The organism is Pedobacter polysacchareus, assembly GCF_019802255.1.
GTDB classification, from domain to species: domain Bacteria; phylum Bacteroidota; class Bacteroidia; order Sphingobacteriales; family Sphingobacteriaceae; genus Pedobacter; species Pedobacter polysacchareus.
Window position 1 is genome coordinate 287586 of sequence record NZ_JAHYSS010000001.1, and the last position, 57671, is coordinate 345256.

General features: G+C 40.8%; 50 protein-coding genes and 3 tRNA genes (2 of these 53 cut by a window edge). 35 read left to right on the top strand and 18 right to left on the bottom strand.

All coding sequences use genetic code 11. The annotated features are described in order from the left end of the window. The 8 genes from K7X70_RS01155 to K7X70_RS01190 all read left to right on the top strand — a co-directional run. On the top strand, nt 1-446 hold the 3' portion of the coding sequence (locus K7X70_RS01155; protein WP_222535351.1) for a GNAT family N-acetyltransferase. 262 nt of this gene lie to the left of the window's left edge; 446 of the gene's 708 nt are visible here — the last part of the coding sequence; its start codon lies beyond the left edge, outside the window; the stop codon is at nt 444-446. Between the two features lie 13 nt (nt 447-459). Further along, on the top strand, nt 460-1653 hold the full coding sequence (argG, locus tag K7X70_RS01160; RefSeq protein ID WP_222535352.1) for an argininosuccinate synthase: 1194 nt from the start codon (nt 460-462) through the stop codon (nt 1651-1653). Further along, the gene (argC, locus tag K7X70_RS01165; protein WP_222535353.1) at nt 1643-2614 is read left to right on the top strand and encodes an N-acetyl-gamma-glutamyl-phosphate reductase; all 972 of its coding nucleotides are present in this window, start codon (nt 1643-1645) and stop codon (nt 2612-2614) included. The genes argG and argC overlap by 11 nt, the downstream gene beginning before the upstream one ends. A gap of 72 nt (nt 2615-2686) precedes the next feature. Beyond that, nucleotides 2687-3823: an aspartate aminotransferase family protein gene (locus tag K7X70_RS01170; protein WP_222535354.1), complete on the top strand. Its 1137-nt coding sequence runs from the start codon at nt 2687-2689 to the stop codon at nt 3821-3823. A 1-nt stretch (nt 3824) separates the two neighbouring features. After that, nucleotides 3825-4787 (top strand): Rossmann-fold NAD(P)-binding domain-containing protein, encoded by a 963-nt coding sequence (locus K7X70_RS01175; RefSeq protein ID WP_222535355.1) that lies wholly within the window; start codon nt 3825-3827, stop codon nt 4785-4787. Between the two features lie 210 nt (nt 4788-4997). After that, the gene (gene argB, locus K7X70_RS01180) at nt 4998-5786 is read left to right on the top strand and encodes an acetylglutamate kinase (RefSeq protein WP_222535356.1); all 789 of its coding nucleotides are present in this window, start codon (nt 4998-5000) and stop codon (nt 5784-5786) included. Nucleotides 5787-5829: 43 nt separating this feature from the next. After that, a complete protein-coding gene (proC, locus tag K7X70_RS01185; protein WP_222535357.1) occupies nt 5830-6648 on the top strand; it encodes a pyrroline-5-carboxylate reductase in 819 nt (272 codons plus the stop codon). A 5-nt stretch (nt 6649-6653) separates the two neighbouring features. After that, nucleotides 6654-7721 (top strand): M20 family metallo-hydrolase, encoded by a 1068-nt coding sequence (locus K7X70_RS01190; protein ID WP_222535358.1) that lies wholly within the window; start codon nt 6654-6656, stop codon nt 7719-7721. A gap of 148 nt (nt 7722-7869) precedes the next feature. Here the strand turns inward: K7X70_RS01190 and K7X70_RS01195 are convergent, their stop codons facing one another. Next, nucleotides 7870-10773 carry a S9 family peptidase gene (locus K7X70_RS01195; protein ID WP_222535359.1) on the bottom strand — a complete coding sequence of 968 codons (2904 nt, stop codon included), beginning with the start codon at nt 10771-10773 and terminating at the stop codon, nt 7870-7872. Nucleotides 10774-10922: 149 nt separating this feature from the next. Between K7X70_RS01195 and argH the strand changes: the two genes are divergently transcribed. Together argH and K7X70_RS01205 are read left to right on the top strand one after the other, a co-directional pair. Continuing rightward, nucleotides 10923-12254 carry an argininosuccinate lyase gene (gene argH / locus K7X70_RS01200; protein WP_222535360.1) on the top strand — a complete coding sequence of 444 codons (1332 nt, stop codon included), beginning with the start codon at nt 10923-10925 and terminating at the stop codon, nt 12252-12254. Between the two features lie 24 nt (nt 12255-12278). Next, nucleotides 12279-13535 (top strand): pyridoxal phosphate-dependent aminotransferase, encoded by a 1257-nt coding sequence (locus K7X70_RS01205; protein WP_222535361.1) that lies wholly within the window; start codon nt 12279-12281, stop codon nt 13533-13535. 93 nt (nt 13536-13628) lie between these two features. On the opposite strand, the gene K7X70_RS01210 is transcribed toward K7X70_RS01205, so the two are convergent. Both K7X70_RS01210 and K7X70_RS01215 read right to left on the bottom strand, forming a co-directional pair. Continuing rightward, nucleotides 13629-15209, bottom strand: a complete 1581-nt coding sequence (locus K7X70_RS01210) for a peptide chain release factor 3 (protein WP_222535362.1) — start codon at nt 15207-15209, stop codon at nt 13629-13631. A 153-nt stretch (nt 15210-15362) separates the two neighbouring features. Then, nucleotides 15363-16784 (bottom strand): DUF6600 domain-containing protein, encoded by a 1422-nt coding sequence (locus tag K7X70_RS01215; protein ID WP_222535363.1) that lies wholly within the window; start codon nt 16782-16784, stop codon nt 15363-15365. 298 nt (nt 16785-17082) lie between these two features. Here K7X70_RS01215 and K7X70_RS01220 point away from each other — a divergent pair, with 298 nt between their 5' ends. Next, the gene (locus K7X70_RS01220) at nt 17083-17796 is read left to right on the top strand and encodes an SAM-dependent methyltransferase (protein ID WP_062546453.1); all 714 of its coding nucleotides are present in this window, start codon (nt 17083-17085) and stop codon (nt 17794-17796) included. A gap of 2 nt (nt 17797-17798) precedes the next feature. On the opposite strand, the gene nadD is transcribed toward K7X70_RS01220, so the two are convergent. Genes nadD through K7X70_RS01235 form a run of 3 tightly spaced genes read right to left on the bottom strand, consistent with a single transcriptional unit; the run spans nt 17799 to nt 19814 of the window. Then, nucleotides 17799-18371 carry a nicotinate (nicotinamide) nucleotide adenylyltransferase gene (gene nadD, locus K7X70_RS01225; RefSeq protein ID WP_222535364.1) on the bottom strand — a complete coding sequence of 191 codons (573 nt, stop codon included), beginning with the start codon at nt 18369-18371 and terminating at the stop codon, nt 17799-17801. Further along, a complete protein-coding gene (gene gmk / locus K7X70_RS01230) occupies nt 18372-18944 on the bottom strand; it encodes a guanylate kinase (protein WP_222535365.1) in 573 nt (190 codons plus the stop codon). It abuts the gene before it with no gap. A gap of 6 nt (nt 18945-18950) precedes the next feature. Continuing rightward, on the bottom strand, nt 18951-19814 hold the full coding sequence (locus K7X70_RS01235; RefSeq protein WP_222535838.1) for a YicC/YloC family endoribonuclease: 864 nt from the start codon (nt 19812-19814) through the stop codon (nt 18951-18953). A 230-nt stretch (nt 19815-20044) separates the two neighbouring features. Here K7X70_RS01235 and K7X70_RS01240 point away from each other — a divergent pair, with 230 nt between their 5' ends. Further along, nucleotides 20045-20761 carry a hypothetical protein gene (locus K7X70_RS01240; RefSeq protein WP_222535366.1) on the top strand — a complete coding sequence of 239 codons (717 nt, stop codon included), beginning with the start codon at nt 20045-20047 and terminating at the stop codon, nt 20759-20761. Between the two features lie 25 nt (nt 20762-20786). Here K7X70_RS01240 and rnc read toward each other — a convergent pair whose 3' ends face one another. The 3 genes from rnc to K7X70_RS01255 all read right to left on the bottom strand — a co-directional run bounded on the left by rnc (nt 20787) and on the right by K7X70_RS01255 (nt 23096). Next, entirely contained in the window at nt 20787-21515 is a 729-nt protein-coding gene (gene rnc / locus K7X70_RS01245) for a ribonuclease III (protein WP_197286274.1), read from the bottom strand. Between the two features lie 62 nt (nt 21516-21577). Next, nucleotides 21578-22831 (bottom strand): beta-ketoacyl-ACP synthase II, encoded by a 1254-nt coding sequence (gene fabF, locus K7X70_RS01250; protein WP_062546457.1) that lies wholly within the window; start codon nt 22829-22831, stop codon nt 21578-21580. A 28-nt stretch (nt 22832-22859) separates the two neighbouring features. After that, nucleotides 22860-23096 carry an acyl carrier protein gene (locus K7X70_RS01255; protein WP_008241990.1) on the bottom strand — a complete coding sequence of 79 codons (237 nt, stop codon included), beginning with the start codon at nt 23094-23096 and terminating at the stop codon, nt 22860-22862. A gap of 159 nt (nt 23097-23255) precedes the next feature. Between K7X70_RS01255 and K7X70_RS01260 the strand changes: the two genes are divergently transcribed. The 4 genes from K7X70_RS01260 to K7X70_RS01275 all read left to right on the top strand — a co-directional run bounded on the left by K7X70_RS01260 (nt 23256) and on the right by K7X70_RS01275 (nt 25913). Continuing rightward, nucleotides 23256-23675, top strand: coding sequence for an IPExxxVDY family protein (locus tag K7X70_RS01260; protein WP_062546458.1), 420 nt, complete (start codon nt 23256-23258; stop codon nt 23673-23675). A gap of 139 nt (nt 23676-23814) precedes the next feature. Then, a complete protein-coding gene (pyk, locus tag K7X70_RS01265) occupies nt 23815-25245 on the top strand; it encodes a pyruvate kinase (protein WP_222535367.1) in 1431 nt (476 codons plus the stop codon). Between the two features lie 47 nt (nt 25246-25292). Beyond that, nucleotides 25293-25380, top strand: a tRNA-Ser gene (locus K7X70_RS01270). A 260-nt stretch (nt 25381-25640) separates the two neighbouring features. Continuing rightward, nucleotides 25641-25913, top strand: coding sequence for a hypothetical protein (locus K7X70_RS01275; protein ID WP_062546460.1), 273 nt, complete (start codon nt 25641-25643; stop codon nt 25911-25913). A gap of 111 nt (nt 25914-26024) precedes the next feature. Here K7X70_RS01275 and K7X70_RS01280 read toward each other — a convergent pair whose 3' ends face one another. The 3 genes from K7X70_RS01280 to K7X70_RS01290 form a co-directional block, all read right to left on the bottom strand. Beyond that, on the bottom strand, nt 26025-26735 hold the full coding sequence (locus K7X70_RS01280; RefSeq protein WP_222535368.1) for a hypothetical protein: 711 nt from the start codon (nt 26733-26735) through the stop codon (nt 26025-26027). A gap of 145 nt (nt 26736-26880) precedes the next feature. Further along, a complete protein-coding gene (locus K7X70_RS01285) occupies nt 26881-27315 on the bottom strand; it encodes an SRPBCC family protein (protein WP_222535369.1) in 435 nt (144 codons plus the stop codon). A gap of 109 nt (nt 27316-27424) precedes the next feature. After that, nucleotides 27425-27913 carry a 2OG-Fe(II) oxygenase gene (locus K7X70_RS01290; RefSeq protein ID WP_255606857.1) on the bottom strand — a complete coding sequence of 163 codons (489 nt, stop codon included), beginning with the start codon at nt 27911-27913 and terminating at the stop codon, nt 27425-27427. 275 nt (nt 27914-28188) lie between these two features. Between K7X70_RS01290 and K7X70_RS01295 the strand changes: the two genes are divergently transcribed. Continuing rightward, complete coding sequence (locus K7X70_RS01295) at nt 28189-29196, top strand: TlpA disulfide reductase family protein (protein WP_222535371.1); 1008 nt, start codon at nt 28189-28191, stop codon at nt 29194-29196. Nucleotides 29197-29372: 176 nt separating this feature from the next. On the opposite strand, the gene K7X70_RS01300 is transcribed toward K7X70_RS01295, so the two are convergent. Further along, nucleotides 29373-30107 carry an MIP/aquaporin family protein gene (locus tag K7X70_RS01300; RefSeq protein ID WP_222535372.1) on the bottom strand — a complete coding sequence of 245 codons (735 nt, stop codon included), beginning with the start codon at nt 30105-30107 and terminating at the stop codon, nt 29373-29375. Between the two features lie 382 nt (nt 30108-30489). Between K7X70_RS01300 and K7X70_RS01305 the strand changes: the two genes are divergently transcribed. The 3 genes from K7X70_RS01305 (at nt 30490) to K7X70_RS01315 (ending at nt 33993) form a co-directional block, all read left to right on the top strand. Continuing rightward, nucleotides 30490-31104, top strand: coding sequence for a porin family protein (locus K7X70_RS01305; RefSeq protein WP_222535373.1), 615 nt, complete (start codon nt 30490-30492; stop codon nt 31102-31104). A 303-nt stretch (nt 31105-31407) separates the two neighbouring features. After that, a complete protein-coding gene (locus K7X70_RS01310; protein WP_222535374.1) occupies nt 31408-32055 on the top strand; it encodes a porin family protein in 648 nt (215 codons plus the stop codon). Between the two features lie 201 nt (nt 32056-32256). Further along, nucleotides 32257-33993, top strand: coding sequence for a glycoside hydrolase family 3 protein (locus K7X70_RS01315; RefSeq protein WP_222535375.1), 1737 nt, complete (start codon nt 32257-32259; stop codon nt 33991-33993). A gap of 88 nt (nt 33994-34081) precedes the next feature. Here K7X70_RS01315 and K7X70_RS01320 read toward each other — a convergent pair whose 3' ends face one another. Continuing rightward, a complete protein-coding gene (locus K7X70_RS01320; RefSeq protein ID WP_222535376.1) occupies nt 34082-34579 on the bottom strand; it encodes a thioredoxin family protein in 498 nt (165 codons plus the stop codon). A gap of 197 nt (nt 34580-34776) precedes the next feature. On the opposite strand from K7X70_RS01320, the gene K7X70_RS01325 reads away from it, so the two are divergent. The 5 genes from K7X70_RS01325 (at nt 34777) to K7X70_RS01345 (ending at nt 44874) form a co-directional block, all read left to right on the top strand. Then, nucleotides 34777-38016, top strand: a complete 3240-nt coding sequence (locus K7X70_RS01325) for a UvrD-helicase domain-containing protein (RefSeq protein ID WP_222535377.1) — start codon at nt 34777-34779, stop codon at nt 38014-38016. A 2-nt stretch (nt 38017-38018) separates the two neighbouring features. Further along, nucleotides 38019-40934: a PD-(D/E)XK nuclease family protein gene (locus K7X70_RS01330; RefSeq protein WP_222535378.1), complete on the top strand. Its 2916-nt coding sequence runs from the start codon at nt 38019-38021 to the stop codon at nt 40932-40934. Between the two features lie 21 nt (nt 40935-40955). Next, nucleotides 40956-41315, top strand: coding sequence for a bleomycin resistance protein (locus K7X70_RS01335; protein ID WP_222535379.1), 360 nt, complete (start codon nt 40956-40958; stop codon nt 41313-41315). A gap of 86 nt (nt 41316-41401) precedes the next feature. Further along, a complete protein-coding gene (locus K7X70_RS01340; protein ID WP_187667227.1) occupies nt 41402-42388 on the top strand; it encodes a pyruvate dehydrogenase complex E1 component subunit beta in 987 nt (328 codons plus the stop codon). Between the two features lie 173 nt (nt 42389-42561). Beyond that, the gene (locus tag K7X70_RS01345; RefSeq protein ID WP_222535380.1) at nt 42562-44874 is read left to right on the top strand and encodes a Tex family protein; all 2313 of its coding nucleotides are present in this window, start codon (nt 42562-42564) and stop codon (nt 44872-44874) included. Nucleotides 44875-44924: 50 nt separating this feature from the next. On the opposite strand, the gene K7X70_RS01350 is transcribed toward K7X70_RS01345, so the two are convergent. Further along, nucleotides 44925-45398, bottom strand: a complete 474-nt coding sequence (locus K7X70_RS01350; protein WP_062546475.1) for an Lrp/AsnC ligand binding domain-containing protein — start codon at nt 45396-45398, stop codon at nt 44925-44927. A gap of 156 nt (nt 45399-45554) precedes the next feature. On the opposite strand from K7X70_RS01350, the gene K7X70_RS01355 reads away from it, so the two are divergent. Next, nucleotides 45555-45665: transfer RNA gene (locus K7X70_RS01355), tRNA-Asp, on the top strand. Between the two features lie 98 nt (nt 45666-45763). Further along, a tRNA-Asp gene (locus tag K7X70_RS01360) sits at nt 45764-45906 on the top strand. A 127-nt stretch (nt 45907-46033) separates the two neighbouring features. Here the strand turns inward: K7X70_RS01360 and K7X70_RS01365 are convergent. Next, the gene (locus K7X70_RS01365; RefSeq protein WP_222535381.1) at nt 46034-47347 is read right to left on the bottom strand and encodes an amidohydrolase family protein; all 1314 of its coding nucleotides are present in this window, start codon (nt 47345-47347) and stop codon (nt 46034-46036) included. Further along, nucleotides 47340-50066 carry an amidohydrolase family protein gene (locus K7X70_RS01370; RefSeq protein WP_222535382.1) on the bottom strand — a complete coding sequence of 909 codons (2727 nt, stop codon included), beginning with the start codon at nt 50064-50066 and terminating at the stop codon, nt 47340-47342. Before K7X70_RS01370 ends, K7X70_RS01365 begins: the two co-directional genes overlap by 8 nt. Nucleotides 50067-50345: 279 nt before the next feature. On the opposite strand from K7X70_RS01370, the gene K7X70_RS01375 reads away from it, so the two are divergent. From K7X70_RS01375 to K7X70_RS01410, 8 genes are all read left to right on the top strand, one after another. Next, nucleotides 50346-50780 carry a cytochrome B gene (locus tag K7X70_RS01375; protein ID WP_222535383.1) on the top strand — a complete coding sequence of 145 codons (435 nt, stop codon included), beginning with the start codon at nt 50346-50348 and terminating at the stop codon, nt 50778-50780. Between the two features lie 254 nt (nt 50781-51034). Beyond that, nucleotides 51035-52438, top strand: a complete 1404-nt coding sequence (locus K7X70_RS01380) for an anthranilate synthase component I family protein (protein WP_222535384.1) — start codon at nt 51035-51037, stop codon at nt 52436-52438. A 19-nt stretch (nt 52439-52457) separates the two neighbouring features. After that, nucleotides 52458-53030 (top strand): anthranilate synthase component II, encoded by a 573-nt coding sequence (locus K7X70_RS01385; protein WP_222535839.1) that lies wholly within the window; start codon nt 52458-52460, stop codon nt 53028-53030. A 3-nt stretch (nt 53031-53033) separates the two neighbouring features. Next, complete coding sequence (gene trpC / locus K7X70_RS01390) at nt 53034-53825, top strand: indole-3-glycerol phosphate synthase TrpC (protein ID WP_222535385.1); 792 nt, start codon at nt 53034-53036, stop codon at nt 53823-53825. A 22-nt stretch (nt 53826-53847) separates the two neighbouring features. Continuing rightward, the gene (hflX, locus tag K7X70_RS01395) at nt 53848-55038 is read left to right on the top strand and encodes a GTPase HflX (protein ID WP_062546481.1); all 1191 of its coding nucleotides are present in this window, start codon (nt 53848-53850) and stop codon (nt 55036-55038) included. 19 nt (nt 55039-55057) lie between these two features. Then, the gene (gene rbfA, locus K7X70_RS01400; RefSeq protein ID WP_222535386.1) at nt 55058-55441 is read left to right on the top strand and encodes a 30S ribosome-binding factor RbfA; all 384 of its coding nucleotides are present in this window, start codon (nt 55058-55060) and stop codon (nt 55439-55441) included. Between the two features lie 20 nt (nt 55442-55461). Next, on the top strand, nt 55462-56169 hold the full coding sequence (locus K7X70_RS01405; RefSeq protein WP_222535387.1) for a peptidoglycan DD-metalloendopeptidase family protein: 708 nt from the start codon (nt 55462-55464) through the stop codon (nt 56167-56169). A gap of 17 nt (nt 56170-56186) precedes the next feature. After that, nucleotides 56187-56837 (top strand): energy transducer TonB, encoded by a 651-nt coding sequence (locus K7X70_RS01410; protein ID WP_222535388.1) that lies wholly within the window; start codon nt 56187-56189, stop codon nt 56835-56837. An 18-nt stretch (nt 56838-56855) separates the two neighbouring features. On the opposite strand, the gene K7X70_RS01415 is transcribed toward K7X70_RS01410, so the two are convergent. Further along, nucleotides 56856-57671: the 3' portion of a diacylglycerol/lipid kinase family protein gene (locus tag K7X70_RS01415; RefSeq protein ID WP_222535389.1), read on the bottom strand. It continues 66 nt past the right edge of the window; the window shows 816 of its 882 coding nt (coding positions 67-882); the start codon falls outside the window, past its right edge — the gene reads right to left on this strand; the stop codon is at nt 56856-56858.

The window sequence follows — 57671 nt, forward strand, 5'->3', positions numbered from 1 at the left end:
CTAAATTCCGAAAGGCCGGGCTCGCTCATGCCATCAAAGAAAAAATCTTCGAACTTTCCAGACAGAAATATCCGAAAGCCAAAATTTTTGGACTAACAACTGGTTTGGCCGTCATGAAGATCAATTCCGACCTTGGTTACGAACCGGTTACCTACTCAGAACTTACCCAGGATGAAGATTTCTGGAAAGGGTGTCAAAGTTGCGTGAACTTTGAAATCCTGACGATGAAGGAACGTAAAAATTGCATGTGTACCGCAATGTTATACGATCCAGCAACTCAAAAGCACGATGTGGCAAAGAAATTTGCAGAAGAATTAGCGCGCAAGCCGAAATTGTATGAACGCTTTATGCGCATCAAACAAAGATTGGTGTTAAAACCTAAATCTTCGGGAAAAGGGGGGGTAAAAGCCCTGTTATTATTATTGTTTACCTTTTTATTTAAATAGCTGTTATTTTAAGATGAAGAAAAAAGTTGTTTTAGCTTTTAGCGGAGGTTTGGATACTTCGTTTTGTTGTATTTATTTGGCACAGGATCGTGGAATGGAAGTTCACTCTGTGATTGTTAATACTGGTGGTTTTTCTGAGGAAGAATTACAAGAGATTGAAAAACGTGCTTACGCTTTAGGGGTAGCTTCTCATGCCGTAGTAGATGAAACTGCCAACTATTATGAAGGCTGTATTAAATATTTAGTGTTTGGTAATGTGTTGAAAAACGCGACTTATCCGCTTTCTGTAAGTGCAGAACGCGTAAGTCAGGCAACAGCCATTGCAAACTATGTGAAAAAAATTGGTGCTGATTATGTTGCTCACGGAAGTACCGGTGCAGGAAATGATCAAGTGCGTTTCGATATGATTTTTAACATCATCATCCCGAATGTAGAAATCATCACACCAATCAGAGATTTAAAATTATCGCGTGAAGCGGAAATAGAATATTTAGCCAAACATGGCGTTGAATACAGTGCCGAAAAAGCAAGATATTCTATCAATAAAGGGTTATGGGGTACTTCTGTAGGAGGAAAAGAAACTTTAACTTCTCATGAAACTTTACCTGAAGAAGCATGGCCAACACAAGTTTCGGAAACGGAGCCACGTAAATTGGAGCTGACTTTCGAAAAAGGAGAGCTGGTAGGTATCGATGGAGAAACATTAGCTCCGGTTGCAGCCATCCAAAAATTACAAGCCATTGCACAGCCTTATGGTATTGGAAGAGACATTCACGTGGGTGATACCATTATCGGTATTAAAGGTCGTGTAGGTTTTGAAGCTGCAGCACCAATGGTGATCATCAAAGCACACCATACTTTAGAAAAACATACGCTAACAAAATGGCAGTTGTCATGGAAAGAGCAATTGGGTTCTTTTTATGGAAACTGGCTGCATGAAGGTCAGTTTCATGATCCAATCATGCGTAATATCGAAGCTTTCCTTGCAGATACACAGAAAACGGTGAGCGGAAAAGTATTCGTAGAATTGTTGCCTTACCGTTTCCAAATTATTGGTATCGAGTCTGCACATGATTTAATGAGCAATAAATTCGGTAGCTATGGCGAAATGAACAATGCATGGAGTGGTGAAGATGTGAAAGGTTTCTCTAAGATTTTTGGTAACCAGGTAATGATCTGGCACAAAGTGAACAGCGATGAGAGTTAGAGCAGGAATCGTTGGCGGTGCCGGTTATACGGGCGGAGAGATGCTGCGTTTGCTGATCAACCACCCTTCGGTGGATATTGTTTTTGTAAATAGCAAAAGCAATGCAGGAAACCTGATCTCTGACGTACACACGGATCTTTTTGGAGATACCGACATTCGTTTTACCGGAGAACTATCCTCGGATATCGACGTGTTGTTTTTATGTGTCGGTCATGGAGATGCGAAAAAATTTTTAGATGCGAATCCGGTTGCTGAAGGAATTAAAATCATTGACTTGAGTCAGGATTTTAGATTGAAAGCTGCAGCAGGACAGGATTGGGTTTATGGTTTACCAGAACTGAATCGTGATCGCATTAAAACCGCGAATTATATTGCAAATCCAGGCTGTTTTGCCACCTGTATCCAGTTGGGATTATTGCCACTGGCAGCTAAAGGCTTGTTAAAAGGGGAAGTTCATGTGAACGCGACTACCGGTTCTACCGGCGCGGGACAAAGCTTATCACCAACCTCTCATTTCAGCTGGCGCAACAATAACCTATCAATTTATAAGGCTTTTGAACACCAGCACCTGAATGAAATCGGCGAAAGCCTGATACAGATGGACCCGGATTTTGATGGCGTCCTGAATTTCATCCCGCAGCGTGGTGATTTTCCAAGGGGGATTTTGGCTTCCATGTATGTGGAAAGCGACCTGACAGCCGAGGAAGCACAAACCTTATATGAGGATTATTATGCGGCACATCCTTTTACGCATGTGAGTAAGAAAAATATAGATTTGAAACAGGTGGTGAACACAAATAAAGCATTGGTACATGTAGAAAAACATGGTAACAAGCTATTTGTAATCAGTATCATTGATAATTTATTAAAAGGGGCGAGCGGACAAGCGGTGCAGAATATGAATTTGATTTTTGGACTGGAAGAGCGGCAGGGTCTGGCGCTTAAAGCAGCAGGATTTTAATTAAAATCCCGCTGTGCTGAACGTAGTTCAGGAACTGTTTAATCTTTAATCACTTATTCAAACCTTCAAAAAATGAACTTATTTGACGTATACCCGTTAAACAATATTGAAATCGTAAAAGCTGCAGGCAGTACCGTTTGGGATGCCGAAGGCCAGGAATATTTAGACCTTTATGGCGGTCATGCCGTGATCTCTATCGGTCATACGCATCCTCACTATGTGAAAAGACTGACTGATCAGTTGAATAAAGTAGGATTTTATTCTAATTCCGTGTTAATTCCTTTACAGGTAGAACTGGCGGAAAAGCTGGGGAAAGTATCTGGAAAAGTAGATTACCAGTTATTTTTATGTAATTCAGGCGCAGAAGCAAATGAAAATGCATTGAAACTAGCTTCTTTTTATAACGGACGTAAAAAAATTATTGCCTTTAAAGGCGCCTTCCACGGAAGAACATCATTGGCAGTTGCTGCTACTGACAACCCAAAAATTATTGCCCCGGTTAATGAAACAGAAAACGTTGTTTTCCTTCCTCACAATGATGAAGCAGCCTTAGAAGCCGCTTTCGCAGCTTATGGCAACGAAGTTTGTGCAGTCATCATTGAAGGTATTCAAGGTGTTGGAGGGATTAAAGAAGCTTCAATTGGCTTCCTTCAAAAAATCCGTTCGCTATGCGATCAATATAATGCGCTTTATATCGCAGATAGCGTACAATGCGGTTACGGCAGAACGGGGAAATTCTATTCTCATGACTATGCTGGCGTTGATGCAGACATATATACTATGGCAAAAGGGATGGGCAATGGTTTTCCAGTAGGAGGAATCTCCATCGCTCCGAAATTTAAACCTTGGCATGGTATGTTAGGGACTACTTTCGGGGGTAATCACCTGGCTTGTGCCGCTGCATTATCTGTATTGGAAATCATGGATCAAGACCAGCTGATGAAAAATGCAGAAGAAGTTGGTACTTATCTGATCTCGGAACTGAAAAAAATTGAAGGTATTGTTGAAGTTCGCGGCCGTGGATTAATGATCGGTATCGAACTTCCGGCAAGCTTGCCAAACGTAAAGAAAGACCTGCTGTTTAAGCACCATATCTTTACCGGTGAGGCAAAACCGAATGTCATCAGACTATTGCCAGCTTTAAACTTAACGAAAGCACAGGCCGATCAGTTTTTAACCCATTTTAAAACCGCTTTAACAGGATCATAAGATGAAACAATTCACTTCAGTAAATGATGTTGATGACATCAAAGAGTTAGTAGAAGCGGCATTGGCCTTGAAAAAGAGCCCTTACGCACATCAGGAATTAGGGAAAAACAAGACTTTAGGGCTGGTTTTTCTAAACCCTAGCCTGCGCACCCGCTTAAGCACGCAAAAAGCAGCGCTGAACCTTGGGATGAATGTGATGGTGATGAATATGGACAAGGAAGGCTGGGCATTGGAAACACGTGATGGTGTAGTGATGAACGGCAATACTGTAGAACATATTAGAGAGGCTGCAGCAGTAATGGGCCAGTATTGTGATGTGCTGGGCTTACGTTCTTTTCCGAAATTAGTAAACAGAGACGAGGATTATAACGAAGAGTTTTTTAATAAATTTATTAGCTTTTGCGGTGTTCCGGTACTGAGTTTAGAAAGTGCTACGCGTCACCCTTTACAAAGTCTGGCGGATCTGGTAACGATCAAAGAAACCTGGAAAGGGGCTAAAAAACCTAAGGTGGTTTTAGCCTGGGCGCCTCACATCAAGGCTTTGCCGCAGGCAGTGCCAAATTCATTTTCGGAATGGATGTGTAAAGCACAGGAAGAAGGAATCCTGGATTTCACAATCGTACAGCCAGTAGGTTATGAGCTTTCTAAAGACTTTACGCCAGGGGCGAATATCAGTCATAACATAGATGAGGCCTTGCAAGATGCCGATTATATCTATGTAAAAAACTGGTCGAGCTATAAACAATATGGAAAGGTATTGCCTTTTCCTGAAGGATGGATGATCACCAATGAACGGTTAAAAGTGACAAATGATGCGAAAGTAATGCATTGTTTGCCTGTACGCCGGGACCTGGAACTATCTTCGGAAGTCTTGGACGGACCAAATTCTTTGGTCATACAAGAAGCAGGAAATCGTTTATGGGCCGCACAGGCAGTCCTGAAAGCAGTCCTGGAAAAATTATAAATTTCAGTAAGGGATGTTGGGGTAAATCCAACATCCTTTTTTTATATCGCTAAAATTATGCGATGCCCAGTAAACCAGTTGGCGATAAAATGAGCTGGAATTTCCTGCTGGCATTGTCACCAGAAAAAGGGTAAATGGCCAGTATTTTTAAGGTCAAGAAAGAAAATGGGCTTTATAAAGCCTGAAATATTGAAAACATATTGATTAAAAATGAAGAAACTAAGTGTAATTAAAATCGGTGGAAATGTAATTGACAACTCAGAGAAACTGCATCAGTTCTTACTGGACTTTAAGGCACTTTCCGGTGATAAGATTTTAATTCATGGGGGTGGAAAAATCGCTACTGAACTAGGGGTTTCCCTGGGCGTAGAAGCGAAAATGGTAGAAGGCCGCCGCATTACCGACATTGAAACGCTTAGAATCGTGACCATGGTATATGCCGGTCTGATCAACAAAAATATGGTGGCGCAATTACAAGCTAAAGGCTGTAATGCCATCGGCCTGACTGGTGCCGATGGAAACATCATCAAGGCGGTTAAACGCCCTGTAAAAGATATTGACTATGGATTTGTAGGAGACCTGGATGAAAATTCTGTGGCTTCCGGCACTCTAGATAGCCTGCTAAAAGCCGGGTTAGTCCCCGTTTTATGTGCGATCACGCACGATGGCGAAAGTCAGCTGTTAAATACCAATGCGGATACCATTGCTTCTGCCGTGGCTGTAGCCATGTCTGATTTATACGATACCGTATTGGTGTATTGTTTTGAAAAAAGAGGCGTTATGCGCGATATAGAAGATGATCATTCCTTGGTTCCCGAGATTAAAATGGAAGAATTTGAAGGACTAAAAGCCGAAGGTGTAGTTTCCGGAGGTATGATCCCTAAATTGCACAATGCTTTTGATGCGATAAAAAAAGGAGTCGCTGCGGTGTATATCGGCAAGGCCGATGAACTTCCTCAGCTAAATGAAGCGGGTTTCGGAACCCGGTTAATCATGTAATTTTTTGAATACCCAGATCAATCACTAACCAAACCATAAAAAGATGAAACAGTTTAACGGCAATATCGCCATTTTAGGAAGCGGAAATATCGGCATTTCTTTGGCCAGGGGACTCGTAAAAGCAAATTATGCCGCACCCGGTCAGATTAGTTTAACCAGAAGAAACGTGGATAACCTAGCCCCCTTTGCCGAACAAGGCTTTGTGGTAAGTGGTGATAATGCAGCTGTTGTTGCGGCCTCAGATGTGATTGTGCTGGCAGTTTTGCCGCAGCAGTTAAACCAGTTAATGGATCTGATCCGCCCTTCGGTAGATTTGAAAAAGCATCTTTTTATCTCTGTGGCCTCCGGTGTGAGCTGCGCAGACATTAGAAGTAAGTTGGGTGAGGAAGCCCAGGTCGTTCGCGCAATGCCAAATACGGCCATCGCCATCGGGCAATCCATGACTTGCATCGCTACCGATCAGGCTTCAGCAGAATATATGGAAGAAGTGACCCGTATGTTTGAAACGGTAGGAGCGGTAGTGAAAATAAATGAAGACTTAATGACAGCCGCTACCGCACTTTGTGCCTGTGGAATTGCTTTCTTTTTAAGAGGGATCAGAGCCGCTTCACAAGGAGGAGTGGAAATCGGTTTCCATGCAGATGAAGCGTTGAAAATGGCGGTTCAGACCGCAAAAGGAGCCGCGGATCTGCTGTTGCAGATGCAGTCCCACCCAGAGCAGGAAATAGATAAAGTAACATCGCCGAAAGGCTGTACCATTGCCGGGTTAAATGAGATGGAGCACAATGGCTTTAGCTCCTCTTTGATTAAAGGCATCAAGCTGTCGGCACAAAAAGCCGGCGCTTTATATACCAAAGAATAAAAATTATGATAGAACAACTGCAAAAAGATAGTTTAGAACTGTTGAAACAATTGATTAGCATCTCTTCATTTTCAAAAGAAGAAGATCGGACCGCTGATGTAATTGAACAGTTTTTGCAGATGCGTGAGGTAAAAACTCATCGCAAATTGAATAATGTGTGGGCTTATAACAAGCATTTTGATCCGAAAAAGCCAACCCTCCTGTTAAATTCACATCATGACACGGTGAAGCCAAATTCGGGCTATACACGCGATCCTTTCGCGCCAACCGTTGAAGATGGTAAATTATATGGACTGGGCAGTAATGATGCAGGAGGATGCCTGGTTTCGCTTATAGCGACCTTTCTATACTTCTATAACCAGGAAGGTTTGAGTTATAACGTATGTCTGGCCGCTACCGCAGAAGAGGAGATCTCTGGAAATAACGGACTGGAATGTATCCTTCCAGACCTTGGTGAGCTGGAATTTGCAATTGTTGGCGAGCCTACTTTAATGAATTTAGCCGTTGCTGAACGCGGTTTACTAGTGCTGGATTGCGTAAGTACCGGAAAAGCGGGGCATGCTGCCCGCGAAGAAGGCGACAATGCCATCTATAAAGCTCTGAAAGATATTGAATGGTTCCGCAATTACCGTTTTTCAAAGGTTTCAGAGATGTTTGGGCCATTGAAAATGTCGGTAACGATTATCAATGCCGGTTCTCAGCACAATGTGGTGCCTGCAACCTGTACTTTTACAGTCGATGTAAGGGTAACAGATGCTTATGCAAATGAAGAGGTTTTGAAAATTATCAGAACAAACGTGGATTGTACGGTAACTCCGAGATCTGTCAGGTTGAAGCCTTCCTCAATTGAGAAGGAACACCCTATTGTACGTGCTGGCATCGCATTGGGAAGAACAACTTATGGTTCTCCAACTACCTCAGATCAGGCATTGCTGAGCATTCCTTCTTTGAAAGTTGGGCCTGGTGACTCTGCACGTTCTCACATGGCAGATGAATATGTGTTTGTGAATGAAGTAGAAGAAGGAATTAAGTTATATATCGAGATGTTAAAACCCGTGATTAACGGAAAATAGAAAGGCGATCGTTTAAAAGAAATCACAGAGTGCTTTCAGATTGCTGTAGATAGGATGCCCTGATCATGACAATTTTGAAAAACACAGGCCGCAGGATTTTTGATCTTGCGGCCTGTTTGTTTGAGGTCTTTTCTTTATGCTTTGTAGGCTATTGCTCTTCCGTATTTTCAAATGCTCTGGCTTCCAGATGTTTTTCCATATCTGAACGGTTGATTCCTTTTGCCCACCAATCCGGTGCAGGCTTATCCTTTAGCATATAGTCGAAATATTCCATCATGCGGACTGCATAATCTTTTCTGTTCGGCATTTTAGCAATCCCGTGATTTTCACCGCGATAAGTGATCATTACGACCGGTTTATTTAACCTTCTCAGGCCGTTATAGTACTCAATTCCTTGGGTATAATCTACCGCGCCGTCTTTATCATTGTGCAGTAACAACAATGGTGTTTGTACTTTTTTGATGTGATAGATCGGAGAGTTGCGGGTAAAGGCCTCCCAATTGTCCCAATAACCAGGAGTTAATCTGCCTTGGCTGGCTTCAAAGATCGCTTGATTGGTCCCTCCGCTATTCCAATAAATCAGACTGTACATACTGATCATATTGGTTAGTGGTGCTCCCGCTGCGGCTGCTTTAAAGATGTTGGTTTGAGTAATCAGGAAGGAAGTTTGATAACCTCCCCAGGAGTGTCCGTGAATCGCTACGCGTTGCTCATCTACAATCCCGGTAGCAATCGCTGCTTTTACTGCCGGAACCACACAAGCCACTGCCGACATCCCCGGATCGTTTAACTTGTACTTGATATCAGGCATTAAAACCGCATATCCATTGCTGTTGTACATGGCTCTGTTGAAACCTCCGCCAGGAAAGGCAGGCATGGAATAAACATTCATTTCATTGGTTAAGCGCTCGTAGATATAAGTAATCGTCGGATAACTTTTTCCTTCCTGATAGTTCGCCGGTAAATATAAAACAGCTTGTAGTGAATCGCCATTTGCGCTTACATAGTTGATCAGTTTAACACCAGAAGACCAGGCATACTTGCCCTGATCAGGTGTGTTTTTGCTGATTTGCTTCGCGCTGGCAAGCGTAGCCGCGGTAGTAGAATACATTTCCGGGGATTTTTCATTATCGTACTTCATATAAATGAAAACATTCGCATCCGTCGCTTTTTTCAAGCCTCCATAAACATGAGCATCTACAAATAGTGGTTTGATCGTCGTTTTACCAGCTTCCAATAACCCAATGCCAGAATTTTTATTCTGCTGATTGAAAACAAGGAAATATTGGTCTTTAGTCAGGTCTGTTCCCTTCTCTCTCTGGTAAATGGAGAACCTTTCTGTGACCTCCTGCTTTTTGCTTTTCCAGTTGTCAGAAAGAGAAACTGCCGTTTTTCCATCTGCAGAAATCCGCCACAAATCGTAGTTGTCTTTGATCAGCGCATATTTAGAATCCGCAGACCAGCCGAAATTGGGCGTTTCAGGTTTAAGCACGTTATGGTCGTCTAATTCATCCACAAAAGAGGATTTGATGTTTTTGGTCAGGTTATACTGTTCCAAAGTTTCCAGATTGATGCTGTAAAAAGCACCATCTTTACTGTAAGTAGCCCATTTTCCATTCGGAGAAAGGTTGAAAAGGTCACGTCCAGCGGTATAAAACTTCTCAAAAACACGTTTTTTATTCCCTGTTTTTAGGTCGATTACATAAATGTCGGTATAACCCTGTCCATCCAGATTCCTCATTAATTCATAGTTTGAGTCGTCATAGCCAATTGCATACCGGTTTTTCGGGGCCATTACAACGTTTTTTAACGTGCTGTCTGCCAGCTGACTGAATTTTTGATCAGCAATGCGGTAAGCACTCAGATAGCTATAGTTTTTATCCCTGGTTTCCTGTGTTTGCTGTGCAGATTGCAGGCGTTTGTCCTGCCAGTTCCAAATGATCATATCTGGCTTTTCAATGTCAGCTTTTGCCAAAGCTTTTTGGTCTGGTTTAGTTTTTCCAGTGCTGTCGGCCTTGGTTTTAATACTATCAGTTTTACCGCTTGCTTTGCTTGCTGCCGGATTGCTGCTGGATTTTTTATCGGTGCTGTCGGCTTTCTTTTCCTGAACACTGATGCCAAAAAACAAACTCGCCTGGTCGTCCGACCAATAAGGTCTGCCATTGCCGCTAATCCCCATGTTAGCCGGGAAATTTTTAGCCGATGTGCCATTAAAGGAAACCTTATTACTCAGTTCTCCAGCAATTTTATTGATCCCGATGACGGTAAAGACATCTTCTTTATATTTTTCATTCTTGTTGGATTTGAGTAAGGCAAAAGCATCTCCATCCTCGTTCCAGTTGATGTTTTTATAATTCGCCTTATCATTTTCCAATGCGGTGATCAGTCCGGTTTTCATGTCTCTGATGAAAATCCCGTTTCCATTTTGTCCATTTGCATCAATGATATAAGCCAGAACGTTTCCCGTCTTATTAAAGGCATATTCGGATACATTGCCCAGGTTAAAACTCTTTTTTGTACTCAATTGATACAGTAGTAAATCGGTTCCTTTTGCTGCGTCTTTATCTTTTGAGGCACCTTCTGCGGGTATGAAATGAATGGCCAGCCAATCCGGGTTGTCCGCAGAAAAGCTGAAAGCCTTGACCTTTTCAAAAGTTGTCTTTTGATTCCCCGGTAAGGAAACCAGTAAAAGCTGATCGTAAATCGGTTTCATGGTTTTCTTAACGGCTTTCACCTCCGCATCTTTCGCGGAGACTTTAAAAGCAGCATATTTAGCGTCTTTAGAAAAGAAAACAGGGGAGGCGGTGGCACCGATCGGATAAATGAAATTGAGGGTATCTGAAACTTTTCTGATCACCATCTGAAGGTCTCCTTCAGTAGGGCCCTTTGCCCAGGAAAGCCATTGTCCGTTAGGAGCCAGGCTATAGGTGTTACTTCTGATGTAATTCCATTTGGAGACATCCTTCCAGCTCAGTGCCGGTTTCTGTTGTGCCAGTACCCCTGAGCTGAAGGGTAGGAGCAAGAATAAGAGCGAGTACTTGATTCTGTTCATTTTGTTTGAAGGTTTCCCCTAAATTATTGTTTTAGTTTAACAATATTCTAATGTGACAAGAAAATTGTACAAGCCTCCTTTATAGCGTAATTATTGTATTTTTGCAAAATAACTTTAGCCCTTAAAGAACCTAAACTATAGATTGATAAATGAAGATTTGGCAGAAAAACGTAGACGTAAATAAAGATATTGAAACTTTTACTGTAGGTAAAGACAGGGAACTGGATTTACAAATGGCAGCTTTTGATGTGTTGGGCTCTTTGGCTCATGTGGAAATGCTGGAAAGTATCGGCCTGTTAACTGCGCCGGAACTGGTAGAAATTCAAACAGAATTGAAACATATTTACTCGGATATCGCCGCAGGGAAATTTACCATCGATGATACGGTAGAAGATGTACACTCGCAGGTTGAGTGGCTGCTGACTCAGCGTATCGGCGAAGCGGGTAAGAAAATTCATAGCGGACGCTCCCGTAATGATCAGGTTCTGGTAGATTTAAAACTTTATTTTAGAAGCTGTATCGAAGAAATGGTGGGCAATACTACTGTACTTTTTGAACAGCTGATTGAGCTTAGCAATACCCATAAAGACAAGTTACTTCCAGGTTATACGCATTTACAGATCGCCATGCCTTCCTCTTTTGGCCTATGGTTCGGTGCTTATGCGGAAAGTCTGGTAGATGATATGGAAATGATGCTGGCCGCTTATAAAATCTGCAACAAAAACCCGCTGGGATCTGCAGCAGGTTATGGCTCTTCTTTTCCTTTGAACAGAACGATGACAACAGCATTGCTGGGTTTCGAAAGACTCAATTATAATGTGGTATATGCACAGATGGGACGCGGAAAAACGGAACGCGTACTGGCACAGGCAATGTCTTCAGTAGCTGCTTCATTGGCTAAAATGGCCATGGATGTGTGCTTGTTTATCAACCAGAATTTTGGATTTATCACCTTTCCTGATGAGTTAACCACAGGTTCGAGCATCATGCCTCATAAAAAGAACCCGGATGTTTTTGAATTGATCCGCTCCAGATGTAATAAAATTCAGGCCCTGCCGAATGAAATTGCATTGATGACCACAAACTTGCCTTCAGGATACCACCGCGACCTGCAGTTGCTAAAAGAAAACCTTTTTCCTGCCATTACTTCTCTGAATGAATGTCTGGAAATGACCACTTACATGCTGCAGCACATCCGCATTAAAGACAATATCCTGACAGATAAAAAATATGCTTACCTGTTCAGCGTTGAAGTAGTAAATGAACTGGCTTTAAAAGGGGTTCCTTTCAGAGAGGCTTATAAAATTGTTGGAGAATCCATTGAAAAGGGCACATTCTCACCTTCTACGGAATTAAATCATACCCATGAAGGTAGTATCGGTAATCTTTGCAATCCGGAAATTAAAGGGATGATGAATGAAGTGCTCTCCCAGTTCAAATTTGAGCAAACGACTGCCGCAATTGAAAAATTGCTGGCTTAATTATTCATATATAAATAAAATACAATGAAAGTATCAGTATTAGCTAACACGCTTATCGGTTCGGAAATCATTAAAATTGGGAATGAAGTGAATGAAATGAAGCGAAAGGGTGCAGAAATTGCAAACCTGACCATCGGTGATTTCGACCCTTCTATTTTTCCGATTCCCGCTGAACTGAAAGAGGAAATTATTGATGCTTATCACCATAATCAAACCAATTACCCGCCTGCAGAAGGTATTTTACCATTGCGCGAAACGGTAGTAGGTGTTTTAAAAGACAGGTACGACTTAAGTTACAGCAGTTCGGATATTCTGGTTGCAGGTGGATCCCGCCCTTTAATTTATGCGACCTATCTGGCCTTAATCGATCCGGGAGATAAAGTGATTTACCCGGCACCATCATGGAATAACAACCATTATTGCCACCTTTCTTCTGCCAAAGGAATTGCAGTGGAAACGACTGTAGAAAATAACTTTATGCCTACTGCAGCACAGTTGAAGCCTCATCTAAAAGGCGCCACTTTACTGGCTTTATGTTCCCCATTGAATCCTACAGGAACGATGTTTACCAAGGAGCAGCTGGAAGAAATCTGTGATGCGGTAATCGCGGAAAACGACAGCAGGGCACCCGAGGATAAGCCTTTGTACATTATGTACGATCAGATTTATTCTTTACTGACTTTCGGTAAAGAACACATCAACCCTGTGAGCTTACGTCCGGAATTAAAAGATTACGTCATTTATATTGATGGAATCTCTAAATGTCTGTCGGCTACAGGAGTTCGTGTAGGATGGGCTTTCGGACCAGAAAATGTGATTGGGAAAATGAAATCAATACTAGGACACATCGGAGCATGGGCACCTAAAGCAGAACAAGTGGCCGTTGCGAAATATTTTAAAGATGCGACTTTAGTTGATCAGTACCTGACTTCCTTTAAAAAACAAGTTCAAAATAGCCTTGATGCACTTTATAATGGTTTCCAGGAATTAAAATCAGCGGGCTTTGCGGTAGATGCAGTGATTCCAATGGGTGCAATTTACCTGACGTTAAAGATCGATTATATCGGCAAAACTACTCCTGATGGCAAGGTGTTGAAAAACAGTGCAGACGTGAATTTTTACCTGATCAAACAAGCTCAGGTGGCCTTAGTTCCTTTCTCTGCTTTCGGTACAGACGAAACAGTGAACTGGTTCCGCGCTTCGGTTGGCGGCTGTTCATTGAAAGATATTGAAAACATGATTCCTAGAATTAAATCAGCTCTTAGTCAGCTGATTAAGTAGTAGTCCCGAAAACCAAGGGAACGAATCCTATAAAAAGAAAAGCCCCATAAAGTTCAATACCTTATGGGGCTTTTTCATGAAAACTTCGAACGTTTATTTAAACTCTGAAGTTTTGTGGAATTCGATATCCGGATAATCGCGCATGGTCATATTGATCATGAAGTCATTATCCGCAAGGAATACCGGATTACCATCCTTATCCTCGCCAATATGCTGTTGCTTCCTTTTCAGGAATTCGTCTAATTTTTTCTTGTCTTTAGAGGTCACCCAGTTTGAACGGCCATAACTTAAAGTACGGAAATGTGCTTTTGCACCATATTCATGCTCCAGACGGAACGCGATTACCTCAAACTGCAGCTCACCAACTGCACCAATAATCTTACGGTTACCAGGTTGTGCGGTAAATAATTGCGCTACACCTTCTTCTGTAAGCTGTTGTATGCCTTTTTCCAGTTGTTTTGTACGCAATGGATCTTTATTCTCCACCTCTTTAAAGATCTCAGGAGAGAAGCTAGGAATCCCTTTAAACTTCAATTGTTCTCCTTCTGTTAAGGTATCTCCAATTTTAAAGTTTCCGCTGTCATATAGTCCAACAACATCTCCAGGCCATGCTTCTTCTACAATACTTTTCTCATTGGCCATGAAATCCATCGGATTGGAGAACTTTAGCTTTTTCCCCTGACGGGTATGGTAATAGAATTTATTACGCTCAAATTTACCAGAGCAAACCCTTAAAAAGGCAATACGGTCACGGTGTTTTGGGTCTAAATTGGCATGTATTTTAAATACAAAACCACTAAAATTCTTTTCATCTACTTTCACTTCACGCTCTTCTGCTTCTCTGCTTCTAGGGCTAGGGGCGATCTGAACGAAAGTATCCAGCAATTCTTTAATCCCAAAGTTGTTGATCGCACTACCAAAAAACACAGGGGCAAGTAAACCTTCTGTGTACATGCTTTTGTCTATCTGGCCATAAACACCTTCTACCAGTTCCAGTTCGCTTTTCAGGCCATCCAGTTCTTTTGGTCTCAGGAAATTATTCAGGTTAGGATCATTCAGGTCGTTTACCTGAATTACTGACTCGCTGATTTTAGTTTTATCCGGCTCAAAAAGATTCAGATGTTTGTTATATATGCTATACACACCTTTGAACGTATGTCCCTGACCAATTGGCCAGGACAAAGGACAAAGACTGATGTTCAATTTATTTTCAATTTCGTCTAACAGATCGAACGCATCTTTACCTTCACGGTCCATCTTATTGATGAAGATAATCACCGGGGTATTCCGCATCCGGCAAACAGCCATCAGTTTTTCGGTCTGCTCTTCCACACCTTTTACACAGTCGACCACTAAAATAACGCTGTCTACAGCAGATAAGGTACGGTAAGTATCTTCCGCGAAGTCTTTGTGACCAGGCGTATCTAATATATTAATGCGTTTTCCACTATATTCAAAGCCCATTACTGAGGTCGCCACGGAAATTCCACGCTGTTTCTCAATTTCCATAAAATCGGAAGTATTGCTTTGGTTTGCCTTGTTACGTTTAACCGCTCCGGCTGTATTTATTGCACCTCCAAAGAGTAAAAACTTCTCCGTAAGAGTAGTTTTACCGGCATCGGGGTGACTGATAATAGCGAATGTTTTTCGTTTTTCTATTTCTGGGTGAATCATAAAGAATTAAGCCTGTTGTGCTTGATGAGGCTGCAAAGATAAATATAATATATAAAAGAAATCGTATCGCTTCCTATAGTGCTGCGAATCAGCAAAAGCAGACAAAAGAAAACCGGTCTGTGAGGACCGGTTTTTAATAATTTTCAAAAGAGATTACCCTCTTCCACCTCTGGAACTTCTTGCTCCTTCAGTTCTGCCTTCGCTGCTTCTGCCTTCAGAACGTGGAGGCGCACTTTGACGTGATTCCCGCTGAGGCTGTGCTTGTGGCTGTCTTTGAGGTTCTGCTTGTCGCTGTGGCTCTTGCTGACGTTGCGGCTGTTGTTGTTGCTGCGGCATCTGCCTTTCTTGCCTTTCCGCTCTTTGACTAGGCTGTGGATTCTGCTGCTGCTGTTGAGGCATCTGCTGCGGTCTCTGCTCACGCTGTGGTCTAACCTGCGGCTGAGGTACAGGCTGTTGCTGCTGCGGAACATTTGGAGGCGAATTCGGCATCCTAGACGGACGGTTTTCTCTGCCAGGATAAGTCCGGTCAGTTTGCGAAGGATTTACCTCTGGATTCCGGCCAGGTAAGGTCGCAGGGCTGTTATTTTCCCTCGATGGTCTATTTTCTGGTCTGCCAACAGTATTCCCATTACCCAAATTCCCTGCATCATTTCTCGAAGGTCTGTTATTCGGCGAAGGATTCACATTGTCGCGATTTCCTCTGTCAGTCCGGTCTGCACCAGGAGTTCTGCCGCCATTTATGCCCTCAGATCTGGAAGGACGGCCAGCATTTACCGTGTTGCGATCACCTCTGGTATAGTTGGCATCCCCTTGAATTGCGTTTCTTGGAGCTTGTACAGTGCCTCTTGCTTCCCTTGATGGCCTTGGATTGTAAATATTCAATTCATTGCCTCTGATCTCGCTTCTTCCCGATCTGTCGGTTCTGTTTACACGATATACGGTCACGTCTCCTCTGGTTGCACGTCTTACATCATCTATCCTCGGACCTGTATAATAAGTCCTTCTGCCTCTTTCATAAGTATTGTTTATGATCGTCGTATTGTGAATGATGGTCACATTTCTGCGGGAGTAATACCTTGGGAAACGGTCGTAATAAATATTTGCCTGAGGGATAAATACCCACCAGTTATCAGGAATGCCAATATTGATGTTGATATTGAGGCCTGGACTTAAAGGTGCCCATCCATAGTATCCGCCACCACTTCTCCAGCTCACCCATGCCGGCCCCCAAACGGTATCAGGAATCCATAACCACTGTCTGTAGCGGTTATATACCCATCTTCCATAGTGAAACGGTGCCCATCCCCAGTCATAGTCAGATACCCAGGTATTGCCATATTCGGTCATTGCCCATCGGCCGTTGCTATAATAAGGTCTAAAATCTTGCTGGTCTACGTCAGGTCTCCAGACATACCCGTATTGTGGGTCTTGAATCCAGGTGCCATAAGGAGAAAGCTCATCATAAAATGATTGGAGCGATACATCATCATCCTGCGCCATAACGCGCTGCGTGAAACCGGTGAGTAGGAGCATTAGCCCCAGCACAATTGCCGGTAATTTGATTAACTTTTTCATCTGTGTGTGTGTTTAATTTACCTAACGCTTTTGATATATCAATTTGAGTTCCAATTCTTAAAAATAGTTTAAAGCATCAGAGAAATATTACATTAGGATTACGTCCTTTCACCTAATAATATTGGCTTTGGAGAGGTGTTTGGGGATATTTAATTCGTTGACGGGGTTTCAGTTTAATGGCAAAATAGCAAAAAATATTTTTTATCACCGTTATAATATGGTCAGAATGCAATATTAAATCCCAGGTCTTGCTCTTTCCAGGAATATATTTTCTTCTTTTGTAAACAAAACACAACTTATGCAAAAAGGCACTTTATTTTTAATACCTGTTCCTCTGGCAGAAAATGCTGCTCAGAAATCTTTTACCCCTTTTCTTGGCGATACCATTAACTCCATCAGTACTTATATTGTAGAAAATGAAAAATCCGCCAGAAAATTCTTAAAAGAGGCTGGATTGAAAATGCCACAGAGTGAGCTGATCGTTCATGATTATGGCAAGCATCAGCGTAATGCCTCCTTAGCGCCTTATTTTAAAGAGCTGACAGCTGGAAAAGATGTAGGTCTGATGAGTGAAGCCGGATGTCCGGGAGTAGCAGATCCAGGTGCAGAAATCGTTGCCGAGGCACATAGAAGAGGAATTAAAGTGGTTCCTTTAGTAGGCCCGAGTTCTATCTTACAAGCTTTAATGGCTTCAGGATTTAATGGTCAGAGTTTTACTTTCCATGGTTACCTGCCGATTGATAAAGTAGAAAGAGCAAAGAAAATTAAAGAAATCGAGTTATTGTCGACAAAAAACAAGCAAACGCAAATTTTTATGGAGACACCATTCAGAAATAACCACTTGTTCGAAGACGTATTGAAAAATGCTTCCGCACACGCGATGTTATGTGTGGCTTCCAATATCAATGGCGAAGAGGAATACATTAAAACGTTATCGGTTACTTTCTGGAAAAAAGAACGCATCGACCTTCATAAAAAGCCAACGATCTTTTTGCTGTATAAGCCAGCTTAAAATTACCGGTACATGTTTTTATTGTCTATGAAAGACAAGACCTTATCCGGAACAAAAAATTGAACATTTCTTCCATCTTTTAATGCTTTGCGAATAAAGGTAGAAGAAATGTCCATTTGTGGGGTATCCGTAATGGTAATTGAAGGATGGTTTTCCCAATCTTTCACCTCTACACCAGGTCTTGGGTAGACAAAAATCTCATAATTTTTCAGCAGGGTCTCATAGTTCTTCCACTTTTTAAGGGAAGCAAGGTTATCTGCACCCATGATCAGCACAAACTCCCGTCCTGGATATTTTTCCTGTAGGTAAGCTAAAGTATCAATGGTATAAGAGGGTTGAGGCAGTCCAAATTCAATGTCGCTCACTTTAATCTGATCGGCGTTTTCCGTGGCGAGTTTTGCCATTTCCAAACGGTCGTACATATTGCCCAGCCCTGATTTATTTTTTAAGGGATTATGCGGGGAAACCACCAGCCATACCTCTTTGAGCCCGGTAAAACCTGCCATGTAATTGGCGATCACCAGGTGCCCGATATGGATGGGATTAAAAGACCCAAAAAATAATCCTGTTTTCATTTATTTTTTATTGATAAAATCACCTACCAGTTTTTCTGCTTCTTTACAAGCCGTTTCCAGGTCAAAGTTTTTCAGTATCACATCAAATTTATCTGCATAAGCCAACTCTTTTTCCGCTTTTGTAAAGCGTTCCTGAAGTTTTTCCGGACTATCAGTACCTCTTCCTGTTAAACGTTCTTTTAATACCTCTAAAGATGGCGGCTGAACAAATATAGCCAAAGCACTGTCTTCATATTTACGTTTTAGGCGTAAGCCACCTTCTACGTCAATGTCAAAAATTACATGTTTACCGGTATTCCAGATGCGTTCAATTTCTGATCTTAAAGTACCATAAAAAGTACCAGTATATACTTCTTCGAACTCTACAAATTCCTGATGTGCTACTTTATGAAGAAAGCTCTCCTGAGAGATGAAATAATAATCTTTTTCATGTTCCTCATCGCCTCTTGCCGGACGTGTAGTGGCTGAAATAGAGAAGCTTAATGAAGGGAATTTTTGTAAAAGATGTTTTACGATAGTGGTTTTGCCTGCGCCGGAAGGTGCAGAAAATATAATGAGTTTACCTTGTGTCATGCTTACTTATAAAACGTTTAATAGTTGTTCTTTAATTTTCTCCAGCTCTTCTTTCATCCCTACTACTAACTGTTGTATTTGTGCATCATTTGCTTTAGCACCCATAGTATTGATTTCTCTGCCAATTTCCTGGGAGATGAATCCTAATTTTTTACCGTTGGCATCCTTGCTTTTCAAAGTAGCTGTAAAATAATCACAGTGACTTTTCAAACGGGTTTTTTCTTCGGTAATGTCTAATTTATCAATGTAATAAATCAACTCCTGCTCTAAACGGTTCTGATCAACGTTGATTTTACCCACGTTTTCTTCTAAAAACTGGTTCAATCTAGCCCTGATCTGAGGAATTCTTAGGGGTTCTAATTCTTCCACCTGAGCAAAAAATTGTAAGATGTTTTTAATTCTAAGCTCTAAATCTGTCTTTAAAACGTTTCCTTCTGTAAGTCGGAATTGATTAAAGCTTTCTAAAGCCTTATTGAATGTGCTGTATAAGATATCCCAATCGCCTTCATTGATTTCCTCTTCCTGGTAAGAAATTACCTCAGGGAAGCTCAAAACAGCCTGTAAAAGATTGGAAGAATTTGCACCCAGATCCACATTAATGGCTTCCAGCTGTTTGTAGTATTTGCTCAATAACGCCGCATTGATGGTTGCACCTTTTAGACTCTCTTCGCCACGGTCGATGTTAATCGAAACACTTACTTTTCCGCGCTCAATCTCTTTACTGCAAACATTGCGTAACAACAACTCCTTCTCGGAGAAAGCCCTTGGAAGTTTTAGGTTGAGTTCTAAAAACTTACTGTTTAAAGACTTAATCTCTACTGCAAACTTGATGTTTTCATGATCAGTAGAGGCCAGGCCAAAGCCCGTCATTGATTTTATCATGTGCAAAGATATAATTTATTGTTAAAATGATTAAACCTATGTTACTTAATGACGCTGAGATCTCATTGGTTTCTAACCTTTTTCTATTTTTTATTGTTAATAATAGTAGATTTTAACATTTGTAAAAAGTTAAAATAGCGTCATTAATGAGGATTTTAACTTTTTTTAACGTAATCGGTTGAAAAACTATGGTTAAGTTTACAAAAAAACGATACAAAATGAAGTTTCTACATCTCCTTACACTGTCATTTGGCGTGTTTTTCTTTACGGCGATGCCCTCTGCTTTCTCTCAAAAAGAGTTTTTACTGAGTGGAGCGGTAAAAGAACGGGGAACAAATTCCAGAATACAAAACGCTCAGGTGATCAATAAACGCAATGGATATACCGTTTTTACTACCGATTTAGGCCTTTTTCAGATCAAATCAGCAGTAGGAGACAGCCTGCTGATCATCAAAGCAGACTATTCGGATGGAGAAGTTGGCGTGTTCAGTACCGCTGATATCATGGTTTACCTGAGTAAGGGATCAACTTTGGAGGAGGTAAAGATTTTTGGGCAGACTAAAAAGCAGGAAATGAACGATATCAAAAGAGAATTTAGAAATCAAGGCTCTTTTTATCAGGGGAAACCACCGCTTTTAGCGTATATATTTCAGCCTTTAACGGCAATGTATGAGCTATTTGGGCGTACCCCTAAGAATGCAAGAAGGTTTGGCCGATATTACGATAATGAGCTGAAACAATCACAGGTAGATAACCTTTTTAATGAATCCCTGATCCAAAGTCAGACCGACTTAAAAGGAAAAGAACTGGAAGATTTTATGCTCAATTACAGACCGGATTATGAGAAATCCAGAAACTGGGCAGAATATGATGCCATCAAATACATTCGGGACTCCTATAAAAAATACAAGGAATCCTTAAATAAAACACCGTAAAATAGAAAATTAAGCTGGGAGTCTATTAGATGGATAACGCTTCACACGCTTTTTCAGCGGCTAGCTTCTCTGCATTCTTTTTATTGTAATCACGACCGATTCCATAGCTTTCACCTTCCACAACTGCACTGATCGTAAACAGCTTAGCGCTATCTCCCTCTGTGTTTTGAATCATGTCAAAAGTAATATCTTTTCCATGACGCTGGCACCATTCAATCAATTTGCTCTTGAAATTCGTCTCTGTAAGCTCCAGGGTATGAATATCTATGTAAGGCTTAATGATCCTTTTTAATAAGAAATCTTTAGTGTAATTATAGCCTTTATCCAGATATACGGCACCTACTAAGGCCTCAAAAGCATCCCCAAGCATAGAATGATGTTTGGTTTGAATATTCACTGCTTTTTGATCAAAGACCATCAGCTGATCGAAACCCATCTTACGGGCAAGCTGATTCAGATTCGCCCTGTTCACAATTTTTGAACGCATTTCCGTTAAAAAGCCTTCCTCTTTGTAGGGATAAGCCTTAAACAATACTTCCGCGATCACAGAACCTAAAATCGCATCTCCAAGAAACTCAAGACGTTCATTACTGCTTCTGCTTCCGTTCTTCAGAACTTTTGCTACAGACCTGTGCCTGAATGCCATTTTGTATAAAACAGTATTTCCAGGAACAAAGCCTAAAATATTTTTTAGCTTTTTTATAAAGACCTTATCTGTCGAAAAATAAAGCTTGTACAGGTCGAATAACGGCATTAATTGTTACAAAAATTAGTGGATCATATTTGTGAATAGTCTCCTTTTACGGAGACTAATTATTATTCTTCGTACTTTTTGAATATCACAGATGCATTATGACCACCGAAGCCAAAAGTGTTGCTTTGTGCAGCACGAATGGTGCGTTTTTGTGCCTTGTTGAACGTGAAATTTAATTTTGGATCACATTCAGGATCATCAGTAAAGTGATTGATTGTTGGTGGTACTATATCATTCTGGACAGCAAGAATTGCGGCAATCGCCTCAATTGCTCCTGCAGCACCGAGTAAATGGCCAGTCATTGATTTTGTAGAGCTGATGTTTAGTTTGTAAGCATCTTCTCCGAATAAATCAACAATTGCCCTGCTTTCGGAGATATCTCCCAATGGGGTTGAAGTACCATGAACATTGATATAATCAATATCTGCGGTAGTTAAACCTGCATCTTTTAAAGCATTTGACATCACCATTCTTGCGCCAAGTCCTTGAGGATGAGGTGCTGTAATGTGATTCGCGTCTGCGCTCATTCCTCCGCCGACTAATTCAGCATAGATTTTTGCACCACGTTTTTTAGCATGTTCCAATTCTTCCAGAATAATTGTTCCTGCACCTTCACCGGCAACAAATCCATCTCTGTCTTTGTCGAACGGCCTTGAAGCTGTTTTTGGATCATCATTTCTAGTCGATAGTGCATGCATTGCATTGAATCCTCCGATTCCAGCCTCATTAATGATGGCCTCAGAACCTCCGCTAATGATCACGTCACACATATTCAATCGAATATAGTTGTAAGCATCAATCATGGCGTTAGTGGATGAAGCACAGGCAGATACAGTGGCAAAATTCGGTCCGCGCAACCCATATTTTATAGAAATATGGCCCGGAACGATGTCAATAATTACCTTAGGGATGAAGAACGGATTAATGCGTGGTGTACCATCGCCTAAAAAGAAGTTCTTCATTTCGTCCTGAAATGTTTTAAAACCGCCAATACCTGATCCCCAGATAACGCCGATACGGTTGCAATCTAATTGTGAAAAATCAAAATTGCCGTCCTTAACAGCCTCATCTGTTGATACTAAAGCGTATTGAACAAATGGATCTAACTTGCGGGCTTCTTTTTTGTCCAAAAAATCTTCAGGGTTGAAGTTTTTAAGTTCACATGCAAACTTCGTCTTGAACTTTGATGTGTCAAAACCTGTAATAGGGCCAGCGCCGCTCACGCCATTCAGCAAACCATCCCAGAATTCTGGGATCGTGTTGCCAATTGGAGTGAGCGCACCCAACCCTGTAACTACTACTCTTTTTAATTCCATTTATACGGATTATACGGAGACCGTATTTTTACTTAACGTTTTTCTCTAAGTAAGCAATTGCTTGACCAACAGTACCAATAGTTTCAGCCTGATCATCAGGAATCGCTACATTGAATTCTTTTTCGAACTCCATAATAAGCTCTACTGTATCTAAAGAATCAGCACCTAAGTCGTTAGTGAAAGAAGCTTCTGGTGTAACTTCGTTTTCATCTACACCTAATTTTTCAACGATAATAGCCTTAACTCTTGAAGCAATATCAGACATAATGTTTATAATTTAATGGTTAAATAATTCAGTGCAAAGAAAAATAAATAATTACACATTTCAAATGTTTTTATTTCTCTTCCAATTTTAATGTTTTTATTTTGAACATTAATGTAAAATTAGTTTTATAATTTTGTAATTCCCGTAAAAAAGTGTGTTTTGAACAAAACTTATTTAAAACTGTCCTTAGACCTTGATTTTGTTTTAATCGCTATTACAGCTTCACTGAAGGATTATATGCTCTGTCACAAGGTCAATACCAGCCTTAATTTCGACTTCGAAAAGATTGATGATCACGAGGTTTACTTCAACGTGGATGAAAATCCACTGGCCTTTTCTAAGTATTATTTTTTTGTAGAACAGGGAGAAATTGAGTACTACATCATCAATAATCGCAACGCAGAAGGTTTTTTGATCCCTGAAATGAATAAAGTTGACTTTTTTATGATAATTCATCAGTATATTGACAAAGAAGACCTAAATTTTATTTTAACAGGATTAAACAAACTCGCTGATATTCAGGTAGCTGCGCAAATTGATCCAAAAAAGTTAAAGTCCCGTGAAAATTTGGTAATGTAAATTTTATATTGAAGGTGTATTAAATACACTATATTTGATTTTAGAAGACTCAGAAATAAAATATTAATAACCTGGCCAACATCGGTTTTAGACATCGAAACCTTCATTTTGTTGGTCCATATAAATTTAAGTAACCAAAATGAAACCATTTCATTCCAGAACAAAAATCGTAGCGACGCTTGGTCCTGCTTCAGCTAAACCAGAAGTTCTATTTAGCATGTTTAATGCCGGACTTGACGTATGCAGATTAAACTTTTCACACGGTTCTCAGGCAGATCACCAGGAAGTACTAAATACCATCCGCAGTCTTAATAAAAAACACAATTATAACGTAGGTATTCTGGCTGATTTACAGGGCCCTAAGATTAGAATTGGAATGGTGAAAGACGGTGGTATTCACTTAGTTAACGGCAACAGGACGGTCATCACGACTAAAGAATGTATCGGTAACGAAGAACGTATTTACATCACTTATACGACTTTCCCTCAAGACGTTAAACCAGGTGAAATCATCTTGTTAGATGATGGAAAACTTCAAATGAGAGTGATCGAAACTAACTTGGTTGACGAGGTAGTTTGTGAGATCGTTCATGGTGGTATCCTGACCTCAAGAAAAGGGGTTAACCTTCCAAACACTAAAGTTTCTATCCCTTCACTTACTGTGGAAGACCGTAAAAACTTAGAGTTTGTATTGGAAAATGATGTAGAGTGGATCGGACTTTCTTTTGTTCGTAACGCTGCTGACATCGTTGAATTAAAAGAGATTATCAAACAAAGAGGTAAAACTGCACGTGTAATTGCGAAGATTGAAAAGCCTGAAGCGATTGCAAATATTGATGAAATCATTGCTGTTTCCGACGGTATCATGGTTGCCCGTGGCGATCTGGGTGTGGAAATGCCAATGGAAGAAGTTCCATTGTTACAGAAAATGATCGTTCAGAAATGTAGAGCAGCTTCAAAACCAGTAATTATTGCAACTCAGATGCTGGAAAGCATGATCACTACACCAAGGCCAACACGTGCTGAAGTGAATGACGTAGCCAATTCGGTATTGGATGGTGCTGATGCAGTAATGCTAAGTGGAGAGACTTCAGTAGGTGAATTCCCGCTGATTGTTATTGAAACCATGCAAAAAATCATTCAGAACATCGAGGTAAACAACTATCCATTCCACCCGGAGAAGTTCCTTAAACCGAAATCTGAGAGCTTCCTGAGCGATGCAATTTGCGATACAGCTTGTTTCTTATCAAAACAAACTAACGCTGTTGGTATCGTTTCTATGACAGTAAGTGGTTATACTGCTTTCGAAATCTCAAGTCACAGACCAAAAGCTTTAACTTATATTTTCACCAGCAATGTCTCGCTATTGAATACCTTGAGCTTATTGTGGGGCGTACAAGGCTTCTATTATGATAAGTTTGACAGTACTGACGATACCATTCAGGACGTAAATAACTTGCTGAAAGAATATAAAATGATTAAAAAAGGTGATGTGATCATCAATACAGCGGCTATCCCAATGGAGAAAAAAGGGAAAACCAATATGTTGAAAATTACAGTAATTGATTAATCACTTGTAGCAATCAAAAATTTTTCTACTTTTGCAATCCGCAAAAAGGAGAGATGTCCGAGTGGCTGAAGGAGCACGCTTGGAAAGCGTGTGTACCTCAAAAGGGTATCGAGGGTTCGAATCCCTCTCTCTCCGCGAATTACAAAAGTATCAAAAGGCTTTCAGCATCTGCTGGAAGCCTTTTTGGTAAAGCCACTTAGCGAAGCTAGGCAAATGGCAAAGAGGCTGAATTACTTTCATCTGGAAAGGGACCAGCAGGGGGCTGGTAGGGCCCTGCTAGGGCCAATTGAGGGAAATAGCCCTTCGAACACTTTGAATACTGCCTTTTAACCCCTTTAATCCCGCTTTCGAAAAATAAACAGTTTATTAAGCGTACCTTGCGCTTTTACCTGATTATGAGCGATATTACAAAAGAGTTGCACCAGGGTGCAGATGAGAAAAAGAGACTGGAGTTTGAGGAAAAACTTAAGCAAATTGCTCTGAAATATGATCGCTGGTTTAGTGGCCATACGAATAAAGATACAGGTGACAAGCCTGATAAAATTCAAAACTATTTCCGTTACTTCCAAAATCATGAAGGTTTAACCCAACTTTATATTAAAGATGGTATGCCAATAGAAGTGGATTTGGACTGTAGAGAAGCCTTTAAGGCAACCTTTAAAGCTTAAAATACACTATTCATTCGCTTTGTTTCTATCATTGCTGATTTGTCTGTTCTTCCTTTTTCATACTATGAAACAGGGAAGAAGAGATAAGTCTCTGGAGTTTTAATGTCCCGGTTACTCGAAAACAAAAAAAGGCTTGAGTAATGGAAGGCTTTTAAAATCTTTAGGAGCCAGTGCAGCTTCTCCCTTTATTTTCCAGACTTTAAGGTTTTTAATGGCTGCATCTCCGTTGATGGCAAAGCCGAACTGCCCTTTTGGTTTTACAAAACCGGTATTATCCTTAAAAGATAGGACGGCCTCCTGATTGATCCAGATAAAAAACTGATTTCCTGATCTTTGTATTTTCCAGTCTTGCCAATCCGTTTGTTTGGTTCTTTTTACCTTGGGCATGATGCCGATATGGCCGGTACTGTGAACAAATGTGCCTCTGTTTTCTAAATCGGCAAACAAGGACCGATCTTCTATAGCCACTTTATTTTCCAATTGATTGAGTAGAATTCCTAGAAATTTGGAGCCATTTAAGTTCAGCATGACTTCAAACAAATAGGTTTTTGGTGCAGCCATTGCGGAAAATGTTAAAATATAATCTTCAGGTAATGGCTTATTGGCTAGTAAAATTGCCCAGTTCACATCTTTGCTGCCATATAAAGCCTGATCCTTGAGCTCCCAGCTACCATTAACAGTCAGCCATTTTTTTTGATCCAGGTTCTTTTTAAAACCTTCTTCAAAAACCAGTTTACTCTGGGCATTTGCAGTAAACTGGGTGCTGAAAGTTAAAAGAGCAGTTAGCAACGTGGCTGAGATGAATTTTGGGAACTTGATCATACGATTAGAAAGGGCAGAATATGCTGAAATCAGTTCGCAAATATAGGAATTGCAGCTGGGCTCTCTTCAAAAAAGAGTCGGGATCTCTGCAATTCCCATGAGCAGTTGTTTCGAACTTGAGCCATGTCCGGCTCTTCCTTTTCATTTATAATTGTCTGGCAGACTCTACGTATCTCTTGAAGCTGTCCATAATCGCCTGCCATCCATCTCTTTGCATCTCTATAGGATTTTGTCCCTCCGCTTCAAAACTTTCTGTGATTTTTACCCCATCGGCATTTTTTTCGAAGGTGATTTTTACTTTTCTACCGTCACCAAGGGTATAGCGCATCAGTTCATAAGGGATCACCTCATCATAAATACCTCCAAAATCAAACCCAAAACTTCCGTCTTTGGCTTCCATTCTTGAGTTGAATTTTCCGCCGGTACGTAAATCGTTTTCCGCCTTAGTTGTATGCCAGTCGTCGGATGCGGCACTCCATTTTGTAATGTGCGATGGGTCGTTCCAGGCTTTCCAAATGATGTCAATAGGGGCATTTACAGTAGCTGCTACCGTAATTACGGTTTGATCTTTTGTTGTCATCTTTTGCTTTAATTGGTTGATGAATTAAAGTTAATGGTAATTTGTCGATTTGCTAGGGGCAAAAGCGACAATGTGTGCGGTAATCCGTTAGCTATTCTTTTACAATTGATTAGTCGATTTTTAACCAACCGGTAATGCTCATTCTGGGCTTATTAGTTACTAAAACTTCGTGTTCGAGTTCACTACTTTTAAAAAATACACTTTTCCCGTCCATTGGGGGGATATTTTGCAGGCTATCGGCATGGTGGACGCACAATTCACCACCATCGGCAAGTTGCCAATCCGCATTTAAATACATAATCATGGAGTATTGCCTGCTGGTATTTGTTCGAAACTGATCCAGGTGCTTTTTATAGAAACTTCCTTTTTCATAGAGGGTATAATGGAATTCATAGCCTGTAATTCCGGTGTAGCAAGTGCTGTTCAGGTAGCTCACAAAACCATCCATTAGATCAAAAAAGGCATTTTCATGGGGGTCGTTGTGGGAGCGATCAAGCCAATAAATGCGATCACTTCGAAATAGTTTGTCGGGAACAACAATGGTCTCGTTGCCTGTTCCTGCGGATAATAGTTGGTTTCCCTGGTAGAGCCTTGTCAAATTGTTTTTTAAATGACCTGATAAAGTTTCATTTAAAAATAGGTCTGCTATGCCAACTTTATCTTTTATAAAGCTGTCAATTAGCGTATTAAATATTTTTTCCAATGGAAAGGTACGGCGCGATCGGAGCGTAATTGCCCTTATCTGGTGAAGGTAGTTTTAATTAATGGTAACTGTTTGTATGTCAGTCATATTTATAAAAACTTAAAGTCTATGGAATTAGTAGTTTATTTGTTTATATTTGTCCAGTTAAAGATTAAAAACAGCTCAAGACCATGAACATATTTAAATTTTCCATTTTAGGACTATTGCTGGGCAGCACTGCAATTCATGCACAGGACAATAGCAAAGTAACCATTACAGGAACCCTTAAGGGGGCCAGCACAGGGAAAGTATACCTTCAGAAATTCGACAATAAAATGTTTAAAACGCTGGATTCTGCGGAAGTAAAGAACGGCACATTTAAGTTTAGTAAAAGCTTGAAATTACCAGAACTTTATGGTTTGACAGTCGATAAGGAGCAAAGTCCACTGTATGTGTTCCTGGAGAAAGGCCAGGTGAATGTTACGCTTGATCCGGAAAAATATTATAGAAATTCAGTGGTAACAGGTTCCGTTTCCAATGATCTTTTTACCAGTTATAAACAAGAAAAAGACGTTAAAATTGAAGAGTTCATCAAAAAGAATCCTGCTTCTTTAGTGTCTGCGTATGTGTTATACAGAGATTTTTCTTACAGATTGACTCCGGAAGAAATCAGCCAAAACCTACAGTTATTAGACCCGGCACTACAAAATACACCTTACGTAGCGGTATTAAAAGACCTGGTAAATGTGCTAAACTCCGTAAGTGTTGGAAAACAAGCACTGGATTTTGAAGCAAATACGCCGGAAGGAAAAACAATTAAACTTTCTGATCATTTTGGAAAATACTTACTGCTTGATTTTTGGGCTTCCTGGTGCGGTCCATGCAGAAGAGAAAACCCAAATCTGGTAAAAGCTTATCAGAAATACCATGAGAAAGGATTTGATATTTTCGCGGTTTCATTAGATAAATCAAAAGAAGCCTGGTTAAAAGGAATTAAAGATGATAACCTGAGCTGGACTCATGTGTCTGATCTGGCTTTTTGGAATAGTGCCCCTGCTAAATTATACGGTGTAAGGGCAATTCCTGCAAATGTATTGATCGATCCAAATGGAGTGATCATTGCAAGAAATCTGACCGGTGAGGACCTGGAAAATAAACTTGCAGAGTTATTGGCAGCACCATTAGCGAAAACGAAATAAAGCTGAATGTTAAAATGACGCTGAGAAGCGCCTGCAACTTCAGATTATGCTTCAGGAAACAGGCTCAGAAAACCGGAAAGGATTTATACCCAAGGTGATCAGATATTTAGATGTAAGCCCTCAAAAAGTGTCTGGCTTTTTGAGGGCTTTTTAATGTGCAAAGTTGATGGGCTAACTTAGGCCTGATGTAAGTAAATGTTCAGGAAGGCCGCTAATGCGCTGCCGATGAGCGGGCCAGCAATAGGAATCCAGGCATAACTCCAGCCACTATCTCCTTTTCCATGAACAGGTAGTATAGCGTGCATAATTCTTGGCCCCAGATCTCTAGCTGGGTTAATCGCATAACCTGTGGTTCCTCCAAGCGACAATCCAATTACCCAAACGAGAAAAGCTACCGGCATTGCCCCTAATGAGCCCAAGCCTATGGCTGCTTTTTCGCTGCCTAGTGCTGCGTCGGTAAAGTGAAGAATGGTAAATATCAATACAAAGGTTCCAATGATCTCAGAGGTAAGGTTGGACCAATTATTCTTAATGGCTGGAGCAGTACAAAAAGTAGCCTGTTTTGCGCCTTGATCCGCCGTTGGTTTATAATGGTCTTTGTACGTTAACCATACCAGAAATGCACCTAAGAAGGCACCTATAAATTGAGCTGCAACATACAATGGTACTTTCGCCCAGCTGAATTTTCCGGCAATGGCCAGACCAATGGAAACGGCAGGGTTGAGGTGTGCACCACTATATGGGCCAGCAACGACCACACCTACAAAAACGGCCAGCGCCCAGGCAGTTGTGATGACAATCCAACCCCCATTATTTCCTTTGGTGCCGGATAAGACCACATTTGCGACTACCCCATTTCCCAAAAGTATCATTAACATTGTGCCGATCACCTCGGCCGAAAATTCCGACATTTCTATAGATTTAAATTTTAATAATCAACCAAGCGTAATTATACGTAAGTATAAACAATCGTTATCGAAACTAAAAGAAAGCGAATTGAAATATTTCACCAATCTTTTTTCAGCCTTAATTTGCCTTAGCAGCAGTAAATCTCTATTTAGCCTGATGTATAACAAGAGTTTTAAGAAATTGGAGAGGACAGCCTCTTATTGTATCAAATTTGATACAATTAAGCTGAGCCATAAAAGCTTGCATAAAATACGCTTTATCTTTTTGTTGAGCCTGGTAAAACGCTTTAAATGAGCTGTTAAAGATTATTTTGGTAAAATGAAAGGAGCATTCCCGCTATCGTGGCACATTTCTTTCTAAGCCCCTCCAATAAAACAACACATTATGAAAAAGATCATCATTTTGGCAATATGCCTATTCACCGCAGGTGCTGTAAATGCACAGAGTCCAATCAGATTTGGGGTCAAGGCGGGATTAAATCTCCCTAATATTATTAAAGGAGACGGAAATAACGACTATGAAACTAAAGTAAATCCTGGATTTAATGCTGGTATTACTTTAGATATCATGTTGATCAAAGGGTTAGCCTTTACGCCGGAACTATTGTATTCCACGAAAGGCTATAAGTTGGAAACACCACTAGGTGAATTTAAGCAGACCACTCATTTTGTTGACATTCCAATTTTAGCCAGTATTAATTTAGGTGGCTCAGGATTAAATCTGGTTGTAGGACCTCAGGTTTCTTTCTTAACCTCCACTAAAAATAAGTATTCGAGCAATTTCGGATCCTCTGTAGAAGAGGAATATAGAGAAGATTCTGATAAGTTTAAAAAGAGCCTTGTAGGGGGTGTAATAGGATTTAGATATGATATTAATGACAAATTTGACCTTCATGGTCGTTATGCACTGGATTTCCAGAAAAATAACGAAGATGGAACGAAAAGAACTCCTGAATACAAAAATCAAGTGTTCTCAGTTGGTGTTGGTGTAAAATTCTAGTACCTGTCCCAGTCAGAAAAAGGAATGCTCGGTTAGGGCATTCCTTTTTTTTTGTAATATTCTCCAGCTCTTTTCGGTATCACAGACAATTAGCATTTAATGCCTGCTTTTTTAGGTGTGTAGAATTTCGGACAATTCTTCTGTAGGTCAGGCGAAAGTCACAAGGCTGTATTTGACTTTATGATATTGATAGTCAGTAGTGTTTTGTCCAGGTAATCGTTCTTTTTTACGTTGAAATCTAAGTTTTTGGCATGGTTATTACAATAGCCTGTCCGAATTTTAAAATAATTAAAATCGATAACTATGAAAAAATTATTCATTATAGGATTGGGTCTGACGATGAGCAGTCTGGCCTTCAGAGCAAATGCACAACAATCACAAAGTGCAGCAAATGATCAGATGAGGTTCGGTATTAGAGCAGGAGCCAATCTGATGAACATGGGTAAGATCTCTATTGGTGATCAAAATTATTCCACAGATTCAAAAGTGGGATTTCAGGCTGGTGTATATGCTGACCTACCTTTAGGTGGTGGTTTTGCATTTTTACCTGAAGTAATGTACTCGCAAAAAGGGGGTAAAGTGAAAGAAACTTTCGCAGGAAATACTTCTGAATTTGATTCTAAAATAGGTTATCTGGATGTGCCAATTCTGATTGGGTTCAGACCAGCTCCAGAATTTACCATTTTTGCAGGTCCTCAGGTTTCCTTCTTACTTTCTCAGGAGTCTTCCTTTAAAGTGAATGGCGAACAGGTAGGAGATAGTTTTACGAACAAAAAAGATTACAAAAAATCTATTGCTGGTGGAGTTGTGGGTGTTGGATACAGCATTACACCGAACATCAATATAAATGGAAGGTATGCGATGGACTTCCAGAAATCATTTAATGATGATTTAAACCAGGATAAATTGAAAAATAAAGGTTTCGCCCTATCATTGGGTTATACTTTTTAAGTGTAATTGATTTATCTGATTATTATACTTTACCTATTGTGAGAGGCCTGTATCATCGCGTATGATACAGGCTTTTTTTTAACAGATTGAATTGCGGATGACCGTCTGATTTGATTTAGTTTGCCTTTGTCGCTAACCTTAGGCCAAAGCATTCTCCCTGTTTTTTTATATATATTTGAAATTTAACCGAACACTAGCTCAATGAAATTTAAGTACCCCATATTTGTCTTTATTTTCTCTTTAACGGGCCTTTCTGCCGTTTTTTCACAGGAATTGCCATCATCTAAATCAGCAGCGCAGCGAAAAAGCTATATAGAAACTTTGTCTAGTCCTAACCCATGGGTCGACTCTGTGTTTAACAAATTAAATAAGCGCCAGAAAATCGCCCAGTTGTTTTTTGTGAGGGCACACACAGATATGGGCAAAGCATTCGAAGATTCCATTGCCAATGTGGTGAAGAAAGAAAGGATTGGTGGACTTGTGTTTTTTCAGGGAGGGCCGGGCCGACAAGCCATCCTGACCAATAGATACCAGGCATTGGCCCGCGTGCCTTTACTGATTACTTCTGATGGCGAATGGGGATTGGGGATGCGTTTAGACAGCACTATTTCTTACCCTTACCAAATGGCTTTAGGGGCGGTTCAAGACAAAGAACTGATTTATAGAATGGGTTTGGAAGTGGCGAAAGATTACAAGCGGATTGGGATGCACATGAATCTGGCCCCAGATGTAGATGTGAATAATAACCCTAAAAATCCAGTCATCAATTACCGGTCTTTTGGTGAAAATAAATACAACGTAACCGCTAAAGCTTTGGCTTATATGAAAGGGATGCAGGATGGTGGACTATTGGTGAGCTTGAAACATTTTCCAGGTCATGGGGATACTGATGTCGATTCTCATTACGATTTGCCAAAACTGCCATTTTCAAAAGAGAGATTGGACAGTCTGGAAATTTATCCTTTTCGCGAGCTGATCAAAGAGGGAGCAGCGGGAGTGATGATCGCACACATGAACATTCCGGCACTGGATAATACGCCTAATATGCCTTCTACCTTATCAAAACCGATCGTTACAGGTATCTTAAAAGAAGAGCTAGGCTTTAAAGGCATTATCATTTCTGATGCGATGGGCATGAAAGGGGTAGTGAAATATTTTAAAGATGGTGAGGCTGATGTGATGGGCATCATTGCAGGTAATGACATCCTGGAGCTTTCAGAAAATAGTGCAAGGGCAATTAAGCTGGTGAGGAAAGCCGTTAGAGAAGGCCGAATTCCTATGGAACGCATCGATGAAAGTGTAAAGAAAATCCTGACCGCTAAATATTGGGCAGGCTTAAATGGTAAAGACACGATAAATGAAAACAATGTTTACGCGGAAGTCAACCGGCCGGAAAGTAAAGTGCTGTTGCAGCAACTGGCAGATGCTTCGATGACTTTGTTAAGGGGAAAACAATACCTAAAAACGCTTACTGCTCAAAAGAGAACAGCGATCATTAGCATTGGAACCCCTCAGGTGACGACTTTCCAACAGGACCTGGGTAAATTTTATAAAAACTCCGTTTTTTATACTTTGGATAAAACCGCAAATGCCAATGCTATTGCGAAAGTGTTAAAAGAGATGGGCAACTTTGATCAGGTAATTATTGGGATTCATGATACAAGAACCCGCCCTGGGAATGGAATCGTGTTGAGCGCAGATCTGAAAATGTTTATTAAAGACATGGCCAATAAAAATGCTGTATTTGCTTTATTTGCCAACCCCTATAACCTGGCTGCCTTGCCAGGCCTGGAAAATAGCAAGGTACTGGTGGTTGCTTATCAAAAGGAGGATTTTATGCAGCGTGCAGCATCGTCTGTGATTAAAAATCAATTGACTACTTCTGGAAAATTACCGGTTACCGTGAATACTTTCTTTAAGTATGGTGATGGTGAGTAAGGTGCTGTAAAAAAAAAATCCCTCAAAAAACCATAAGCTCTTGAGGGATTTTTTTAATAGTTGATGGCCATTCAGACCTTTTGTAATTTTATTTATTGTTTTCCGGTTTTAACGCGGCAACATTCCAGTTTTTAAGGAATTCCGTTACTTTTTTCACACTGTGACCTTTTCCTTCTTCCAGATAAGCTGAGTTTTGCGTGTGTAAAAGTTTTCCATTACCATCAAGAATCAGAAATACAGGAAAACCGAAACGTCCTGGGTATTGTAATTTGGCCAATACTGCTTCATTTTTGTTCTCTTTGCTATAATTGATCAACACTGTTTCATAATTGTCGTTCAGCAATTTTTTAAGCTCAGGGGTATGGTCTACCAGGTTATGAAAAGCGATGCACCAGGAGCACCAGTTTCCTCCTACCTGCACAAATACATGTTTACCTTCTTTTTTAGCCTTTGCTATGGCAGCATCAAGGTCGGACTGAGCATTCGCCGCAGGATTGTAAATTTTAACAGCTTCCTTCGTATCCTGAGCAAAAGTGCTGATAGAGATAGTTATAAAAGCGAAAAGTAGTAAGGTTAATTTTTTCATTACAATTTATAGGTTAGTTATGGGTACAATAAACGTCGGTTTCAGCTTTCTTTGACTTGAAATCCAATGGTCATACAGCTATACCCAAAAGTAAAAAACTATTGAGACCTTTTTGTAATCTGAGTATAAAATTACTCTACTAATCTGGTAGTTTACTATTTTGTGGAAACTTCGGAAGAATCCTTTAGCTTTACCTAATGCCTCAACAGCCGTTAAAAATACTACAAGCTTCCGCAGGATCTGGTAAAACATTCAGTCTTACAGCCCATTATTTGACCCTTCTATTATCCGGTGAAACCAAATACCGGGAAATTCTTGCCGTTACCTTCACCAATAAGGCGACGGAGGAGATGAAAACCAGAATCATGGAGGTATTGAAAGGCTTTGCCTTAGGTCAGGATGAGGTGGAAGATTACCGGATATTGGTTTTAAAAGCGCATCCAGATTTAAATAAAACATTGCTTCAGCAAAGATCAGAGGCAATTTATAAGAGAATCCTTCACGATTACAGTCGTTTTTCCGTGAGTACAATTGATGGTTTCGTTCAAAAGGTGATCAGAGGTTTTGCCTTTGAACTGGGACTGGATTCTGGCTATGCGCTGGAAATGAATTTTGAAAAAGTAAAAAACGAGCTTGCGGATAAGCTGGATGAGCAGATGGACCACAATCCAAATTTGCTGCAGTGGATCATAGACCTTGCTTTAGACCGGATCAGTAACAATGTAAGCTGGAATTACAGAAATGAGCTGACCGACCTGGCCGGCGAGATATTTAAAGAACGTTATCAGCCTTTCGATAATGCCATTCAGGAATTAATCGAGCATAACGACCTCAATGTCATGTTCGGGGAGTACAGTAAATCCACCAAGCAGCAAATCAGTTTATTTGAAAGCGCGCTCAAAGAACTGGCATTACGGGCCACTAATTTATTTGAAGCTGCAAATATCGCGACCGATCAGCTCAAAGGAAAATCAAGGTCGCCTTTATTGGCCATTGCCAAGATTGCTGATGGTGATTTTTCAAAAATTGAAACGATTGCTAAATTAATCAATGAGCCGGAAGAGTGGTTTAAAGCTGGGGCTGATGATAGTTTATACTATACCTTGAATCCCATTCTTGATAAATTATACCAGCATTATAGCAATGGCCTGCCAGAATATATTCTTGCTCAGGCCTTCAATAAAAATTTATACTACCTGCGCTTAATGCAGGAAATGGCTGTTTTGCTGAAAACTTACCGACAGGAAAGTGGCAACTTACTCATCAGTGATGCTCAAAATCTACTGAAAGGAATTACAGGCGAAGATGATGACAACCCAGCTTTTATCTGGGAAAAAACGGGTAGTCGTTACCGACATTTCTTATTCGATGAATTTCAGGATACTTCTGCGAACCAATGGGGCAACTTTAAGCCTTTATTGAAAAATGCAATGGCAGAAGCCAATGGGAAACTGATCGACCATTTGATTGTTGGCGATGTAAAACAATCTATTTACCGCTGGCGCAATGGTGATTGGAACATCCTTCATCAGCAGGCCAAGAAAGACATTGGCGAAACCTATGTGGTTGCCGCAAATCTGGAAGAAAATTATCGGAGTACAGAAAATATCATCTCCTTTAACAATACGCTTTTTAAAGCATTGCCGATCCTGATGCAGCGTCGCTTAAATGAAACGATTGGAGAACAATCCGCCAATCAGAAATTAGCAGATTGGTGGGAAGAAAAAGGCTTCAGTCACATCATGACCGATGTATATGAGGAAGTGACTCAGAAGATCACGCCAAAAACAGCAGCAGGTGGTGCCATTGATTTCTCTGTTTTGAAAACAGACGCCAATGGGGCAAGTTTGGGCCGTACAGGCTTCAAACCAGAGGCTTTAAGGCGCATGGTAGAGACTTTAAAACGCCTGATTCTGGAAGAGAAGCGTTATAAAGCCGGTGATGCCTGTGTTTTGGTGCGCTCCAATTCGGAAGCCATTGCTGTAGTAGATGCTTTGATGGAAAATAACATCAATGTGATTTCCGGTGAGGCACTCTTAATTGAAAACAATACCGCGGTTAAAATCCTGATCAACACACTAAAAGTGATGGCAGGAATCCCCGGGAATACCGCTTTGTATAAAGCGAATATCATCAGTATGTATGCACAGTTGAGGGAAGTAGAAGTGCTGCCGGATCATTTATTCAACCTGAAAATTAAAGGCCTGGAGCATTTAATCGATCGACTGCCTCTTCAGCTTTGTGAAAATTGGAAGAGTTGGATGCAGCAGCCATTGCCAGAATTACTGGAAAAACTGATTCATGCTTATGGACTGAGTGAGGCAAAGCATTCTTCGCATTTACCTTATTTATTTGCTTTGAGAGATCTGGCAGGGAATTTCGCCCGGCAAGGGGAAAAAGGCATTACCGCCTTTCTGAACTATTGGGATGAAGAAGGCAAAAGAAAAACTTTACCATCTTCAGAAAACACCGATGCAGTACAGGTGATTACCATTCATAAATCTAAAGGACTAGCCTTTAAAGTGGTTATGGTGCCATTCTGCAACTGGGAAATCAATGGAAAACCAAATGGGATTTTCTGGGTGCCTACTGCAGATACCGCTTACCATCAGCTGCAAAGTATCCCATTGAAATACAATAAAGAATTAGGACAATCAGCTGTAGCCATCCCTTATTACGAAGAATTGCTTTACAATAATATGGATGCGTTAAATATGCTGTATGTGGCCACCACCAGGACAAAAGAGTATCTATATATCACTTGCTTAGGTAAAAAAACGGATACGGTAAGTACTATTGGGGATGTTTTAGCCATGACTTTACAAGATCAGCTGGATGAAGATGGGCGGTTTTTTGTAGACGAACCCGTGGTTAAGAAAAGTAAAACACATCGCGTAGAAGAAAGCGGGCCAACCTTCATCAATCTGCAGGAATATCCGACTTCAGAAAGACTTTCAGAAGTTTTCAATAATAACCTCAAAAGAAAAGAGCTGGAAATGCTTACTGGTACCAATGCGGGCAGGGAAGGAACGATATTGCATGAAGTACTGGCCAGATCTGCTAATTTGGAAGAAATGGAAACTGTGCTGAGTAGTATGCTCAATGAAGGTTTTTTTAAAGCAGAGGAATTGCCTTCTTTACGTAGACAGGCAGGAAATGTATTGGCTCATGGCGAATTACAAGCCTTATTAAAAACCAGCAAGGAAACGATCAATGAGAAGAGCATTATTGATATCCGTGGGAAAATGTACCGGCCGGATAAAGTGCTGATCTCTGGAAATGAGGTCATCGTAATCGATTATAAATTTACGCTCAAAGAGAGCGATTCACATATTAAACAAGTGTACGGATACCGCGACTTGTTATTGGCAATGGGCTACCAGAAGGTGAAAACCTATTTGTTTTATGCACATAGTGCAACCTTAAAATCAGTGTAAAGATGAAGGCGTTTTTAAAAGAAGTTGCAGAAGATTTAGTAAAAAGGTTGGGTTCGGATCTGCACCATGCCGCAGTTGTTTTTAACAATAAAAGGCCGGTGCCTTATCTGCAGAACCATTTGGCAGATACGCTGAGGAAACCCTTTTGGGCACCTTCCTTTTTTACCATTCAGGAGTTTTTCGCCCTTTCAACTCATTTGCAGGTGGCCGATGGTTTTAACCAGTTTTTTACCCTGTTAAAAGAATACAATAAGCTCATTATTGAAGAAGGAGGAAAACCGCTCAATCCAGATGTTTTCTATCCAATTGCCCGGATTATTCTCAGCGATTTTTCTCAAATAGACAACGATCTGGTCAATGCGGATCAGCTTTTTCAGGAACTGGAAGATATTGCGGTGATTGAAAAGGATTTTCAGCACCTGACTGCAGAACAGCAGCTATTTTTGGAGCAGTTTTGGTCTTCTTTTTCAGCTGGGAAGCAGCAATATCATCAGGAGCAGTTTATCCGCATGTGGAGACGAATGCCTAAATTATACCGTGGATTTCATGCGGCTTTAAGAGAAAAAGGTTATACCACGATGGCTTATATTTATCGTCAGCTGGCTGAAGGAAAAGCGGATAAACCAGAATTTATTGACGATTTTAAAGATGGAAAGATTGTTTTAGCAGGGTTTAATGCCCTTAGTAATGCGGAAGCCGTGATTTTCAAGAAATGGAATAAAGATGAAAAAGCTTTATTCTATTTTGATGTCGATAAATACTATATAGAGGATGAGACTCAGGAAGCAGGTTTGTTCCTGAGAAAAAATATACAGCGACTCGGGCTGCCAAATGCTTTAGGTGAGGCAAGGGATCTGATTCGCGGACAGCAGAAAGAAATTAATGTTTATAAAACACAGGGACAAACAGCACAGGCTAAGATTCTTCAGCAGGAATTGTTACAGGATTATCCATTATTGGATGTAGCTGACAATGCCGGGAAAATCGCACTGATTCTTGCTGATGAAAGCTTATTGCTGCCCGTTTTGCAAACGATTCCTACCAAATATCAGCATGCAGAAGGTATTTCGAATATAGAACTGAACGTTACAATGGGGTATCCCTTATTAGCGACCTCCATTTTTGGATTGGCAGATTTATGGCTGAGCGTTCAAGCGCAGCTGATTGATGGAAAGAAAGACACCATTTATTACAGAGAAGTAGAAGCCTTCCTTTCTCATCCTTTAACGGGCGTGTTGCCTATTGACAGAGATGCGGTACAGCAGGAAATTCTAAAAGCCCAACTGATTGATGTTCCGATAAAAACGTTGCATAAAGATCCTTTATCCATCTTATTTTTTAGCAAAGTAGATGCTGGATTAATGGCCATCGAACAGCTGCAGCAGGTCTTCAAACTGATACTGGAAAGACAGCTTGAAGAAAAGACTTTAAAGCAAACGGAAGCCGACTTATTTGGTGCTACGCTGAAAGAACTGAACAGATTACATGATACTTTAGCAGATTATGCGGCACATCTGCCACTTTCTTTTGTACTTTCTTTGATGCAAAAAGCAGTGCAGGGAATTGCGGTTCCTTTAAGCGGGGAGCCATTGCAAGGTGTTCAGGTGATGGGATTACTGGAAAGCAGGAGTCTGGATTTTGAGCATGTATATGTGCTAGGTGTCACAGAAGGGATTTTGCCACAGATCAATGTGTCGCCAAGTTTCATTCCTGACAGTATCCGCAGGGCCTATGGATTACCGGTTATTGAAAATCAGGATGCCATTTCTGCCTATATGTTTTACCGCTTATTGCAGCGTTCCAATAAAGTAAGTCTGGTTTATAACGGACAAGCGGATGATAGCAATACCGGAGAACCTAGTCGCTTTTTAAAGCAGCTGGAATTTGAAAGCGGCTATACCTTTAAATATTTTGACCAGTCGCAATCTCTTTCCATTGAGCCGAAATTAGAATTTGAGATCAAAAAAGAAGGAGAGGTATTGAGGCGTTTATATACTTATCTGGACAATCAGGAGGAAAATCCGGTGAAATTATCTGCTACCAGACTGACTACCTATCTCAATTGCCCGGTGCAGTTTTTCTATAAATACATCGCCAAAGTCGAAGAGCCGGAAGAGCTTGCCGAAAATATGGAAGCCAACAGCATTGGTTCTATCTTACACAAGGTGATGGAGCTCTTTTATCAGAAATTAAAAGCTGAAAGTCCTTATATCACTAAAGAACGTATCGCTGAAAATAGAGCGCAGCTCAAAGAAATGTGCAAGCTTGCTTTTGCGATAGAGATGTTTGATACGGAAGAAATACGGCTGGAATATAGCGGGATGCAGCAGGTCATGCTGGCCATTGTTGCCGAGTATGCTAATGTAATTTTAGACCACGACGAACAGCAAGCGCCATTTTCAATCGTAGAACTGGAGAATAATAAGGACTACGACAAAGTGACTTTCCCGATCCATGTAAAAGGAGAAGAACGAAAGCTGACTTTTTTGGGCATTATTGACCGTGTGGATCAGCGTAATGGCGTCACCAGAATTGTCGATTACAAAACAGGAAGAGACGAAGTCGGCTTTTCTTCAATTGATGAACTGTTTGACAGTGAGAGCGGTAAGCAAAATAAAGCCTTGGTACAGACCTTGTTTTATACTTATGTTTATGAACAGACGAGAAAAATTTCTGGGGTAGAGCCCAATCTTTATATTGTACGGAAAATGCGTGATGAAGGTACCTTGTTCTATTTAAAAGAAAACAGAAAGAGAGTGCTTTTACAGGCAGAGCATCTGGAGGATCTGAAGGGAAATTTTACGCAGTTACTGCGCCAGAAACTGGAAGAATTATTCAATCCAGACCTTCCTTTTAAGCATACAACCGTTGCAGAAAATTGTACATATTGTCCTTATTTAACGCTTTGTGGAAAATAATTAAACAAAAAAACAGCGCTTATGTTACTTTCAGCAGTACCTATTCTGGCTTCTATCCATCAGGTGGAAACCATTGCTTTTTACACTGAAAAAATGGGCTTTACGCTCAATTCTCAATGGGATGGTTACCTGATTTTCAGTCGGGAACATGTGAATATCCACCTCTGGTTTACGGAAGATACGGCCATTCCGAAGCATACAGGCTGTTATATTAATGTAAATAATGTACTGCAATTGTATCAGGAATATGAGCGTCAAGGCATCATCCATCCGAATGGAAAACTAGCTGAAATGCCCTGGGGGATGCGTCAATTCTCTATTTTGGACAACAATGGGAACATTATTCATTTCGGTGAGCCCCTGGAAAAAACCAGCAATTAATGCGGAAAACACAGTGTAATTAAAACACTACTTTATAATTAATTTACAATGGTTATATTTGCCATCAGTTAATATTTGAATATACAATGAGAGAAATTCAATTTAGAGAAGCGTTACGTGAAGCCCTAAGTGAAGAAATGCGTAAAAACGAGAACATTTTTTTGATGGGTGAAGAAGTAGCGCAATACAATGGTGCTTATAAAGTAAGTCAGGGTATGTTAGACGAGTTTGGTGACAAACGCGTAATTGATACTCCTATTGCCGAAATGGGCTTTACCGGTATTGGTATTGGCGCAGCAATGAATGGATTAGTTCCGGTCATAGAATTTATGACTTTCAATTTCTCATTGGTTGCTATTGATCAGATTATTAACGGTGCAGCCAAAATGCTTTCAATGAGTGGAGGTCAATTCTCTATTCCGATCGTATTCCGTGGTCCAACCGGAAATGCAGGTCAGCTAGGTGCACAACACTCTCAAAACTTTGAGAACTGGTTTGCAAACTGCCCGGGTTTAAAAGTAGTAGTTCCATCTACTCCTTATGAAGCTAAAGGTTTATTAAAACAAGCTATCCTTGATCCAGATCCAGTGATTTTCATGGAATCTGAAGTAATGTATGGTGATAAAGGTGAAGTTCCTGAAGAAGAATATTACCTGCCTATCGGTAAAGCTAACATCGTTAAAGAAGGAACTGATGTAACAATTGTTACTTTCGGTAAAATGTTAACCCGTGTGGTAAACCCTGCAGTTGAAGAACTGACAAAAGAAGGAATCAATGTTGAAGTAATCGATTTACGTACTGTACGTCCTATTGATTATGCAACAATCATTGAATCTGTTAAGAAAACAAACCGTTTAGTGGTAGTGGAAGAGGCATGGCCATTGGCTTCTATCTCATCTGAGATTGCGTTTAATGTTCAAAAGAATGCTTTTGACTATTTAGATGCACCAGTATTACGTATCACTTGCGCAGACGTTCCACTTCCTTACGCACCAACACTAATCGCGGCTAGTTTACCTAATGCTGAAAGAGTAATTAAAGCAGTAAAAGAAGTATTATATGTAGCAAAATAAGTTACAAATTACATCGTTAATATAGGATCCCGTTGGTATTTACCAACGGGATTTTTTTTAACCCATTCTAACCTGGAGCCAACAATTCATTAACACATTATTTATTTGAGGATATCGATTGTTAGCCTTAATTTTGGCGCCAATTGTACGTTAGCCTATCAAAAGATCATTAAATGAGTCATCATTCTAAAATAATTGCTACCGAACTTGGTGTAGCTGAAAAACAGGTTGTTGCAACCATCGAATTGTTAGATGCCGGTGCAACTGTACCATTTATTTCCCGCTATCGTAAAGAGGTAACCGGAAGTTTAGATGAAGTACAGGTAGCGGCAGTCCGCGATAGATTTCAGCAGCTTCGTGAGCTGGACAAACGTAGAGAAGCAATTCTTAAAGCCCTAACCGCATTGGATAAGCTGAGTCCGGAATTAGAGCGTCAGATCAATGCAGCCAGCGATATCACTACGATTGAAGACATTTACCTTCCTTATAAACCCAAGCGTAAAACGAGAGCTTCTGAAGCTAGAAAGAAAGGTTTGGAGCCATTGGCGCTAATGCTGCTGGAACAGGGCAAAGGTGATCCTGATTCGGAGGCTCAGGCCTTCTTAAACGAGGAATTGGGGGTGAATTCTACAGAGGAAGCCCTGGCAGGTGCAAGAGACATCATTGCAGAAATTGTGAATGAGCATGTGGAGCTGAGGACCTCAATGCGTCAGTATTTTCAGCAGAAATCTTCTTTTAAATCTTCTGTAATGAAGGGTAAAGAAGTAGAAGGAATCAAGTATAAAGATTATTTCGACTGGGAAGAGCCGCTTAAAGCAGCACCATCACACCGTGTTTTGGCCATGAGAAGAGGAGAAAATGAAGCGATTTTGAAATTGGAAACGATGCCAGAAGAAGAAGGAGCGATCTCTATCATCGAGGAACAATTTATCAAAGGCAATTCTGCAGCGACGAAACACGTGAAGATGGCCATTCAGGATTCTTACAAGCGTCTTTTGGGGCCAGCTATGGAAACAGAAATCCGCTCTTTCTCAAAAGAGAAAGCAGATGCAGAAGCCATCCGCGTATTTGCAGAAAATGCCAGACAATTGTTATTGGCAGCGCCGATGGGACAAAAGAATGTGCTGGCAATCGACCCGGGATTCCGTACCGGATGTAAGGTGGTTTGTTTAGACCGACAAGGAAAACTATTAGAAAATACAGCGATATACCCACATACCGGACAAGGAAATGTGAAAAACGCAGCAGATAAAATTATTGAGCTTTGCAAAAAGCATCAGGTAGAAGCCATTGCCATTGGTAACGGTACTGCAGGTCGGGAAACAGAAGTGTTTATCCGTGGTTTACAGATTCCTGAGGTGACTGTTGTGATGGTCAATGAAAATGGAGCTTCTATCTATTCCGCTTCAGATGTGGCCCGTGAGGAGTTTCCTACGCAGGACATTACCGTTCGTGGAGCGGTTTCTATCGGAAGAAGGCTGATGGATCCATTGGCAGAATTGGTGAAAATTGATCCTAAATCTATTGGGGTGGGGCAATACCAGCATGATGTAGACCAAAGTAAATTACAGCAATCACTGGATGATACGGTGATGAGCTGTGTGAATGCGGTAGGAGTCGAGTTAAATACAGCTTCAAAACAAGTATTGGCCTATGTTTCTGGTTTAGGTCCGCAACTGGCACAAAATATTGTGACCTATAGAAATGAAAATGGTGCGTTTAAAAATAGAGATAGTCTGAAAAAGGTACCTCGTCTAGGTGATAAAGCTTATGAGCAGGCTGCGGGTTTCTTAAGGATCAGAGATGCAGAGCAGATTTTGGATGCCAGTGGTGTTCACCCGGAGCGTTATGCTTTGGTGAATAAGATGGCGAGAGACTTGAATTGCAGTGTTGCACAGCTGGTAAAAGATGCGGAGTTAAGAAAGCAAATCAAGCTGCAGCAATATGTAACTGAGGAAATCGGTCTGCCGACTTTAAACGACATCATGAACGAATTGGCGAAACCAGGGAGAGATCCAAGGGAACAGTTCGAGGCTTTCAGTTTTACGGATGGTGTGAATGAAATCGCTGATTTAAGAATCGGTATGAAACTTCCGGGAATCGTGACCAATATTACCAATTTCGGTGCTTTCGTGGATATAGGCGTTCATCAGGATGGATTGGTACATACCAGTCAGCTGGCCGATCGTTTTGTAGCAAATCCTAATGATGTGGTCAAAGTACATCAAAAGGTGGAGGTGACAGTAGTAGAGGTTGATGCGGCAAGAAAACGCATTTCTTTATCCATGAAATCAGGAGAAGCAAAGCCGAAAGTGAAAGCAGCAGGAAAACCAGAGGAGCGCGCAAGAACTTTCAATAAGCCTGTGAGTAAAAATCCTGCTGGCAATAGGCCAAAACCTGTTCAGAAGCCTGAACAAAAAGGGAAAGCACAACCAGAAGGCGATTTGCAGCTGAAACTGGAAGCTTTGAAAAGCAAGTTTAAATAAGTTAGACGGTCAATTTTTTTAAATGACTCTTATTAAGAAGACAGATTGAATTACAATTCAATCTGTCTTCTGATACTTTCTTCCAGTGAAATCAGTGTTTCTGTACGTTGAATACCTTCAACCGCCTGTATTTCCTCATTCAGCACATGTCTTAGATGATTCGTATCTCTACAGATGATTTTAGCGAACATACTGTAAGCACCGGTCGTATAATGTAGCTCCACCACTTCCTTGATTTTGCTCAATTGCGCTACCGCATCCTTATACTGAATTCCTTTTTCCAGGTAAATTCCAAGGAAAGCAGTAATGTCATAGCCGGCCTTTTGCGGATCAATCATCAGATGTGAGCCTTTGATAATGCCCATTTCCTGTAATTTCTTCATCCGAACGTGGATCGTTCCTCCAGAAACGATCAGATCTTTAGCGATTTCCGTGTAAGGTTTCGTCGCATCCTGCATTAACTGTTTTAAAATGTCAATATCCAGGTTATCAATTTCTAAATTTTGGCTTTCTTTTTTAAGCATGATTTTGATATTTGTTAACGATATTCAAATATAATTATTAATATGGTAATAATAAAATAATATGATTAAAATATTTGCAACATAATAGGGTTGTTGTTACATTTGTATCAAGCAAGTAACAAAAAATAATCGTTCTTTTAACATTTGCTTATACTCTGTAGGGTGGTGAAACTGGCAGACGCACCTCCTTGTCTCGGTGGTGGAGAATATGGAAAACCCGTAAGGGCTAACTACTCCTTGAAGGTTCGACTCCTTCCCCTACAGCCATGAGGTTTTGAGTGATAAGTTTTTTAATTCTAATATAAGGTGCATTTGGAAATTTACAACTTAACGCTTAAAACTCAGAAGATTGTCCTTTAAAATAATGTTGGGTGGTGAAATTGGCAGACACGCCTCCTTGTCTCGGTGGTGGGGATAAATGGATAAACGTAGTTTATGGGTTGACCACAATTGATTTTGAACTATAGCTAACTACCCCTTGAAGGTTCGACTCCTTCCCCAACAGCCAGTTTTTTTATGAATAATAAGTTAGTTAAAAAAAAGTGACCTTGGATGAGGTCACTTTCTTTTTAGCGTCTTTGCATAAAAAAAAGCGGCTGCTTTTTTCAAAACAGCCGCCAGAACTAGCTAAAAGATTATGGTTTCAATTGATACTTATCACTGAATTTTTTATCCAGTTGTTTATGAAGATTGTCTAGATTGATATCTCTTCCTTGAATAAAAGCCTGTTCTACATGATTACTTTTCATATCCAAGGCATCTCCAGAGGAGATAAAGAAGGTCGCATCCTTACCCATTTCTAAACTTCCGGTAGTTTTATCGATACCCAATACCTTTGCAGTATTCAAAGTGATGGTTTGTAATGCCTTTTCAGGATCTAGTCCCCATGCAGCAACGGTTCCTGCCATAAAAGGAAGGTTGCGCTGTTGCCAGTAACCATCAATACTCACCACTACATTTATACCTGCATTGGCCAATACGGCCGCATTTTTATAAGGCATGTTCACATCATCATCCACAGAATTCGGCAATGCATGCGGCTGTTTCACCACTACTGCCACATTGTTCTGCTTTAAGAAATCTGTAATTAGGTAAGCTTCATCACCACCAACAATGGTGGGTGTAATCTGATACTTCTTCGCAAAATTTACCGCTGCAATAATGTCTTTCTGGCCATCTACATTGATAAACAAGCGCTGTGTACCATTAAATAGGTTTTTCATAGCTGCCAAACGTGCATTGCTGACCGCAGGCTTTGGACCTTCTGCATAAGCTTTCGCTTCTGCAAAAAGCTGATCCAGCTCATTAATTGAATTTTGTGCCCTTTCTTTTAGGACCTCTGGTGCGATCACAGGGCCTCGGAAGCCAAAACCTCCTCTGCCTTTAGGAACGATCGGCCAGGTGATGTGCATGGCATCGTCTTTCTTAATTGCGGCATCTTCCCAATTCCAGGCATCCAGTTGTACCACAGAGGAGCTTCCTGAGACCATTCCACCCTGAGGAGTAACCTGTGCCATTAAAACGCCATTGCTTCTTAGGGTTGCCGGAACTTTAGAGTCTGTATTATAAGCAATAATAGAGCGGATATGTGGATTGATGTTTCCGATTTCAGCAAAGTCAAGCGTGGCTTTTACCGACTCGAATTCTGTCAGGCCCAGGTTAGTTACCGGCGCAATAAATCCAGGATATACATGTTTGCCATTCGCTTGAATCAGGTTTCCTTTGCTCATGTCCAGACGAACTACCGTTGCATCTCCAATGCCAGTGATTTTCCCTTTGTCAAAAATCAGGTAGCCATTTTCAATGACGCTGCCGTTACCCAGGTGTAATTTGGCACCAAGTACATAAGTCAGCTTGCTTTGTGCAGGAGCCGGAGAGATATTCGCCTGTGCGAAACCTGCAACCGTTGCTGCTGCGGTAAGGAATACGGTTAAAATATATTTATTCATGAGCATGTGTCCTTTCTAATTCGTTTAGTTCCATAGCATAATCTTCTACAGTCTCGCAATGGTACATGCGAGGGCTTTCAGCTACTGGACGCTGTGTTTTTCCACCTTTTCCTTTACTTTCCTGCATTTTTTTAATGATTCTTGCGCGTTCATTCTGCTGGTCTTTTCTAACTTGTTCATCGCGATCGATGTCCCAATAAGAAATACCATCTACAAAAGTTTTCTCTGCTTTCGCATAAATTGACAATGGATTTGCCGACCAGATTACAACGTCTGCATCTTTACCCACTTTAATACTGCCCACTTTATTGTCGATATGGAGCATTTTTGCAGGATTCAAGGTCACAAATTTCAACGCATCTTCTTCTGGTACCCCACCATATAATACCGATTTACCGGCTTCCTGATTTAACCTGCGTGCCATCTCCGCATCATCGGAGTTGAATGCAGTAGTGATGCCCACATTGTGCATGATCTTTCCATTGTAAGGAATTGCTTCTGCTACTTCTATTTTATAAGCCCACCAATCTGAGAAAGTGGAAGCATTAATGCCGCGTGCCTTCATTTTGTCGGCCACTTTGTATCCTTCCAGAATATGGGTGAAAGTGTTGATTTTAAAGCCAAGACTATCGGCAACATTCATCAGCATATTGATCTCCGACTGCACATAAGAATGACAAGTAATGAAACGTTTATTGTCCAGAATTTCGACAATCGCATCCAGTTCTAAATCCTTGCGTACATTATTTCCTTTTGTGGCTAATGCCGTTTTATATTCCTTTGCTCGTGTAAACTCATCAACAAAAGACTGTTCTACGCCCATTCTGGTCACAGGGAAACGAGCACCTGTACCGAAATTACTCTGTTTAACGTTTTCACCAAGCGCGAATTTGATAAAACCATCAGCTCCCGCAAATTTCAATTCCTCAGGCAGTTTTCCCCAGCGAAGTTTAATCAACTGTGCTTGTCCACCTATCGGATTTGCTGAACCATGAAGGATGTGCGAAGTGGTTACACCGCCTGCCAGCTGACGATAAATGTTTACGTCTTCTGAGTTGATGATGTCTGCAATACGAACTTCTGCGGAGGAAGATTGCGCGCCTTCATTGATGCCGCCTGTTCCGGCGATATGTGAATGTTCATCAATCAAACCCGGTGTAATGTGCTTTCCTGTAGCATCAATGACTTTTGCATTGCCAGCACTTAGGTTTTTTCCAACTGCTTTAATTTTGCCGTTTTCTAGTAATACATCTGCATTTTGAAGAATACCCTCTTTTTCATTTGTCCATACGGTAGCATTTTTTAGCAATACGGTTTCCTGTTTTAATGGGCTGGCGGTACCGAAAGCGGTGAAAGGATAAATGAGTGTGCCGGCATTTAAAACTGGTTTTTCCAGGTCTTTTTTAGCTAATGTTTTTGAGGTGGTATCTTTTTCATCCTTTTTATTGGTGATGAATCTTTTTCCTTGTACCCAGTTTTCCAATACAATGTTGTTCTTTTTAAAGAGACTATCGGAAGTGATAATGAAGTTAGCCAGTTTTCCTTTTTCCAGCGTTCCCACTTTGTCAGCAACACCAATCATTGCTGCTGGGATTTCAGTAACCGATAAAAGTGCTTGTTTTTGAGTCAGGCCATTGTCGATCGCAGTGCGGATATTGGTCCAGAAATCAGCAGCTTTATCTAGTCCGAAGGTGGTTAAGGAGAATTTAATCCCTGCTTTCTCCAGGATCCCTGGATTTGAAGGAGCCATTTCCCATCCTTTCATCTGTGCTAAAGTCACATTTCTTGCATCTGCAGGATCTTCCACATCATAAGCTTTAACAAAGTTGATCGGAATAATCAAACTGGCGCCAGTTGCCTTTACTGCGTCTACACGCTGATATTCATCGCCATTGGATTTGATGATGTACTGCTTCCCAAACTCTTTGCCAATTTTATCTGCGCGCAAAATATTTTGCCAGCCATCGGCTTCAAAAATTTGTGGGATTTGCTGTTGCTTGTTAAATGCTTCCAAAGAGATGTTGTATTCTTCTTTTTGCTTGCCATACCATTGCGCATCATAATAAGTTTGACGCAATAGGGCAATGGAGCCCATTAATGAGGTTGGATAATCGTTCTGCGAAGAACCTTTATTGAAAGAGTAGTTTGCAGCAGCCTCAGGTTTTAGCATGGTACTGTTCTCTCTTTCATCACTCAGGCTGACCACGGAAGAGGTGCCACGAGCAATACCATCTCTGTTGATGACGTTTACGCTGCCGAATCCAGCTTTGCGCAACTCGTCTGCTTTTTTAGTGTCGATTGCAAAGATCGCATTCACTTGTGTTTCTGGTCTAATGGCTTCATTCCAGCCATAAGCACCTTTTTTAGTAGAAGTAAAGATGGATTGACGCATACCTCCGGTTGAGGTTCTGGTATTTTCCGGTATACCATAAGCCGAAAATGCATCCACCAAAGAAGGGTAAATAAATTTTCCTTTTAGATCGATCACGACATAGCCTTTCGGTATGGCGGTTCCGCTGCCTACAGATTGGATAGTTTGGCCCTTAATTAATAAGGTTCCGTTGGGAATGGTCTGGTTCGCATTTACCACGATGTTTGCATTGGTAAAAGCATAATTCCCCGGTCTGATATCATAAGACCCATTTACTGGGTAGGTCTGCTGAGCAAATACCAGGGTACCAGAAAAGACCAACGCAAGCGAGAGTAGAATTTTCTTCATAAAGATTTAGTTTTTAGTACCTAAATCTAACCTAAAAAAACGGGAGCATTTGTTTATAACCTATTTTTTACCAAGAGCGGAAGGTTAGTTTTAGGCTGAATGTGTAAATATGCTGACGAGTGAAGTGTGAGTACTCTGCTACAAATGTGTAGTATTCAAGGGAAAGCAGGTCTTGCGAACTACAACTCTATTAGTTTATAATGATTTTAAATATCGATTACTATTTTTCCTTTTTTTTAAAATGTATTTTATTGGTTAAGTTTGAAAGAAAAACTTGTTATGGATTTCTATCATATTTTGAAAAGTGCGCACTCAGGATGGCGTTACCTGGTTTTAATTATGTTGGTGTTGGCAATCGTTCAGGCATTGGCTGGATGGTTAGGCAAAAAACCATATACAGAAGCAAATAGAAAGATAAATGTTTTCACATTGATCTTTGTACATACCCAAATATTATTTGGATTGGGCTTGTATTTCTTGAGTCCACTGGTTCAGGCAGGGATTAGATATTGGAAAATGGAGCATATCGGAATGATGATTTTTGCGGCTATTTTAGTGACTATTGGCAATGCAAGATCGAAACGTATAGACGATGCAGCGAGCAAACACCGTACTATCGCCCTATATTTTGGCCTTGGACTGATCGTTATCGTTGCCTCTATTATTCAGATGACTCAGGTTGATCCTACAAGGACATTCTGGGGAGCATCATAAAATTTCACAATTTAATTTGGTGTTGTAAGATTTATTTATATTTTTGTTGCACATGATTAACAATATACATACTTGGCAATGGCGCAGTAATTCTGAAAAGAGTTTCGTCGTAGCTTTGTGTACCTTATAGTTTATCAACCTAAACCAAACCACACTTATAAACCCGACGTAACCACACGTCGGGTTTTTTTGTATAAAAATTTTTATGACGGCGATGAAATACAATTGCATACTGATGAAAACTAAGATTTAAGATGAAGAATTATATCATTAACACCACTTACAAGAAGCGTCTTGCGGATACCACTACTCCGGTAAGTATTTACCTGAGGTTGAGGGATGTATATCCGAACACCATTTTATTGGAAAGTTCCGATTACCACAGTCGCGAGAACTCGGTGAGTTACGTGTGTGCCCAGCCAGTGGCCGGGATCGTATTGAAGAATGGCATCTTATCTACTTATTTCCCCGATGGAAAGAAAGTGGAAAAAGAGAACTTTGTGCTCACTGAAGAAATTGATGCTTTTAAGCAGCAGTTTGAGCCTGGCGTAGTCAATGATACGCGCTATATCTCTAATGGTTTATTTGGTTATTTCACCTGGAATGCCATTCAACATTTTGAAGACATTTCTTTCCAGGCTACTTCTCCTGAAGGAGAGGACATCCCGATGATGCAGTATCATATTTATCGGTACATCATTGCCATTGACCACTTTAAGAACGAAGTGACCTTATTTAAAAATACTTTTAACGGGGATGAAGATGATGACCTGGAGAAAATGGAGTACCTGGTCCAGAATAAAAACTTCCCGGAATACAGTTTCAAAACTACTGGAGAGGAGCATTCTAACTTAACCGACCAGGGTTTTATGGACATCGTCGATAAAATGAAAAAGCACATTTTACGAGGTGATGTTTTTCAAATTGTCCCATCAAGAGCATTTAAGCAAGGATTTTTGGGTGATGAATTTAATGTATACCGTTGCTTACGCTCCATCAATCCTTCTCCATATCTTTTCTATTTCGACTATGGAAGCTTCAAGTTATTTGGTTCTTCGCCGGAAGCACAAATCACTATTAAAAACAATGTAGCCAATATTTTCCCGATTGCAGGTACCTTTAAACGTACTGGAAATGATGAAGAAGACGCAGAACTGGCCAGAAAACTGGAGCAGGATCCGAAGGAAAGCGCAGAACATGTGATGCTGGTAGATCTGGCAAGAAATGACCTGAGCAGACATTGCAGTGGTGTAGCCGTGAAATCGTTTAAAGAAGTTCAATATTATTCTCATTTGATACACCTGGTTTCTAAAGTTAGCGGGAACCTTCAAAAAGATGTCTCTTCTTTCAAAGTGGTGGCGGATACTTACCCTGCAGGAACATTGAGCGGTGCACCAAAATATCGTGCCATGCAGCTGATTGATGAGTACGAAGGCTTAGGACGTAATTTTTATGCAGGTGCTATCGGATATATGGGCTTTAATGACACGTTCAATCATGCCATTATGATCCGTACTTTTATGAGTAAAAACAATGAATTGCACTATAGGGCAGGAGCGGGTATTGTGGCCGATTCTATCCCTGAAAATGAAATGCAGGAAGTAAATAACAAAATTGCAGCCCTTCGCAGAGCTGTAGAAATGGCCACAGGGATATAACATGACAAACGATAAAGAGATGCAAAAGAAAGTATTGGTAATTGACAATTACGATTCATTCACTTATAATTTAGTCCACCTGGTAAACGAGTTAGGAAGAGAAGTGGAAGTATGGAGAAATGATAAGTTCGAATTGTCTGATGTAGCACAATACGATAAAATTATCCTTTCGCCAGGCCCCGGTATTCCAGAAGAAGCAGGTTTGTTGTTGGATGTGATCAAAGAATATGCAGCAACCAAGAGTATATTTGGTGTGTGTTTAGGGCAGCAAGCCATTGCCCAGGCATTTGGCGGTACTTTGTTGAATTTAGGCAGGCCAATGCATGGCATTGCCACCCCAATTCAGGTGTTGGATAAGGAAGAAATACTTTTCAAAAATTGTCCAGAGGTGATCAATGTTGGCCGTTACCATTCTTGGGTAGTCAATACCGAAGGTTTGCCGGACTGTTTAACCGTAACTGCCACAGATAAAGACCAGGAGATTATGGCGCTAAGACATAAAGAATTTGATGTTAGAGGCGTTCAGTTTCACCCGGAAAGTGTGCTGACAGAATATGGTAAGGAAATGATGAAAAACTGGTTAGAAGCTTAAAAGATGAATATTTTAGATAAAATTGTCCTTCGCAAGCGCGAAGAAGTGGCACTGGCCAAAGAACTGGTTTCTACAAAAATGCTGGAGGCAGCATTACATTTCAACCGCGTACCTTATTCATTTGAAGAGTTTCTATTGGATGAAAAGCGTTCAGGAATCATTGCCGAGTTTAAGCGCCGTTCGCCTTCAAAAGGCATCATTAATGACAAAGTGACTGTAGAAGAGGTGACTACTGCCTATGCTGCTGCAGGTGCTTCGGCACTTTCTGTGCTGACGGATGTAGATTTCTTTGGTGGTCATACTAATGATTTACTGGCGGCAAGAGCAGTGAACAATATTCCGATCCTTAGAAAGGATTTCATGATTGATGAATATCAGATCCTGGAAGCTAAAGCATTGGGTGCAGATATCATTTTACTGATTGCTGCGATTCTAACACCAGATGAGATTGAAGACTTAGCCGTGTTTGCTAAAAGTCTTGGATTGAACGTGTTATTGGAGGTTCATAACCTGGACGAGTTGCAAAGAAGCGTAATTCCTGAGTTGGATGCCATTGGTGTCAATAATAGAAATCTAGCTGATTTTTCTGTTAACATTCAGACTTCTTTTGAATTGGTAGACGAAATTCCGGACGACTTTTTGAAAATCTCTGAAAGTGCGATTAGTGATCCGATAACCATCAATGAATTGAGAGCCGCTGGATTTGACGGTTTCCTGATTGGTGAAAACTTTATGAAAACTCAAAATCCAGGAGCATCGATGGCCGACTTTGTCAGTCAGCTGATCTCGGTATAACTTTTGTATCTTTGTACTTTACATGGGAAAGCAAAAATATTTTGATACCGCGCTTAAACCTGAACGTGCTGTTCTTGTTGGCGTAATAAGACAAGGTGAAAAACCGGAAGAAACCAAAGAGTATTTGGATGAACTGGCATTTCTGGTAGATACTGCTGGAGGTGTGGTGACGCACATTTTTACTCAAAAAATGGAGAAGCCTGACCGGAGCACTTTTGTAGGTACAGGAAAATTAGAAGAAATAGCGGCTTATGTGAAGTCGGAAGAAATAGATTTAGTGGTGTTTGATGATGAATTGTCACCTTCACAACTGAGAAATATTGAGCGTGAACTGCAGGTGAAAGTACTGGACAGGAGTAACCTGATCCTGGATATTTTTGCAGGCAGGGCACAGACTGCACAGGCGAGAACTCAGGTGGAGCTGGCTCAGCTGCAATACTTACTGCCACGATTAACCCGTTTATGGACCCACTTGGAGCGCCAAAAAGGGGGTATCGGGATGAGAGGTCCCGGTGAAACTCAGATTGAAAGTGATAGAAGGATGATTTTGGAGAAAATTGCACTTTTAAAAGAACGTCTGAAACTCATCGATAAGCAAAATGAGACACAAAGAAAAAATCGTTCTGAACTGATTCGTGTCGCATTGGTAGGATATACCAACGTGGGCAAGTCTACGATCATGAACATGCTGTCGAAATCGGAAGTATTCGCGGAAAATAAATTGTTTGCTACTTTAGACACTACGGTGCGTAAAGTGGTGATCGAAAACGTGCCTTTCCTTTTATCGGATACGGTAGGTTTTATCCGCAAACTGCCTCACCATTTGATCGAATGTTTCAAATCTACCTTAGATGAGGTACGTGAAGCAAATGTTTTGATCCATGTGGTAGACATATCTCATCCTAATTTTGAGGATCAGATCAATGTCGTCAATGAAACTTTAAAAGACCTGGGCGCAAGAGACAAACCGACGATCATGCTGTTCAATAAAATTGATGCATATGTGAGCCCGGAAGTAGATCTGGAAAATGGGGAGAAGTCTACATTGACCATTGAAGAGTTTGAACACAGCTGGATGGCCGCCAATAATGCCCCTGCGATGTTTATCTCTGCCTTGCACAAAGAGAATTTAGAAGAATTTAAACAACTATTGTACGATAAAGTGAAGGCTTTACATACAGAGCGCTATCCTTACGATAAGCTGTTATATTAATATTAAGATTGGAATAATTATGGAAAGTAAACGTCAGCAGAAATTTGCCGGAATCCTGCAAGAGGAATTAGCTAGTATATTTCAACGTGAAGGAGCAGCATATTTACCAAATACCTTGGTTACCATTACTAAAGTCCGCGTTTCTCCGGATTTAGCGGTAGCAAAGGTTTATTTAAGCTTTTTAAATACCAACAATACCACATTATCTGTGGCAGAAGTGAACGCTCATTCTAGTGAGATCAGGTATAAATTAGGCGCAAGAATTCGCCATCAGGCAAGAGTTGTACCTACCTTAACCTTCTTCCTGGATGATACAAATGAGTATGTACAGCACATGGATAAGATCTTTGACAAGATTGCAAAAGAGCCTAGACAGCCAGATACAGAAGAAACAGCGGATTAATTTATAGCGCTAAAAATAATATGCAGGAAACAGCAGCCCCAAATCATCTATTGAATCTAAAAGGGGTAGAAATTGGAAAGGTGGTAGATTTTGATCCCTCAACGGATCGATTGTATCCTTTTAATTTTACCGTTAGCAATACGGAGCTGAGTCCGGAAATATTGGCCGATACGGCACTTTTTAGCGATTGGATTACTGATCATCTGTCGAAGGCCAATGCCCGTTATGGGATTGGCGGATATGATGAACACCGGACGATCTATGCCCGGAGTCATCATTTTGATAGTGATGAAGAACCTCGCAGACTACATCTTGGGGTCGATATCTGGGGTCCTGCAGGAACGAAAGTATACAACTTTTACGATGCGGAAGTCCACAGTTTCAAATTCAATGACCATTATGGGGATTATGGGGCAACCATTATTCTTAAATATACGATCAATGGCCAGGTGTTTCATGCTTTGTACGGACACCTGAGCTTAGATTCATTAACTGGTTTATCAGTAGGACAGAAGATCGCTAAAGGAACAGCATTTGCTGCTTTTGGCATCCCGGAGGAGAACGGTCACTGGCCTCCTCACCTTCATTTTCAATTGATTTTTAACCTGTACACTGCTCATGGTGATTACCCTGGAGTGTGTCAGTTTTCACAAAAGGCGGCATTTCTCTTGAACTCCCCAGATCCTTCCGCAATATTAAAACATACTTTTAAAGCCGCATTGATTTAATTTCCGTAAATTAGGGTATGGGCAAAATCTTATTTTTATGCTTCCTGTTTTTCGGATTTTCGGCACAGTCGCAACCTAGATTAAAAGGTGGACTGGACAAATTTGTCATGGAAAAAAAGGTGTATCCGCCATATTCCCTGCGCAACTGTATCCAAGGTCTGGTGACCATTGAATTTAAACTCAATGACCATGGAGAGGTGACTTATTCCGCGATTCGTTCAGGTATAGGTACAGATCTGGACGATGAAGCACTTCGTCTGATTCGTCTGAGCAGCGGTAAATGGGAGGTTCCTAAAAGCCATGATACTACTGTAGTACTGCTTGCTCCTATGAAATTTGAGCTTTCCGGATCCGGCTGCGATGGGAAAACCAAGACGGATATTACCCTGGCAATCGCCAATTATGTATCCAATGCCTCCCTCACAGAGGTGATCCAGAATTTCTATAAAAATAGAGAAACAGTAGGTTTTAAACCTGAAGATGAGGCCAGGTTTGCCAGGCTAAAGGAACAACTGGGCTATGATGATGATTACTTTTCGGAAAGGATAAAAGATGGAAAACGCAAACTGAAACAAAAAGATCCTCAAGGCGCTTGCGAAGATTTTCTATTTGTCAAGAATATGGGATCCAATATGGCGGATGAGTTGATTGCTCAGTATTGTCTTTAGGTAAAAGAACCTAGCGGCTTATGATGGACAAATGATCGAAATGGCTGCAGGAAGAATAGTGGCTTCCACACGGTTCACTTTCCCCACATACTCGCCATCTACTTGAAAATGCACTTTATGCTTCGTTTTGATACACAGGTCTTTGGTATGGAATAGCTCAATTTTTTCTGGATTAAAAGGCAGTTCTGTAAATCGAACTTTTAAAATTTCGAGTACCGTATATTTCTTCACTAAAATGACCTCAAATAGCTCGTCTGATAAATCGCCCTCCGGGTTGATTTTTACACCTGTGCCGTAACTGGTGGCATTGGCAATCACGACCATAGCTGCCTGGGTCTGGATCTGTTTTCCTTTGATTTCTAGCTGTATCTCCATTTTATGGTAGCTCCAAAGGGCCTGCCAGGCGGCTTTTGCATAACCCAACATGCCACGACTGGGTAAACTGTCAAAACGTTTGATGATGTAGGCATTGAAGCCAATATCCGCAAGGTGGATGCAAAGTTCTCCATTTACTTTTATGGCGTGGATTTTTTTAGGCTGCCCTTTTGCTGCCACTTGAAGCGCGGCGTCTAGTTCCAGCGGGATACCCAGTTCTTTAGCCATCCCATTAGCCGAACCTGCGGGAATGATGCCTATTGGCATGTTTGATCCCTGTAAACATTCGGCCACGAGCTTTAGCGTACCGTCGCCGCCTACAGCAATAACGCGATCGGCCTTTGACTCATTTATGGCTTGCTTTATTTTTTCCTGACTGCAGTTTTTAGGGAGCTCAAAAATCTGAATTTCCTGAGGCTGTCCTTTAAAATGAAGGGCTATAGCTTCGGAATAGTTAAT

Coding starts and splice junctions, on each gene's coding strand:
- argG (WP_222535352.1), top strand. CDS start 460: ATGAAGAAAAAAGTTGTTTTAGCTTTTAGCGGAGGTTTGGATACTTCG.
- argC (WP_222535353.1), top strand. CDS start 1,643: ATGAGAGTTAGAGCAGGAATCGTTGGCGGTGCCGGTTATACGGGCGGA.
- K7X70_RS01170 (WP_222535354.1), top strand. CDS start 2,687: ATGAACTTATTTGACGTATACCCGTTAAACAATATTGAAATCGTAAAA.
- K7X70_RS01175 (WP_222535355.1), top strand. CDS start 3,825: ATGAAACAATTCACTTCAGTAAATGATGTTGATGACATCAAAGAGTTA.
- argB (WP_222535356.1), top strand. CDS start 4,998: ATGAAGAAACTAAGTGTAATTAAAATCGGTGGAAATGTAATTGACAAC.
- proC (WP_222535357.1), top strand. CDS start 5,830: ATGAAACAGTTTAACGGCAATATCGCCATTTTAGGAAGCGGAAATATC.
- K7X70_RS01190 (WP_222535358.1), top strand. CDS start 6,654: ATGATAGAACAACTGCAAAAAGATAGTTTAGAACTGTTGAAACAATTG.
- K7X70_RS01195 (WP_222535359.1), bottom strand. CDS start 10,773: ATGAACAGAATCAAGTACTCGCTCTTATTCTTGCTCCTACCCTTCAGC.
- argH (WP_222535360.1), top strand. CDS start 10,923: ATGAAGATTTGGCAGAAAAACGTAGACGTAAATAAAGATATTGAAACT.
- K7X70_RS01205 (WP_222535361.1), top strand. CDS start 12,279: ATGAAAGTATCAGTATTAGCTAACACGCTTATCGGTTCGGAAATCATT.
- K7X70_RS01210 (WP_222535362.1), bottom strand. CDS start 15,209: ATGATTCACCCAGAAATAGAAAAACGAAAAACATTCGCTATTATCAGT.
- K7X70_RS01215 (WP_222535363.1), bottom strand. CDS start 16,784: ATGAAAAAGTTAATCAAATTACCGGCAATTGTGCTGGGGCTAATGCTC.
- K7X70_RS01220 (WP_062546453.1), top strand. CDS start 17,083: ATGCAAAAAGGCACTTTATTTTTAATACCTGTTCCTCTGGCAGAAAAT.
- nadD (WP_222535364.1), bottom strand. CDS start 18,371: ATGAAAACAGGATTATTTTTTGGGTCTTTTAATCCCATCCATATCGGG.
- gmk (WP_222535365.1), bottom strand. CDS start 18,944: ATGACACAAGGTAAACTCATTATATTTTCTGCACCTTCCGGCGCAGGC.
- K7X70_RS01235 (WP_222535838.1), bottom strand. CDS start 19,814: ATGACGGGCTTTGGCCTGGCCTCTACTGATCATGAAAACATCAAGTTT.
- K7X70_RS01240 (WP_222535366.1), top strand. CDS start 20,045: ATGAAGTTTCTACATCTCCTTACACTGTCATTTGGCGTGTTTTTCTTT.
- rnc (WP_197286274.1), bottom strand. CDS start 21,515: ATGCCGTTATTCGACCTGTACAAGCTTTATTTTTCGACAGATAAGGTC.
- fabF (WP_062546457.1), bottom strand. CDS start 22,831: ATGGAATTAAAAAGAGTAGTAGTTACAGGGTTGGGTGCGCTCACTCCA.
- K7X70_RS01255 (WP_008241990.1), bottom strand. CDS start 23,096: ATGTCTGATATTGCTTCAAGAGTTAAGGCTATTATCGTTGAAAAATTA.
- pyk (WP_222535367.1), top strand. CDS start 23,815: ATGAAACCATTTCATTCCAGAACAAAAATCGTAGCGACGCTTGGTCCT.
- K7X70_RS01275 (WP_062546460.1), top strand. CDS start 25,641: ATGAGCGATATTACAAAAGAGTTGCACCAGGGTGCAGATGAGAAAAAG.
- K7X70_RS01280 (WP_222535368.1), bottom strand. CDS start 26,735: ATGATCAAGTTCCCAAAATTCATCTCAGCCACGTTGCTAACTGCTCTT.
- K7X70_RS01285 (WP_222535369.1), bottom strand. CDS start 27,315: ATGACAACAAAAGATCAAACCGTAATTACGGTAGCAGCTACTGTAAAT.
- K7X70_RS01295 (WP_222535371.1), top strand. CDS start 28,189: ATGAACATATTTAAATTTTCCATTTTAGGACTATTGCTGGGCAGCACT.
- K7X70_RS01300 (WP_222535372.1), bottom strand. CDS start 30,107: ATGTCGGAATTTTCGGCCGAGGTGATCGGCACAATGTTAATGATACTT.
- K7X70_RS01305 (WP_222535373.1), top strand. CDS start 30,490: ATGAAAAAGATCATCATTTTGGCAATATGCCTATTCACCGCAGGTGCT.
- K7X70_RS01310 (WP_222535374.1), top strand. CDS start 31,408: ATGAAAAAATTATTCATTATAGGATTGGGTCTGACGATGAGCAGTCTG.
- K7X70_RS01315 (WP_222535375.1), top strand. CDS start 32,257: ATGAAATTTAAGTACCCCATATTTGTCTTTATTTTCTCTTTAACGGGC.
- K7X70_RS01320 (WP_222535376.1), bottom strand. CDS start 34,579: ATGAAAAAATTAACCTTACTACTTTTCGCTTTTATAACTATCTCTATC.
- K7X70_RS01325 (WP_222535377.1), top strand. CDS start 34,777: ATGCCTCAACAGCCGTTAAAAATACTACAAGCTTCCGCAGGATCTGGT.
- K7X70_RS01330 (WP_222535378.1), top strand. CDS start 38,019: ATGAAGGCGTTTTTAAAAGAAGTTGCAGAAGATTTAGTAAAAAGGTTG.
- K7X70_RS01335 (WP_222535379.1), top strand. CDS start 40,956: ATGTTACTTTCAGCAGTACCTATTCTGGCTTCTATCCATCAGGTGGAA.
- K7X70_RS01340 (WP_187667227.1), top strand. CDS start 41,402: ATGAGAGAAATTCAATTTAGAGAAGCGTTACGTGAAGCCCTAAGTGAA.
- K7X70_RS01345 (WP_222535380.1), top strand. CDS start 42,562: ATGAGTCATCATTCTAAAATAATTGCTACCGAACTTGGTGTAGCTGAA.
- K7X70_RS01350 (WP_062546475.1), bottom strand. CDS start 45,398: ATGCTTAAAAAAGAAAGCCAAAATTTAGAAATTGATAACCTGGATATT.
- K7X70_RS01365 (WP_222535381.1), bottom strand. CDS start 47,347: ATGAATAAATATATTTTAACCGTATTCCTTACCGCAGCAGCAACGGTT.
- K7X70_RS01370 (WP_222535382.1), bottom strand. CDS start 50,066: ATGAAGAAAATTCTACTCTCGCTTGCGTTGGTCTTTTCTGGTACCCTG.
- K7X70_RS01375 (WP_222535383.1), top strand. CDS start 50,346: ATGGATTTCTATCATATTTTGAAAAGTGCGCACTCAGGATGGCGTTAC.
- K7X70_RS01380 (WP_222535384.1), top strand. CDS start 51,035: ATGAAGAATTATATCATTAACACCACTTACAAGAAGCGTCTTGCGGAT.
- K7X70_RS01385 (WP_222535839.1), top strand. CDS start 52,458: ATGCAAAAGAAAGTATTGGTAATTGACAATTACGATTCATTCACTTAT.
- trpC (WP_222535385.1), top strand. CDS start 53,034: ATGAATATTTTAGATAAAATTGTCCTTCGCAAGCGCGAAGAAGTGGCA.
- hflX (WP_062546481.1), top strand. CDS start 53,848: ATGGGAAAGCAAAAATATTTTGATACCGCGCTTAAACCTGAACGTGCT.
- rbfA (WP_222535386.1), top strand. CDS start 55,058: ATGGAAAGTAAACGTCAGCAGAAATTTGCCGGAATCCTGCAAGAGGAA.
- K7X70_RS01405 (WP_222535387.1), top strand. CDS start 55,462: ATGCAGGAAACAGCAGCCCCAAATCATCTATTGAATCTAAAAGGGGTA.
- K7X70_RS01410 (WP_222535388.1), top strand. CDS start 56,187: ATGGGCAAAATCTTATTTTTATGCTTCCTGTTTTTCGGATTTTCGGCA.